This window comes from Pseudarthrobacter sp. AB1, assembly GCF_014926485.1.
Classification (GTDB): domain Bacteria; phylum Actinomycetota; class Actinomycetes; order Actinomycetales; family Micrococcaceae; genus Arthrobacter.
Genome location: NZ_PZKO01000035.1, coordinates 1 through 57,671 on the forward strand (window position 1 = coordinate 1; position 57,671 = coordinate 57,671).

A 57,671-nucleotide genomic window follows, 5' to 3' on the forward strand; every position below is an offset into this window, starting at 1 on the left:
ACGCCTGAACGGGCCGGGTAGAAGGGTTACGGCGGTCATAGCGTGGGGGAAACGCCCGGTCCCATTCCGAACCCGGAAGCTAAGACCCACAGCGCCGATGGTACTGCACCCGGGAGGGTGTGGGAGAGTAGGTCACCGCCGGAACATCATTACAGGTCGAGAGCCCCCCAACCACCAGGTTGAGGGGCTCTCCCACGTTAACCACCCAACCCACAAAACCCACCCAACCAGCACCACAAACCACCCGCCCGCCGGCCCACAGAACCACGCCCGGCAGTGAAGGGCCTGAAATCCGACACCCTCCCACAACCGCGAACAAGACGATGCTGGGAACCAACCCGCCGCCGTCGTACGCCCCGCAGACTCCGGCAGCGCGAAGTGGGAGAGCGTCCTGGGGACGAGCGCAGGATCTGATAGAGCGTCTGCTGGATACCTGCAGCACCTGCTGGACGGTCCGCTGTGGGCGCAAATCCCCCGGAAATCCGCGGAAAACCGGTGATTTTGGTCAAAAAGTCGCGGAAACACGCGGAATTTGCGGTCCTCGCGGGCCCAAGCTGGTAAGTTTTCGAAGAGTGGCTTGCACGCATGCCGCGTTCAGGCTCCAGAAATCGTGACCGTCCAGGAGGACATCAATGGCTAAGAACCGTAGTGAACTTGTTTCAGAGGTAGCAGGCAAGGCCGGCACCAGCCAGGCTGCCGTCAACTCCGTCCTCGATGCACTGTTCGAGGTATTCGAGACTTCCGTCGCCGCCGGCGAGAAGATCACCATCCCGGGCTGGCTCGCAGTTGAGCGCACCGACCGTGCAGCACGCACCGGACGCAACCCGCAGACCGGCGAGACCATCCAGATCGCAGCAGGCCACAGCGTCAAGCTGACCGCCGGCTCCAAGCTGAAGGCTGCAGTCGCCAAGAAGAAGTAGTATTCTTCAGCAACAGCAGCAAAGGAGCGGCAACCTCAGGGTTGCCGCTCCTTTGCTTTAAGCCGATTCGCCGCGCGGGCACCGGTAGCGGACAATGGATAAGTGCCTTCTGCAGCAAAATCCCGTCCCGCAGCACCCCAGCCAGGCCCCGTCGGGGGCGTCTCGGCCCGGGGTGGCGGCGTCTTGGGGATTTCCCCGCCGTGGCAGCTCGCGGGCCTCGCTGCCCTCTTCCTGGGACTGGTGGCGGCACTCCTTTTCTCCGGGGCGGCTGCGGCCCGTGAGGTCTCTGACCCCGGAGCCCTGGTCCGCTGGGGGCTTCCCGTCAGCAAGGCCATCCACAACGTGGCACTGGCGACAGTGATCGGCGGACTGATCTTCGCCGTCGGTATCCTTCCAAGATCTGCCGGACCCCGGTCCCGAAACCAGCACCATGGGGACGCTCCGGAACACCCGGCCTTCGCCCGGGTCCTGGCCATTGCGGCCGCTGCGGGTGCTGCCTGGACGTTGTCAGCGGTGGCCGTACTGGTCCTCACCTACTCAGACGTTGCCGGCCAAGCGGTCGGTGGGGACGCCGAGTTCACCCGCGCCTTGGTGTATTTCATGACGGACATCGATACCGGCCGGGCATGGCTGACCGTGACCATCATCGCGGCCGTGGTGACCACCGCGCTGTTTGGCGTCAGGTCCCTTGGCGGCCTTGCGCTCACGCTGATCCTTGCGCTGGCCGGACTGGTTCCCGCCGCGCTGATCGGCCACTCCTCAAGCTCGTCGGACCACGAAGGCGCCATCAACTCCCTGGGCCTGCACCTCGTGGGCGTCAGTGCCTGGGTTGGCGGCATTATTGTCCTGGCGCTGCTCTCCGGAATCCTGGCCGGCTCGAAGTCCGGGACCGCCGCCGACATCACCGAACCGACGCTGCGGCGTTTCTCCTCCCTGGCCGGCTTTGCGTTTGTGCTTGTCTTTGCCTCCGGCGTCATCAATGCCAGCATCCGCATCACCAACTGGGGGGACCTCCTTGGTTCCCCCTACGGCCAACTGATCCTTGCGAAGTCGGCGGCCGCCTTAGTCCTTGGCGGCATCGGTTTGATGCACCGGCAGTGGGTCATCCCGCAGCTGGGCCGCAAAGGCTCGGCAATGTCCTCGCGCCGCGTGCTGTGGCAGCTGGTCCTCGTGGAACTCCTGATTATGGGGGCCACCTCCGGCGTCGCCGTCGCCCTGAGCCGATCGGCCCCGCCGCAGCCCACCACGTTTGCACCGGATGCCTCGCCGGCCTTCATCATCACCGGCTACGAGCTGCCGCCTGAGCTGACGCCGGAACGCTGGCTGACGGAGTGGCGCTTTGACTGGCTCTGGGTGGCCGTGGTGATCTTCGGGCTGGTGGCCTACTTCCTGGGCGTCGCCAAGGTGGTCCGACGCGGCGACAAGTGGCAGTGGTTCCGGGCCGTGAACTGGGTGATCGGCCTCCTGGTGCTGACCTACATCACGTCAGGGCCGCCGTCGGTCTATGGCAGGATCCTGTTCTCCGCGCACATGGTGGACCACATGGCATTGACCATGGTGGCCCCCATCTTCCTGGTGCTCGGAGCCCCGGTGACGCTGGCCCTGCGGGCCTTGCCTGCCCGCGGCGACGGCACCCGTGGGGCCCGCGAGTGGCTGCTCGTGTTCATCCACTCCAAGGTCTCCCAACTGGTCACGCACCCGCTCTTCGCCGCGGCCAATTTCGCTGGCTCGATCGTGCTGTTCTACTACTCGGACGCGTTCGGCTTTGCCATGCGGGACCACGTGGGCCACGAGCTCATGATCGTGCACTTCTCGCTCACGGGTTACATTTTCATCCTGAGCATGATCGGCACGGACCCGTTGCCCCGCCGGGCGCCATATCCCATGCGCCTGCTCCTGCTGCTGGCGACCATGGGCTTCCACGCGTTCTTCGGCGTCGCGATCATGGGCGGCACCAGCCTGCTGGCGGCCGACTACTTCGGCAACCTTGGCCGTGCCTGGGGGCCCTCCGCCCTCTTGGACCAGCAAATGGGCGGCGCGGTGGCCTGGGGCATCGGCGAAGTGCCCACCCTCCTGGTGGCCATCGGCGTCGCGATCATGTGGTCCCGCTCCGATGCCAGGGAGTCCAAACGGACCGATCGGGCGGCGGACAGGAATAACGACGCCGATCTCACTGCTTACAACGATATGTTTGCCAAATTGGCTGAACGCGATGCCAGATTGGCTGAACGCAACTCAAAGCTGGAAGGCCGCTGATGAGCGAAACCGTACGCACCCAACTCCGTGTCCGCGCCTCCGAACTGGTGGGCCGTAACTGGCTCAACACGGGCGGCAAATCGCTGGACCTCGAAGCCCTGCGCGGCAAGATCGTGCTTCTGGACTTCTGGACTTTCTGCTGCATCAACTGCCTGCACGTCCTCGATGAGCTGCGCCCGCTTGAGGAACAGTACTCCGACGTCCTGGTCACCGTTGGCGTGCACTCGCCCAAGTTCGAGCACGAAGCAGATCCCGTGGCCCTGGCCGCCGCCGTGGAACGCTACGAGATCCACCACCCCGTCCTGGACGATCCCGAGCTGGAGACCTGGAAGGCCTACACGGCGCGCGCCTGGCCCACGCTCGTGGTCATCGACCCCGAGGGCTACATCGTGGCGCACCTGTCCGGTGAAGGCCACGCTGACGGCCTTGCCGTGCTCATCCCCGAACTGATCGCGGAGCACGAGGCCAAGGGCACGATCCACCGCGGCTCCGGCCCGTACGTGGCACCGGAAGCCACCTCGGGCACGCTGCGCTTCCCGGGCAAGGCGCTGTTCCTGCCGGCGGGACGCGGTTCAGCCGGAACAGGTTCAGGCGCGCAGGGTTCAGCCGGTCAGGGAATGTCCGACGGCGGGACTCCGGCTGCCGCGGATACCGCCACCGGGGGTTCCTGGCTGGTAACCGACACGGGCCACCACCGTCTTGTGGAGCTGGGCAACGACTTCCAGACGGTGCTGCGCACTTACGGCTCCGGGACCAGGGGCCACGCTGACGGCCCGGCCGCTGCCGTCGACTCCGTCCAACCGACCGCACGGTTTAACGAACCGCAGGGCCTGGTGCTGCTTCCGGAAGAGGTGGCAGCGAAGGCGGGCTACGACGTCGTCATTGCAGACTCCGTCAACCACAGGCTCAGGGGACTCTCGCTCACGGGCGGCAAGGCCACGACGATTGTTGGCAACGGCGTGCAGCGCCTGTTGGAAACCGGCCCCGCCCGGGTGGACGAAGACGCGGCCGGTTTCACGGGCCAGCTCAGCGAGCATCCGCTGGAAGTGTCCCTCAGCTCGCCCTGGGACGTCGTGTGGTCCAGCAAGCTCAACGCCGTGGTGATTGCCATGGCCGGCACGCACCAGATCTTCAGCTTCGAGCCCGTCACCGGCGCCGTGGCAATTATTGCCGGCAACGGACTGGAGGGCCTGCTGGACGGCTCTGCCCACGAAGCCTGGTTCGCGCAGCCGTCCGGACTGGCCGAGGACGCCGACGGCAACATCTGGGTGGCGGACTCCGAAACGTCAGCCCTTCGCAAACTGATCATTGACGACGGCGGCACGGTCACCGTGGAGACCGCCGTGGGCAAGGGCCTGTTCGACTTCGGCTTCCGCGACGGCCCCGCGTCCGAGGCACGCCTCCAGCACCCCCTCGGCGTCACCGTCCTGCCTGACGGCTCCATTGCCATCGCCGACACCTACAACGGTGCCGTGCGGCGCTACGACCCCGCCGCAGGGACCGTGTCCACGCTGGCCCGCGGACTCTCGGAACCCTCCGACGTGATTGTGGACCACACGCACGCCGCAGGCTCCGAGCCGTTGCTGGTAGTGGTGGAGGCCAACAAGCACCAGCTGGTCTACGTGCCCATCCCCAAGGAAGCCCAGCAGGTGGACGAGGGCGCCTCGCAGACCCACCGGCCCAAGAGCCCGGTCGCCCCCGGGCTGCTCGAACTGACCGTGCGCTTCACCGCGCCCACCGGGCAGAAGCTCGACGACCGCTGGGGCGACCCCACGCAGCTGAAGATCTCCTCCACTCCGCCGGAGCTGCTTGTGTCCGGCGGTGGGACTTCGGTGGGGCTGCTCCGCACGCTGGAACTGGCTTCCGGCATTCCGGAGGGCGTCCTGCACATCACCGCCCGCGCCGCGGCCTGCGACGGCCCGGAGGATGCGGACGGTGAGATTCCGGACCACGCCGCCTGCCACTTGTACCAGCAGGACTGGGGCATCCCGGTTCTCCTGACGGACGACGGCGACACGGAGTTGGTCCTGGACCTGCGCGGAATGGACTGATCACCGCCGTCGTGCTTTAGGTGAAAAGGCTGCCTCCCAGGATTTCGTGTCACGGGAGGCAGCCTTTTGCGTCTCGAGGCGGCGCCCGGCCGCGGATTGCCGGGGGATACGTCTCCGCTCGTAGCCAAAAGCGTGCTCTGCGTGACGCCATGGGCAACCACCGGAGCGCCGAGTTATCCACATAGGGGCGCCATGGGGCGCGGCCAGGTCCCCGGCGGAGGCAGCATGGCCACATGGATGTGCACCAAGCACTGCTGCTTTGCGGCGGAGCAGCCGGGCGCCCGGCGCTGGGCAGGCCCGGAATCGATGATGCGTCGTTGCGCCGGGCAGTCCGGGGCGGGCAGCTCCTCCAGCCGGACCGAGGGTTGTACTCACTCCCGACGGCGCCGGCAGAGCTTGTGGTCCTGTTGCGCAACCGGCCGATGTCCTGATTCACGCACTGAGGTGTCTGCCTTTTGCCGAGTCGCTGGTGATGGTGGAATGTGCCGTTCAGCGGGGAGACATGACCGTGGAATGTCTGAGGGCCAGGCTGCCCGGCAGGCGGAACGGCCCTGCGCGTGAGGTCCTGAGGTGGGTGGACCGGGGTTCGGACTCGCTTCTGGAAACCTTGCCCCGGACCTGTTTCCGGCAGGCCGGGATCCAAGTGGAAACCCAGGCCTACCTTGAACGGGTGGGTCAGGTTGATCTCCTGTTGGAGGGCTGGCTGGTGGTGGAGCTGGACGGCCGGCAACATGCTGAGTGGTCCCAGGTGAAGAAGGACCACCGCCGGAACAACGAGTCGGTGGTCCAGGGCTACACCACGCTGCGGTACTACTACGCGGATGTTGTTTACTCGCCGGCGGACATGGTGGGGCAGGTCGTATCAGTGCTGGCCAGGCGCCGGTAACGGCTCCCATCACGCGGCCCGCGGGTCTGCGGCAGCCAGGCCAGTGGCGCCGGGCTAGTAGCTCAGCAGCGGGGTGACCCTGATGGTGTCGCCGGCGACGTCCAGGCGGGTGGTGAAGCTGAAGTCCACCTCTTCGTTGAGCGGGAACCAGGCGCCCGTGAAGGAACTCTGCTGGACCGCCTCCACCTTGGCCTTCCCGTCGAGGGGTGCAATCACCCAGCGGCCATCGAAGGGCTCGATGGAAATCTCCGGGTACTTCGTGATGGTCCACTTGATGGTGCCGTCGTCCACATTGTTGTGGCTGGCGAAGTAGAAGGGGCAGTCCGGTTGCAGCTTTTGCTGCTTCACGGCTTGGGCGGCGCAGGTGTCGAGAAACTCCTGTACCTTCGCACCAACGTCCTTCCGAAGCTGGTCGGTGGCCTCGGTCAGCAGGTTCAAGGGAGCCACCGGGACATCGCGGGACGTCACCGTGGCGCGCGTGGCGGGAGCAGCGAAGTATTCACCGTTCAGGGATGCCTCGTATTCGCCCGGGTAGAATACGGCGAACGAATTTCTGCCCTGGGGCATGTTCACCGGGACGCCGTTGAGGGTGGCTTCGCTCGCGTTCACCGCCGTCAGGCCCACTGTGGGCAGCCGAGACTGCACAAACGCCCACGTATTAAAGAACAGCCATTCGGTGCCGGTCTTCTCCAGCAGAAACTCGGTGTGAAGCCTGCTGCCATCGATCGTATATTGCACGGGCACCATGACCTGGTTTCCTGAGCGTTCTTCGGCATCGCCGATGGTGATGTTCGCCAGGCGGGATGCGGCCGTCTGCAGTGCTGTGCCGTCGAGCATGGCGGCGTTGCTGGGTGGCACTGTGGCCCGCAACAGACCCAGCGCCTTGCCGCCGTCACCCTCGTGGAGGGCGTCCAGGTATTCCCGGACAGGCTGCTGTGGACTGGCCACCGTGTTGTTCACCACGTTGACCCCAACGATGGCCGCGGCCACGGCAAGCATGAGGCCAAGCAGCCACCCTGCTGCCATCCTCACCAACGCCTGACTCATCTGCACTTCCCTTACGTTACCTGCAAGCCCGCTGAACACAGGTGTTGCCGCCGCCCCGTGCAGCAGGGTGCGTCGGCTTTCCTGACGTCCGACGGCGGGAAAGCCAGGGCGGATATCGTCCGGTTTTTACTACCGCCGGCGCCGGGACGAGGTGCCGAAAACGCCGCGGAGCAGCTCCCGGCCAAGCTGCGTACCCAGGGAACGGGCCATGCTCTTCAACCCGCCGCCCAGGGCACCGCCGAGTACTCCGGCAAGGTCGCCCGCCATGCCGCCGCCGGCAGGGGCCGCAGGTTCCGGTGCACGCCGCGAGGGCGCATCAGTGCCGGCGCCACGATCGGGCACCGGTGCGGGCCGGCTGCTGGGCCGTCCCAGGATTTCCTCCTCGATCCTGCGGGCCTCGGCGTCGAGGTCGGCCTGGCCCGAACGTGACTGGACCGAACGTGAGTGCCCGGAAGTCCGTGGAGCCGGAGGCTGACCCGGGGCGGCTTCGCCGGTGGGAGCCGCGGTCTTGCCGGTAAGTTTCTCGTATGCGGAGACATTGTCTACCGCGGTCCCGTACTTGGCGAGCAAAGCGGACCCGCCCACGGTGCTATTGATGAGTTCCTCTGTGCTGGGGCCCATGACGGACTCGGGTGCACGCAGCCGGGTGTGGGCAACCGGCGTCGGGGCGCCCTTCTCATTCATAACGGTAATGATGGCCTCCCCGATCCCAGCTGACGTGAGGGTTTCCTCGAGGTCATAGTCGCTGACCGGGAACGTTGACACAGTGGCTTTCAGGGCCTTGGCGTCCTCGGGTGTGAAGGCCCGGAGGGCGTGCTGTATGCGGTTGGCCAGCTGGCCCAGGACGCTGGCGGGAACGTCTTTTGGGGTTTGGGTAACGAAGACTATCCCCACGCCCTTTGAACGGATCAGCCGGACCGTGGTGGTAATGGCGTTCAGGAAGGCCCTGGATGCGCCGTTGAACAGCAGGTGTGCCTCGTCAAGGAAGAACACCAGTTTGGGCTTGTCCAGGTCACCGGCCTCGGGGAGGTCCTCAAACAGGTCCGCCAACAGCCACATCAGGAAGGTGGAGAACAGCATCGGCTTGGTCTGCAGGGTGGGCAGCTCCAGGCAGGTAATGACGCCGCGCCCGTCCGGGGCGGTCCGGAGCAGCTCGGCCGTGTCGAATTCAGGCTCGCCGAAGAACCTTTCCAGGCCCTGCGCTTCAAGGTTCACCAGTTCACGGAGGATGACACCTGCGGTGGACTTTGACAGGCCGCCCAGTTCCTCCAGCGCGTCCTTGCCTTCGTCGGAGGTGAGGAACTGGATGACTGCCCGGAGGTCCTTGAGGTCGATCAGCTCGAGGTTGTTTTTGTCCGCAAAGTGGAAGACCAGCTGCAGGCTGGACTCCTGGGTGTCGTTGAGCTCCATTACGCGCGAGAGCAGGATGGGGCCAAACGATGTGATGGTGGCACGGACGGGAATTCCATTGCCGTCGCCGCCCAGGGCCAGGAACTCCACCGGGAACGTCTTGCCGGACCAGGCCTGGCCGATGCTGTCGGTGCGCGCCTTCAGCTTCTCACTGCCGGCGGCCGCCGTGGCCAGGCCGGAAAGATCGCCCTTGATGTCCGCGAGGAACACGGGAACTCCGGCTGTGGACAGCTGCTCGGCCATCATGTGCAGTGTGACCGTCTTGCCGGTGCCGGTGGCGCCGGCTACCAGGCCGTGCCTGTTCATCATGGCCAGCGGCAGGCGGACCTGGGCTTCCTTGTGGAGTTCGCCGTCCACAATGGCGGCACCCAACTCGATGGTGGCACCTTCCAGGGTGTAGCCCTTCTGGATGGTGGCGAGTTTTTCTGCAGTGGTTTTGTTGGCCATGCCGCTAGCTTAGCGGGGCCGCCGAAGCGAGTAGTGGCCCGGCGACTCCCCCAAAAAACGAGTACTCACGCCAAAAAGACAGGTGCCCACTACGCGTGTGCCGGGGAGGATGCCCAAAATACGCTGGGAACTGTGTTGCAGCCGGAGTTGGCTGCCCCTACGGTCTCAGGAGCTAGAAATGCCCATCGCCTCATCAAAATCTGGCCTCGCGCGGCGACTTGCTGCTGCGGTTGTACTGCCTGGCCTGCTGACCAGCACGCTTGTCTTTGTTATGCCGGCAACCGCGGACTCGCGGTCCGCAACCGGCATTTGCAACGGCGTGGTGAACCAGTTGGCCCACCGGGGCTCGGTTCAGGAGAACCTCCTAAAGGCCGCGGCCAGGAAGAACGCCGCCGCGATCGTTGCCCTGCAGGCCCAACGCAGCGTGCTGCAGGCGACGGCATCAACTTTGACGACGCAGATTGCCGACGCGGACAAAGCGCTGGCTGACCTTGAGGTCCAGGAGACGGCCCTGACCCAGGCAGCCGGGACCGCCCAGTCCCAACTGGACCTGCTGACATCGGATCAGGCGGCAAAGGCCGCCGATGTGTCTGACGCCCAGGCTGCCCTCGCCACACTGCAAGGTCAGAAGTCGGACGTCGAAGATCAGCTGACGCCGTTGCAGAAAGACCTTGCCGCCGCGCAGGCCGCAGCTGGAGACCTCCGCAGCCAGGCAGACGCAGTCGACGCGAAAATTGCGGCAAACAACCAAGCCGTCGCCGCAGCCGAGAGCGAGCTTGCCACGCTGAAAGCGGCAGCGGACAACGCCACGGCCAATCTTTCGGCTAAGGAAGCGCAGATCCGGGCGGACCAGGCCGAACTGTTGACACTGACCGCGGCGGCACAGCAGGCCGCAGCCGCGGTCGGCCTCGCGTCCCAAGCCGTGACTGACGATGAAGCAGAGCTCAAGCGCCTGCAGGAGGCGGAAACCACCGCCGAAGATGCCCTGCAGGCGCAGCAGGCAAGTGTCGCGGCGGCACAGCAGACGTTGTCGGTCATGCAGGGGAAGGCCGCGGATGCCGACGCTGCCGTCACCGCGAAACAGGCGCAAATCGCCACCGCCACCACTGAATTGGCAAACCTCCAGACCGCGGCCGCCAGCGCCGCGTCCGCCCTCGCAGACAAGAATGCCGCCATCACTGCGGCCCAGGCTGAACTGACCACCCTTCAGGCTAACGCTGCGGCGGCAGCGGCGGCTGTGAGGACCAACGCTGACAACATCGCCGCGGTGAACGTCACCATTGCCGCGCTTCAGGGCCAGATCGCAACCCTGAACACGCAGATTGCGGCCAAACAGAGCCAACTGACCCAGGCGCAGGGCGACTTGGCGACACTGCAGTCAACAAAGACTAGTCTTGAAGCCGAAATCGCCGACTTGACGGCCCAGATCGATGCCATCAAGGGAAATTCCAGCAGGAAGCGGGAGCTTGAGGCTTCGCGTGCAGCCAAGCAGACCCAGCTGGCGAACATCACGACGCAGATCACGGACAAGAACACCCTGATCGCCGGAATGCAGGGCGACCTGAACACGCTCAATAGTCAGGTCGTAACGCTGAACGCCCAGCTCCTAACAAGACAGCTGGAAAGCAGCACCCTGCAGCAGCAGGCCGCGCCGCTGCAGACTGTTCTGACGACATTAAACACTGCCGTCACGGCCAAGGAAGCAGAGATCGCGGAACTGAAATCTCAGATAGCCTCCCTACAAGACGCCGTCAACCAGGCCAACGCGGCGGTCACCGGCAAGCAGTCGGATCTGACCGCACTTCAGAACGGACTGCCGGCCTTGCAGAACGCCGCAGCGGCAGCCGCCAGTGCTGTGGCGGCACAGGAAAAGATCGTAACGGACCTCGAAGCCGCGTTGCCGGGACTGGAAACGGGTGTCCGGGAAGCCCACGCTGCCATCGCCGACCAGCAGGCCGTCCTGGATGCGCGCAGGTCCGCCCTCGCCGACGCCCAACAGGCCCAAGCCGCGGCCGAATCCGCAATGGATGCGAAGAAGACTGAGCTCGCAGCTTTGCAGTCCGAGATCACCGGCCTTTCCGCTGCTGTCGATGGGGCCAACAGCGCCGTCACGGCGAAGACTAGCGAAATCGCCACGCTTAACCAGATCGGGGACAAATTCGTAGCCGACCTGGCCAACATTAACGCCCAAATCACCTCCAAAGAAGCAGAAGTACTGGCCCTGCAGACACGCGTGAATCCGCTGCTGAGCCAGCTCAACCAGCTCAACGGGGAAATCAGCGCCGCGGAGGCAAACTTGGCGTCCCTGCAGTCGCAACTGACCATCCTCGACGGGCAGGTTACAGCGGCGCAGACAAAGCTTCGGGAACTCCAGGGCCAGAAGAAGCCGAGCAACGACGCAGTCAAGGCACAGAAAGACGTCGTCACCGCCCTCCAGACCAGGCTCGGGGACGTCCAGAAGCAGATCGCAGCCGTCGATTCATCGATCGCCCTTGGGGGGTGCGCCGCCTGATTCGTGAGTCCAAACCAACGCGGGGTCACATCGCGCCTATAAAGTCCCCTCCGGGATGGGCGCGATGTGACCCCGCGTTGGTTTAAAATCCGCAGAAATATCCCGGGCGCCGCCGTCGTTGTCCACAGTGCGCCCGCCGCGACCCGGCCGGCCACCCTACGCAACGCATTGAAAGGCCGGCACCGACGTGACGCTTCCCCTCTCCATCCTTGATCTGGCAACCATCGGCAAAGGCCAGACGGCGGCGGAGAGTTTCGCGGGCAGCGTGGCCATGGCGCAGCGGGCGGAGGAGCTTGGGTACCGCCGGATCTGGTACGCGGAGCACCACAACATGTCCGCCATCGCGTCGTCGGCCACCAGCGTGCTGATCGCCCACGTGGCCGCCCACACCAAGACCATCAGGCTGGGCGCCGGCGGAATCATGCTGCCCAACCACTCGCCGCTGACCATCGCCGAGCAGTTCGGCACGTTGGAGACGCTGCACCCGGGCCGGATCGATCTTGGCCTGGGCCGCGCGCCCGGCAGCGACCAGAACACCATGCGCGCGCTGCGCCGGGACCCCATGTCCGCGGACACTTTTCCGCAGGATGTGCTGGAGCTGCAGGGCTACCTCACCGGTCCCACCCGGATCCAGGGTGTGGAGGCCACCCCGGGCAAGGGGACCAATGTGCCGCTGTACATCCTCGGATCGTCATTGTTCGGCGCCCGCCTTGCCGCCCAGTTGGGTCTGCCGTACGCCTTCGCCTCGCATTTCGCCCCCAACGCCCTGCAGGACGCCGTGGCCCTCTACCGCAGTGAATTCAAGCCCTCGGCCCAGCTGGACGCACCGCACGTGATCGCCGGCGTCAACGTCATTGCCGCGGATACCGCCGTCGAGGCACAGACGGCTTTCCGTGCCACCCTGCGCGCCCGCGTCTCACTTTTCTTCGGCGGCGGGCGCGAGTTCTCGGACGATGAAGCGGACATGATCCTGGACTCCCCGCAGGGCCAGCACGTCTCGCAGATGATGACGTACTCGGCCATCGGAACCGCGGACGTGGTGCTCGACTACTTGGACGGGTTCGCCAAGCACGCCGACGCCGACGAACTGATCGTGGCGCACCAGAACACCGGCACCGAGGCCAGGATCCGCTCCGTGGAGCTGCTGGCGGAGGGTGCCGGGCTGGCCCGCGTCTAGTCCCGAGCAACCACCAGCGAGGGGTGACGTACCCGCGTCACGCCACGCACCCTTTTGGAAGGCCCGACGGCGGGGTCCCCCGGTATCACGCGGCGGACGCCGCCGTCGTGGTCCAAAAGCGTGCCGTGCGTGACGCGATTTGCATCTGTAAGTCAGCCAGGCCCTTGACATACATCAGCTGAACCGGTTAAGTGGAATCCACTGAACCGGTTCAGTGGCGTGAGCCGCGGGACCCGAAACCTAAAGGGCACCCACATCATGGCAGTAACCATCAGCGACGTCGCCCACGCGGCCGGTGTCAGCAAAGGTGCTGTCTCGTATGCGCTCAACGGCCAGCCCGGCGTCAGCGATGCCACCCGGGGCCGGATCCTCCAGATCGCGAAAGAGCTTGGCTGGAAGCCGAGCCTCCGCGCCAAGGGCCTGTCCTCCGCGAAGGCCTACGCCTTGGGCCTGGTGGTGGCCCGCGATCCGAAGCTCCTCGGCACGGACCCGTTCTTCCCGGCCTTCATTGCGGGCATCGAGACCACCCTCGCCGAGCACGACTACACCCTGGTCCTGAGCGTTGCCACCGCTCCCGGCGCCGAAGAGCGGGCCTACCGCAAACTGGCCGACGGCGGCCGCGTGGACGGCGTGATCCTGACCGATATGCGGCACAACGATTCCCGGATCGGCCTGCTGCGTGAGCTCAAGCTGCCTGCGGTGACGCTCAACAGGCCGGATTCGGGCTCACCCTTCCCCGCGGTGTCCATGGACGACACGGACGGCATCACGGCCGCCGTCGAACATCTCCTCGCCCTGGGGCACGTCCGGATCGGCCATGTGGGCGGCGCCCAGGAATACATCCACGGCCGCAGCCGCCGCCAGGCCTGGGAGTCGGCTATGGCCGCCGGCGGCCTGTCAGCGGATCTGTTCGCGGAGGCTGACTTTACGGCGGCCGGGGGAGTGGCCGCCACCGCGGAACTGCTCCGCCGGCCGGACCGCCCCACCGCGATTGTCTATGCGAACGACCTCATGGCGACGTCCGGCCAGTCGTTCGCCCAGTCCCAGGGCCTGAGCGTTCCGGGAGATCTGTCCATCACCGGTTACGACAACGCCGAGTTCACGCAGTACCTCAACCCGCCCCTCACCACTATCGCCACTGACCCTATGCGCTGGGGCAGAGTTGCCGCGCAGGCCCTCCTGGACCAGCTCAACGGCACGCACTCCGGCCAGGATACGGACCTGCAGGCACCTTCCCTGCTGGTCCGCGCCTCCACCGGCCCCGCCCCATCCGCAACCACCAAGCCGGCCCCCCAGCAATCCCCAACGCAAGCATAAAAGCACACCAACCAGTAGCAGATCCCCACCGGGACCAGTACCAAGGAGTCGCAATGAAGCGCTTTACAAAAGCCACGCGCGTAATGTCACTGGCCGCCCTCACCGTGATGGGCGCCGGCCTGGCAGCCTGCGGCGGTGGCGGCGGAGAGCCCGGTGGCGGCTCGGCCACGTCCGCCAAGGGCCCCATCAAGATCTGGTACTCCAACAACGAGTTCGAGGTTAAGTGGGGCAAAGCCATGGTGGAATCCTGGAACGCCGCGCACCCGGAGGAAAAGATCGATGCGCAGGAGATACCTGCCGGCAAGAGTTCCGAGGAAGTCATCGGCGCCGCCATCACGGCCGGCAACGCGCCTTGCCTGGTCTTCAACACCGCGCCTGTGGCAGTTCCCCAGTTCCAGAAGCAGGGCGGTTTGGTGGCGCTGGATGAATTCCCGGACGGGCTCCAGTACATCAAGGACCGTACCGGGGACCTGGCCGACCAGTACAAGTCCGCGGACGGCAAGTTGTACCAGCTGCCCTGGAAGTCCAATCCCGTAGTCCTCTTCTACAACAAGGACATGTTTGCCAAGGCAGGGCTGGATCCCGAGAACCCGAAGCTGGGATCCCACCAGGAACTGCTGGACACCGCCCGCACCCTGGTGTCCTCCGGTGCTGCCACAAATGCCATCTGGCCATCACCGGCCAGTGACTTCTTCCAGGCCTGGTTCGACTTCTACTCCTTCTACGCCGCCAACTCCGACGGCACCCCGCTGGTGAAGGACGGCAAGGCAACGTTCGACAGCGAGCAGGGCAAGCAGGTAGCCGCCATGTTCGAGACCCTCTACAAGGAGAACCTCGCCTCCAAGGAGGTCTACCAGGGTGACTCCTTCGCCGAAGGCAAGGCCGCCATGTCGATGGCCGGGCCCTGGGCCATCGCGGCCTACAAGGACAAAGTGAACTGGGGTGCAGTTCCGGTCCCGGCGGCCACGGCCAAGGCTGATACCTCAACCTTTTCCGACGCCAAGAACGTGGCCATCTACTCCGCCTGCGGGAACCAGGGCACCGCTTGGGAGGTCTTGAAATTCGCTACCAGCAAGGAGCAGGACGGCAAGCTGCTGACCGATACCGGCCAGATGCCGATGCGCAAGGACCTTCCCACGGCCTACGCGGACTACTTCGCCAAGAACCCGGCGTACACCCAGTTCGCCGAACAGGCTGCGCGGACGGTGGAGGTCCCCAACGTCTCGAACTCCGTTGAAGTCTGGCAGACTTTCCGCACCGCCTACGCCAAGGCCGTGATTTTCGGGAACGAAAGCATCGACACCGCGTTCAAGGACGCAGCGGACAAGATCAACCAACTGGTAGCCCAGAAGTAGCGTTGACCCCCAATGTCACTCCGCTCTTCCAGTGGGAACCCCGTCACGGGGAAACCGGTTGGCGGGACGGCGGACCGGCGGCTGGTGCCCAGGAGGCGTAAGAACTTCCTGGGTCCCCAGCCGCTGGGGCTGCTGTTCAGCGCCCCCTATGTCATCTACATCCTGGCTGTCCTGGCGTTTCCCCTCGGCTACGCCGTCTACATTTCCTTCCACGATTTCTTCTTCACCGCACCGCAGGTCACGGTGGACAGGCCTTTCGTGGGGTTCGACAACTACATCACCGTCCTGTCAGACCCCGCCGTCCAGCGCTCGTTCCTGAACATCGGCGTCTTCCTGATCATTAACGTCCCGTTGACGGTGGGCCTGTCCCTGTTGCTGGCTAACGCCCTGAACCGTGTGACCCGGCTGAAGACGTTCTTCCGCCTCAGCTACTACGTTCCCTACGTGACGGCGAGCGTCGCCGTCGTGGGTGTCTGGCTGTTCCTGTTCCAGGGAAACGGGCTCCTCAACACGCTGCTCGGGCCCCTGGCGCCGTCCCCCTCCTGGCTGGTGAATTCGTGGCTGGCCATGCCCACCGTGGCCCTGTACGTGACGTGGAAACAGCTGGGGTTCTTCATCCTGCTGTACCTCGCGGCGCTGCAGAACATCCCCGACGAGCTGTACGAATCAGCGGCTGTGGACGGCGGCAACAAATGGGTCCAGTTCTGGAACATCACAGTGCCCGGCGTCCGGCCCGCCAGCGTTCTGGTGACGCTGCTGGCCACCATCACCGGCGCGAACCTCTTCACCGAGCCGTACCTGCTGACCGGCGGCGGCGGTCCGGACGGGGCCTCGGCCTCCCCCGTGTTCATCATGTACCAACGGGGCATCCTGCAGGGAAACCCCGACGTCGCGGCCGCGCTGGGCGTGGTGCTGGTGATCGGCGTCCTGCTGATCGCCCTGATCCAGAAACGCCTCGTCGGCGGGAAGGAGGACTGACATGTCCGTCACCAACGCACAAAACGCCAAGAACGACGACGACGCCAGCCGGCTCCCCGAGCAGGCGGAACCTTTGCTTCGTCCCGACTCGGGCGTCGAAGAGCGCCGCAACCTGGGCGTGGGCAGCTTCTTCCTGCTGGGCGTGGGCGCCTTCGTTTTCCTCTTCCCGTTCTATTACATGCTCATCGGGTCGCTGCAGACCTCCCCGGACACCTCGATTTTCGGCGCGTTTCCCAATCCGGCCAACATCACCGGCGCGAACTATGTGCAGATCAACGAGTCCATCAACCTGTTCCGCGGGCTGCTCAACTCCGGCATCTTCACCGGCGGTGTCATCCTCTTTACGGTGATTTTCGGGCTGCTGGTGGGCTATGCCCTGGCGCAGATGAAGTTCCGCGGCCGCGGCGTGGTGTTCGGCATGATGCTGCTGGTCCAGATGATCCCCTTCCAGCTGCTGCTCATCCCGCTCTACGTCATGATCGTGCGCGATTACGGCCTTGCGGACAGCTACCTGGGCATGATCCTGCCGTTCGCCATCAACTCCACGGCGGTGTTTGTGTTCCGCCAGTACTTCCTCCAGTTGCCCTCAACCCTGTTTGAGGCGGCCCGGATCGACGGCGCCTCGGAGCTGCGGATCCTGTGGCAGATCGCCATTCCGCTGGTGCGGCCAGCCATAGTCACCGCCGTGCTGCTGACCTTCATCGGCCCGTGGAACGAGTTCCTCTGGCCGTTCCTGGTCACGAAGGAGCAGTCCCTGCAGCCGTTGGCCGTGTCACTGGCCAACTTCATCTCCAACATCGCCGGCCAGGCCGGCAACCCGTTCGGTGCCATCCTTGCCGGTGCCTGCGTCCTGGCGGCCCCCGCCGTCGCGCTGTTCATTTTCTTCCAGCGCCAGTTCATTTCCACCAATATCGGTTCCAGCGTAAAGGGCTAATCAATGACTTTCCCACACACTTCTGTACTGCCCACTGTCCCCTTCACCCTCACCCGCGCCGGCGTCGTCATGACCCCCGAGCCCGGCAGCGACTTCGAGGCCGAGGGCGTTCTCAACCCCGCCAGCGGCCGCGGCCCGGACGGCGAGCTGTACCTGCTGCCGCGGCTTGTGGCCACCGGCAACGTGTCCCGCGTGGGCCTCGCCAAGGTGGTCATCAACGATGACGGCGTGCCCACCGGCGTGGAACGCGAGGGTGTGGTCCTGGCCCCGGACGAAGGCTGGGAACGCGGCATGAACAACGCCGGCACCGAAGATCCGCGCACCACCTGGGTGCCCGCCCTCGGCAAGCACCTCATGACTTACGTGGCGTACGGCCCGCTGGGGCCCCGCCTCGCCTTCGCGCACTCCGAGGACCTCCGGAACTGGGAACGCCTGGGCCCCTGCTTCTTCGAGTACCAGGCCGATCTCTCCATGGACCTGAACCTCTTTCCCAACAAGGACGCGGTGTTCTTCCCGGAGCCGGTGAACGACCCCGACGGCGTGCCCTCCTACGCCATCCTGCACCGCCCCATGTGGGACCTCGGCTGGATCCGTCCCGGCGAAGGCGAGCACCTGCCCGCCGGCGTGACGGACAACCGTCCCGGCATCTGGATCTCCTACGTGGCCGTGGCCGACGTGGAGCGGGACCTGCGCAACCTGGTGCACATGGGCAAGCACCGTCTGGTGGCCCTCAGCGAGTTCCCCTTTGAGGAGCTGAAGATCGGCGGCGGCCCGCCCCCCATCCGCGTGGACGAAGGCTGGCTCCTGATCCACCACGGTGTGGCCGGCAAGATGGCCGCGTCTGCCTTTGAGCAGCAGCAGAACGTCAACTACACCGCGGCGGCCATGATCCTGTCCGCGGATGATCCGTCCCAGGTCATCGCCCGCAGCGACAAGCCCTTGTTGGCGCCCGAAACCGAGGACGAGATTTCCGGGATCGTGCCGAACGTGGTGTTCCCCACCGCCATCGAGAAAATCGGCGACCAGCTGTTTGTGTTCTACGGAATGGCGGACTCCAAAATCGGTGTGGCCAAACTGGACCGGGTCTGACCCCGGCGGCACGCACGGCAGCCTTTTGGAAAGCACGACGGCGCCCTGCCGCGGATTTGCGCGGTGGGGCGCCGTCGTCGGACTTTTACACAGCCGCAATAAAGGGGACTTTCGGAGGAAATCGTCCGGGCGGACAATTAAACTGCCCCCTTCGGCCTTCCCGGGCCAGGCTCTGCTTTAGGAGTGCACGCATGCCTACGCCGTTGAATCAGAGCGTGGCGGATTCCGCCCTGCTGACCAGATCGCTGCCGCTTGGCCTGCTGCGGACGTTCATCCAGTCGGACCTGGCGGACGAAGGCTTCACACCAACCCTCCTGGCCGAATTGAAGGTCCTGGCCCGCGTCCCCGGGCTGCTGGTGGCTTGCAACTACGGCGGAACCTTGTGCGATGCGGAGGGAATCTCCACAGAGACACTGCCTCTGGGGAGCGCTGCGATTGCGCTCCGCGCCCTGGCCGCCCTGCCCAACACCCATGCCGCGGTCATCTCAGGGCGCTCGCTGCGTGACCTCGCCGCAGTGTCCCGGCTGCCCGCGGAGGTGCACCTCATCGGATCGCACGGCGCGGAGTCGGACATGGCCTTCGCCCACGTCCAGGACCTCGCCACCGAAGCCACGCTCCACCAGGTCAGCACAGTACTGTCTGAGGCCGTGGGTTTCCATGAGGGCATCTGGATCGAGCGGAAGCCGGTGGCCGTGTCCGTGCACACCCGGCCAGCCTCACCGGCGGTGGTGCAGGTGGTGACGGAAACGGCGCGGGAGATCGCCAAGGCACATGGGCTGTTCTTCATCGTGGACGGTTCGGTCCTGGACCTCTCCGTAGTGGAACCGGCCAAGGCGGACGCCCTGGAAAATCTCCGGTCCCGGCTGGGCGCGAGTGCTGCGCTGTACGCCGGGGACGCCTACAGCGACGAACTGGCCATTGCCACGCTCCGCGGCCCGGACCTGGGGTTGCGCGTAGGCCCGGGGGAAACCCGCGCTTCCCACCGGCTGCGGGACCCGGAATCCTTCGCCCGCGTGTTGGCCCTCCTGTTCGAGCTGCGGCGGGCCTGGCTTTTCGGCGAGGACGCAGTTGGGCTGGAACGCCACACGATGATCGGCAACGGATCCTCCACCGCCTTGGTCACTCCGGATGCCAAGGTCTGCTGGATGAGCCACCCCCTCCCGGATTCAGGATCGCTGTTCGCCCACATCCTGGGCGGTGACGCCGCCGGGCACTTCTCCGTTGAGCCCGTCAAAGCCTCACAGGTTCTGGGCCAGCGCTACGTGGACAGCACCATGATCGTGGAGACGCGCTGGGCGGACGTGACAGTCACGGACTACCTGGAGCCGGCACCGGAAGGGATCACCAGCCTGGTCCGGGTGCTCTCCGGTACCGGCGGCGCCAGGATTGTCTTCGCACCCCGGCCGGACTACGCCAACGCGCCGTTCAGCATGGAAGCCCGCGGCGATGAACTCCATGTGGTGGGAACCTCCGATCCAATCTTCCTTTTTGCCCCGGGCGTCAGCTTCACCATCACCTCTGACGGCCTCCACGCCACGGCCACCGCTTCGGTCAACCTCCAGGATGGCCCGGTGGTTCTCAACCTGCGCTGCGGCGACACCGAACCCGCGCAGGTGCACCCCGGCGGGGAGGCCGACCAGCGGGCCGGGGTGGCGCTCCACTCCCGCCGCTGGGTGCAGGAACTGGAGCTGCCCTCGGTGAAGCCATCCCTGGTCCGCCGCTCAGCCCTGGTTCTCCGCGCCCTTGTGCACGAGCCCACGGGTGCCGTGCTGGCCGCGCCCACCACGTCCCTGCCCGAAGGAATCGGCGGCACCCGGAACTGGGATTACCGCTACTGCTGGCTGCGGGACGGGTCCATGACCGTCAACGCGCTGGTGGACCTGGGATCCACGGCGGAGGCGGCCGGGTTCCTCAGCTGGCTGGGCCGGATCCTTGAGCACGCACCGGGCCCGGAATGGTTGCATCCGCTGTACTCGGTGACGGGGGCGCCCCTGTCCACGGAGGCTGTCATCGACAGCCTGCCCGGGTATGCGGGATCCCGGCCGGTCCGGATCGGCAACGCCGCGGACCACCAGGTCCAGCTGGATGTCTTCGGTCCGGTGGCTGAGCTGATCGACAGCGTCAGCTCACGGAATGGTGTCCTCGAGGATGACCACTGGGACCTGCTGGTGCAGATGGCGGCGGCCGTGCTGGCCCGGTGGCACGAGCCGGACCACGGCATCTGGGAAGCCCGGCGGCCGCCGCGGCACCACGTCTACACCAAGGTGATGTGCTGGGTGACGCTGGACCGCGCACTCCGGACCGCCGCCCGGCACGGCAGGGCGCCTTACCCGTCGTGGGAACCCATGGCCCGGACCATCCGCGAAGAAGTCCTGCGCGAAGGCTGGGATGACTCGGCCGCGTCCTACACGGTGGCCTACGACAGCCCCGACCTGGACGCCGCCGTCCTGCACATCGGGCTTTCCGGCCTGCTGGATATCACGGACCAGCGGTTCCTGGACACGGTCACCGCCGTGGAACGGGAACTGCGGGTGGGCCCCACCGTGTTCCGGTACAGGTACGACGACGGCCTGCCGGGTTTGGAAGGCGGCTTCCACATCTGCACCACCTGGCTGATTGAGGCCTACGTTGCGGTGGGCAGGATCGAGGAAGCCTGGGACCTGTTCGACCAGCTGGTGAACCTCTTCGGCCCCACCGGCCTGCTGCCCGAGGAATACGATCCCAGCACGGAGACGCACCTGGGGAACCACCCGCAGGCCTACTCACACCTGGGGTTCATCCGCTGCGCCCGGATCCTGGACAGGCACAAGCCGGAGGTCAAGAGGCCGTAGGGCAGGTCCATAAGAGACGTTAGGCCATCAATCGGTATATCGCCGTGTTGTGGCTGCTGGCCGCTGTGCTGGTTGGTGGCGGCCTCTGGGCTCTGTCGAACGGGGCTTTCAAGCCAGGCCCCATCAGCGGGCCGCCGAGAAGATCTGCGGGGCGTCCCGGGTCCCCGTGGCCAGGTCCGCGAGGATCCGGCCCACCACGGGAGTGAACTTGAAGCCGTGCCCGGAGAAGCCGGCGCCGATGACCACCGGACCGATCCGGTCGAGGATGAAGTCCTCATCCGGAGTGGTGGTGTACGTGCAGCTGATGGCCTCGAATGACTCGGCGTCCACACCTGGCAGCCAGGTCCGGGCATAATCCTGCAGGGCCGCGAGCTGGACTGTTTCGGGGAGGAAGGACCGCCGGTCCGGATCCACCACGGGACCGACGCCGTGCCAGCCGGCTTTGATGCCTTCGCCCGGAGTGTGCATCCCATAGACGGGTGAATACCAGCCCTTGTAGGCAGGTCCGGGTCCCGGAGTGTGGTTGAAGCCGGGCCACAAAGCTCCTTGATCGGCGACGCGGAAGTGTGCCGGCTGCTCCTGGGTGACCGTGAGCCGGGGAATCCTGAGTTTTCCGCTTCCGGCCGCGCCGGACAGCAGCTTCTCCGTCCAGCCGCCGGCTGTCACCACGGCCTGCGCGGCGGTGACGACCTCGGTCCGTCCCGAGGCGCCAGGGCTTTGGTCCGCCAAAGTGAGCCGAACGCCGTCGTCCATGATTTTCAGCTCCACCACCTTGGTGTGGTGCCGGATCTCTGCGCCGCGGGCTGCGGCGAGTCGCTGGAAGACGGGGAGTACGGCCTCGGGGTTCAGCTGGCCGCCGTCGGGCATGAAAAGGACCTGCTGGTCGAAGCGGATGCCGCGCCACCGCTCGGCGGCCTCCTCCGGCCTCAGGGACTCCGCCCGGAGGCCTGCCTCGGTGAGCGCCGCCTGCACCAGCGCGAGCCGCGGATCAGGGCCATGGTTGACGATCCCCGTGCGCGTGAGCAGCAGTTCGCCGCTGTCCTGCTCGAGTTCCTCCCATAGCGCCAGCCCCTCGACCAGCATGGCCACGTACTCCGGCCGGTGGTATCCCGGATTCAGGTTGCGGGTGCTGCCGTGCGATGCCCCGTTGTGGTGGCCGGGGCCGAACTGTTCCAGCAGCGTGACCTGCCGGCCTCGGCGGGCCAACGCCCAGGCAGCCGCAGAGCCCATAGCTCCGCCGCCGATCACAACAGTGTCCAGGATTGTTTCCACAGGGCTCCTCAGGTCTGACGTCAGTTAAGCAGGAGGGCGACGCCGATCATGGCGGGTACCGCCACCACCGTGGTGATCAGGACGGTGTCCTTGGCCACGGTGGTGCCGGTCTGATAGCGGCTGGCCGCCACAAAGACATTTTGCGCCGTGGGGAGGGACGCAACCACCACGGCCGCGAACAACGCCTGGCCTTCGACGCCCAAGGCGAAGCGGGCAAAAACGTAGGCAATGGCCGGGTGGACCACAAGTTTGAAGGCGCTGGCCAGAAGCGTGTCCACGCGCCTGCCAGCGGCCGCCTGCAGAGGCCGGCTGCCGCTCAGGCTCATGCCGAAGGCAATCAGCATGGCCGGAATGGCCGCCCCGCCAATGAGGTGGATGGGCTCAAGGACCAACGGCGGAACGTCCCAGCCCGTCCCTGCCACGAGCAGGCCCAGGCCGGAGCCAACAATCATCGGGTTCCGCAGTATCATCAGGATGAATCCCCAGGGCGTGGTGCGGTGCGAGCTGGTGCTGGCGTCCAGGATCATCAGGAAAACCGGCGTGAAAAAGGCCAGCTGGAAGATCAGCAGCGGCGCCACATAACTGGCGTCGCCCAGGACGTATACGGCGATGGGGATGCCAAGGTTCGCGGAGTTGGCCAGGGAAGCGGCCATCGAGGACATCACGGCCTCCGGCAACGCACGCTTCAGGACGAACTTCACGATGCTGAAGAAGATAAGGGCGGTGCAGACGGCGGACACTGCAGTGACCAGCAGCGGTTCCGCGAAGACTTCCCCCAGCTGCGATTTGCTGAGGGTCTCGAAGAGCAGGGCGGGGCTGGCCACGAAGAATGTCAGGCCACTGAGGACCTGACGGGCGTTGTCGCCAAGGATCCGTTGGCGGCCCACGAACCAGCCCACCATGATGATGGACCAGACAACAAAGAAGCCCTGCAGCACGCCTACCAAAAAAAGCCTCCGGGGTGACGGCGGCGGTGCCTGCCCGGACTCACGCTCCGGCTACAAGGCGGCGTTGTTAAGGGCGAACGGCGGGCGCATCAGGCCCGGCGTGAGGCCCTCGGCGGGGTCATTGCCCAGCTGGATGATCCTGTTGTCCTGGTCCACGTGGACCACGCGGGGCTCATAGGCCCGGGCTTCCTCGGTGGTCATGGCCGCGTAGGTGATGAGGATGACTACGTCATTTTCATGCACCAGGTGCGCGGCCGGGCCGTTGATGCCAATGACGCCGGAGCCGCGCTCGCCGGCGATGGTATAGGTCTCCAGGCGCGCACCGTTGGTCACATCAACGATGGCCACGAGCTCACCGGGAAGGATATCGGCAGCATCCAGCAGGTCCAGGTCAACGGTGACCGATCCTACGTAGTGCAGGTCGGCGTGTGTGACGGTGGCCCGGTGAATTTTGGACTTGAACATTGTGCGATTCATAACCCGCCCAGTCTAACGCCGGCTCCCGGATCGCGCTGTGACGTACTGAACATGGCCCCGGAGGCTGCCCGAGCACCCTCTCGGAACGTGACCGGGCGATCCGGCACCTACCCGGACGCGCCGCCGTCGTCCGTCCTTGCTACTGAGATGGCAGTGGCTGCCAGCGTCTCGCGGGCGGCGAGGATGGCGGGCCGCTGCGCGCTGGAGCGTCGCACCGACGTGAACACGGTCCGGCGCGGATGCCCCGGCAGATCCAGCAGCCGGGCGGTGGTGCCCCGCCCCGTCCAGACGAGGTCCGGCATCAGCCCCACGGCATTTCCGGACTCGATCAGCCGGATTTGCGCCTGCAGGTCCGCTGTTTCGAAGCGCACGTCGGGCTCGAATCCCGCACTCCGGCAGGCCTGCTCCGCCCAGTGCCGGGAGGCTGCGCCGCGGGGCTCCATAACCCATGGCAGTGCGGCAGTGTCCTCCAGCGACGTTATGGACGGCCGGCTGGAATCCGCCGGCGGAACGGCCAGTCGGATCGCGTCAGTGGTCAACTTGATGCGGTCCAGTTCCGGGTACCGCGGGGCGGCATGGCCCGGATACTGTTCGGCGATGACCAGGTCAAAATCGCGCGCCCACGTCTCGTGCAGCGCCGTTTCCGGTTCGCGCTGGATCATTTCGATCCGGACCTCCGGGTACTCCGCCGTCATCCGCGTGAGCGTGTCCGGCATCAACGCCAGGGCCGCGGACTGGAACACCGCAATCCGGACCGTTCCCGTGACAGTGGTCAGCGACGCCGCCAGGTCCGCCTCCGCCTGCTCCAGGGTTTCGAGCAGCTGGCCGGTGTGGGCCACCAGGACTTCGGCCTGGGGCGTCAGCTGCACGCGGCGCCCCGTTTTCCGGAGCAGCTCCACGCCCACTTCCTTTTCCAGCAGGGCCAGCTGCTGGGAGACCGACGACGGGCTGTACTGCAGTGCCTCCGCCACCTCCGCCAGGGTGCCCCGGATCTTCAGTTCGCGGAGAAGCCGCAGGCGACGGACATCGAGCATGGCCATATTCCTTGATGAATCTAATGGATATTGGTTAGAAGTAGTCACTTTATCTAACGCAATTGCGCTTGCATACTGCTGTACCTGAATTACCCCTGGCACTGCCTCTTCCGGGGCGCCGCGATAGGGCCGCACCCCACGCAGGAGTTCCTGATGAGCCCTAAAGATTTGACCCAATCGATTATGAGGCGCAAGCCCATTGACGACATCGAAGAAGAGAACAAACACAGCGGATTGTTCAAGAGCCTCGGGCTCTGGCAACTGACGGCCATCGGCGTCGGCGGGATCATCGGCGTCGGTATTTTCTCCCTGGCCGGGCTGGGTGGCTGCCGGTAGCGGAGACAACCCCGGCGTCGGCCCGGCGGTGCTGTTTTCCTTCCTGATCGCCGGCCTCGCCAGCGCGGCGGCCGCGCTGTCCTACGCGGAATTCGCCGGCATGATCCCTCGGGCGGGCTCGGCCTACACATACGGCTACGTGGCGCTCGGCGAGATCATTGGTTGGTTCATTGGCTGGGATCTGCTGCTCGAGTACATCGCGATTGTGGCAGTAGTGGCCATCGGCATATCCGGCTACTTCGACGCGTTTCTGACCGGCATTGGCATCCATATGCCCGCCTGGATGACCGCGACTCCGGACGAGGGAACTGGCGGTATCGTCAACATCCCGGCGATCGCGGTTTGCCTGCTCGTGACCTGGATCCTGTCCCGAGGCACAAAGACGTTCGGCCGCTTCGAACTCGTGGCCGTCGGAATCAAGGTAGTCCTGATCCTGTTCATCCTCGGTCTGGGCATCTTTTACATCGATACGGGCAACTACAACCCGTTTATGCCCAGCGGCTTCGGCCCGGTTGTAGCGGGCGCGGCCACGGTGTTCTTCGCCGTCTTCGGTTACGACGCCATGAGTACCGCCGCGGAAGAGGCGACCGACGGCAAGAAGCACATGCCGAAGGCCATCATCATGTCCCTCATCATCGCGATGCTCCTGTACGTCGCCGCCACCCTGGTCCTCACCGGCATGCAGAACTACCAGGACATCGACCCCAAAACCGGATTCGCCTCCGCGTTCAACGGGGTGGGACTGCCGGTCATCGCCACGATCATCTCGGTCTTTGCCGTGTTGTCCATCCTGACCGTGATACTCACCTTCCTGCTCGGCGTCACCCGTGTCTGGTTCTCGATGAGCCGCGACGGTTTGCTCCCGGGCTGGTTCGCCAAGACGGACCGCCACGGCACTCCCCAGCGCGTCACCTGGATTGCCGGCATCGCTTCCGCCCTGTTGGCCGGCGTGTTCGCGTTCAAGGAAGTCGCCGACCTGACCAACATCGGCATCCTGGCCGCGTTCGTCGTCGTCTGCTTCTCGGTGATCGTGTTCCGCTACAAGAAGCCTGACGCTCCACGCACCTTCCGGCTGCCCCTGATGCCGCTTGTTCCGGCCTTCGGCGTCCTGGCGTCCGGATTCCTGACGTTCCAGCTGCACTGGGAGACGTGGCTGCGTTTCGGCATCTGGCTCGTCATTGGCCTGGTCATCTACTTCGGCTACGGCCGCAAGCACTCGCTGATGAACCCTGACAGTCCCCGGCACGAGGAAGCCGTGGAAATGCACCGGCCCCTCGGTTGACCCCCGGCCTCCCCGCCCAACCCTGACGATCTCTCCCTTTCGGGGCGCGAACGACGAACCCTCTCTCACGTCCTGTGGGGGAGGGTTCGTCCGTTTTCAGGAAGGGAGAGAGTTGCCCGAAAACCCGCGTTAAGCGCGAGAGGGTTGCCCAAAATGTGGCTATTTCCTGACCGTTCGGACGGAAATTAAAAGCATTGATTTTTCTAACTTGTATTGCTCAGAAAACGTCGCTTTATCTTACGTGATCGGAAGATCATACTGGTGGAAAGAACGACCTCACCAACGGAAAGAACGAGTGTTAGATATGACCAACATTTCAACGGAGCCCGGCGTCTTCACCGGGAAAACGGCCACCGAACCGGCCGTTGCAGCCACGTCCCACGTGCCCGAAGCCCAGGCCTTGGCCGGGGAAGCAATCGGGCTGGTGCGCCGCTGGTTGACGGAAGCCGCCAAGGTCCCCGTGGATGCCTCCGCTGAACAGCTAGCCGGGGTGCTGAAGGATCCGAACGGACTGGACTTCACCGTGGGCTTCGTGGACGGCGTGGTCCGCCCGGAAGACCTCCATGTGGCTGCCCGCAACCTCGCCGCACTGGCGCCCAAGGTCCCGGCGTTCCTGCCCTGGTACATGCGTAGTGCCGTCCGCCTCGGCGGCACAATGGCCCCGGTCCTGCCGCAGGTTGTCATCCCGATCGCCCGCCGTGTGCTCCGCGAAATGGTGGGCCACCTGATCGTTGACGCCACCGACGCCAAGCTGGGCCCGGCCATCGCCAAGATCCGCAAGGACGGCATCAAGCTCAACGTGAACCTCCTCGGCGAGGCCGTCCTGGGCGAACACGAGGCGTCCCGGCGGCTCGCGGGAACCCACACGCTCCTGGCCCGCCCGGACGTGGACTACGTCTCCATCAAGGTTTCCTCCACCGTGGCCCCGCACTCCGCCTGGGCATTCGACGAGGCCGTGGAGCACGTCGTCGAGAAGCTCACGCCGCTGTTCACCAAGGCCGCGTCCTTCGCCGGCGCCGGGAAGAACGCCAAGTTCATCAACCTGGACATGGAGGAATACAAGGACCTGGACATGACCATCGCGGTCTTCACCAGGATCCTGGACAAGCCCGAGTTCAAGAACCTCGAGGCCGGAATTGTGCTGCAGGCCTACCTCCCGGACGCCCTCGCCGCCATGATCCGCCTCCAGGACTGGGCCGCCGAGCGCCGCGCCAACGGCGGTGCCGCCATCAAGGTCCGCGTGGTCAAGGGCGCCAACCTGCCCATGGAACACGTCGAAGCCTCGCTGCACGACTGGCCGCTGGCCACCTGGCACACCAAGCAGGATTCGGACACCAACTACAAGCGCGTCATCAACTACTCGCTGCACCCGGACCGGATCAACAACGTCCGGATCGGCGTGGCCGGCCACAACCTCTTCGACATCGCGTTCGCCTGGCTGCTCGCCAAGCAGCGCGGCGTGGAATCCGGCGTCGAATTCGAGATGCTGCTGGGCATGGCGCAGGGCCAGGCTGAAGCCGTCAAGAAGGACGTCGGATCGCTCCTGCTCTACACCCCCGTGGTGCACCCCGCCGAGTTCGACGTCGCCATCGCCTACCTGATCCGCCGCCTCGAAGAGGGCGCCAGCCAGGACAACTTCATGTCCGCGGTGTTCGAACTCAGCGAGAACGAATCCCTTTTCGAGCGTGAGAAGCAGCGCTTCCTCGCCTCCCTCGCCAGGCTCGACGGCGAGGTCCCGGGCCCGAACCGCCGGCAGAACCGCGCCCTCCCGGCCGCGCCGATGCCGCACGACTCGTTCGGGAACACCGCGGACACCGATCCGTCGCTGCCCGCCAACCGCGACTGGGGCCGTGCCATCCTGGGCCGAGTGGCAGGCTCCACGCTGGGCAACGCCGCCGTCGAGGCCGCCACGATCAACGACGAGGCGACCCTGAACGCCGTCATCGCCACCGCCGTTGAGAAGGGCAAGGCCTGGGGTGCCCTGACCGGCGACGAGCGCGCCGAGATCCTGCACCGCGCCGGCGACGTCCTCGAGGCCCGCCGCGCGGACCTCCTGGAGGTCATGGCGTCCGAGACCGGCAAAACCATCGACCAGGGCGATCCCGAGGTCAGCGAAGCCGTGGACTTCGCCCACTACTACGCCGAGTCCGCCCGCAAGCTGGAAAAGGTCGACGGCGCCACCTTCGTCCCGGCCAAGCTCACCGTGGTGACCCCGCCGTGGAACTTCCCGGTCGCCATCCCGGCAGGGTCCACCCTCGCGGCACTCGCCGCTGGCTCCGCCGTCGTGATCAAACCCGCCAAGCAGGCCTGCCGCAGCGGCGCCGTGATGATCGAAGCACTGTGGGAAGCCGGCATCCCGCGCGACGTGCTGACCATGGTCCAGCTCGGCGAGCGTGAGCTCGGTCAGCAGCTGATCTCGCACCCCGTAGTGGACCGCGTGATCCTGACCGGCGGCTACGAGACCGCAGAGCTGTTCCGCTCCTTCCGCAAGGACCTGCCGCTGCTGGCCGAGACGAGCGGCAAGAACGCCATCATCGTCACGCCAAGTGCGGACCTGGACCTGGCCGCGAAGGACGTGGCGTATTCCGCGTTCGGCCACGCCGGCCAGAAGTGCTCCGCCGCCTCCCTGGTGATCCTGGTGGGCACTGTTGCCAAATCGAAGCGATTCCACAACCAGCTGGTTGATGCCGTCACCTCGCTGAAGGTGGGCTACCCCCAGGACCCCACCAGCCAGATGGGCCCCATCATAGAGCCCGCAAACGGCAAGCTGCTCAACGCCCTCACCACCCTGGGCGAGGGCGAAACCTGGGCTGTGGAACCGCGCAAGCTGGACGATACGGGCCGTCTCTGGAGCCCGGGCGTGCGCTACGGCGTGCGCCGCGGATCCTACGGCCACCTCACTGAATTCTTCGGACCGGTGCTGGGCGTCATGACCGCTGACACGCTGGAGGAGGCCATCGAGATCCAGAACCAGGTCGAGTACGGCCTCACCGCCGGCCTGCATGCCCTGGACCCGGACGAGCTCGGCACCTGGCTGGACTCCATCCAGGCCGGAAACCTCTATGTGAACCGCGGCATCACCGGCGCCATCGTGCAGCGCCAGCCGTTCGGCGGCTGGAAGAAATCCGCCGTCGGGGCCGGGACCAAGGCAGGCGGACCCAACTATCTGACCGGCCTCGGCTACTGGGTTAGTGCGGAAGCCGCAGCCGCGGCAAGTGTCACCAACGCGGGCGTAGGCCGCATCCTGAACGCCGCCGCAGAGGCCCTGGATCCGGCGGAGCGTGAGTCGCTCCAGCGCTCCCTGGAGTCTGATGCCCTGGCCTGGGCCGAGGAGTTCGGCAACGCCCAGGACGTTTCAGGACTGAGTGCGGAGCGGAACATCTTCCGCTACCGTGCGCTGCCGGTCACCGTGCGGCTCTCCGAAGATGCCCCACTGGCCTACCTGGCGCGGACTGTGGCGGCCGGCGTCCTGGCCGGTTCGGCACTCACCGTCTCCACCGCCGTCGACCTTCCCGCCCAGCTGCGCGCCGTGCTTACCGGGCTGGACATCAACGTCACGGTGGAGACCGACGCCGGTTGGCTGGCTTCGGCGGCCCGCCTCGCCGCGGCAGGCAAACTGGCCGGGGCGCGGATCCGCCTGATCGGCGGGGACGCCAAAGCCCTCGCCGAGGCCACGGACGGGCGTCCGGACCTGGCGATCTACGCCCACGCGGTCACGGAGGCCGGGCGGGTGGAGCTGTTGCCGTTCCTGCACGAGCAGGCGATCAGTATTACAGCCCACCGGTTCGGCACCCCGAACCACCTCTCGGCGTCACTGATCTAGGGCTGGTCGAGGCCGGACTCAGGGCGGCCTAAGACACGAAAAGGCCCGGTGGCCACCTCTTGGATTCTTGGGGCGGTTGCCGGGCCTTCGCTATTGAATAGTTGGGTAGTGATCAGGGGCTGCGCCGCGGCGAGCCTGGAGACCGTTGGTGATCAGCCCAGATACCAGCCTGGGGGAGTCCACGATGCAGGAACATTGTGGGCGGAGAAATTTTCGCAACGGGTGCAGGTGTAGGCGACTTCGCCCAGTGTCCTGACCGCCCCGTCACGCCGGTACACCGGCGGAATATAGGACTCGAGGTAAATGAACTCATCAGTGCCGCACTTGTCGCATGTGGGCTTGCCGATGTACTCGGCGGCCCGCGAAATGCCGGTGTTGTGGCTGGAATGATGGGTGACCAGCGGCCGTGCCGTGCTATGTCGCTGGGTATATACAGTGTGTAAATGGGTATTCTCGGCTGTCGTCATTGGCTGCCTATCCCGAGTACGGCCGCATCATGGGCTGCAGGGCGCACTCGTAGTGTTAAATTTGCCACTGCTTGACCCATGGATAATCCAGCATAGAGGAGGCGGGCTTTTACTTCAATGGTTCGTAAACAGCCCTGAACCCTGCGGCAAATTTGGTCAGACCGACTTTTTGAGCGTCCGTCCGACGATGGCCTGGGTCAGCGCATCGATCACCTCGGCGTTGGCCAGCGGGTTGCGGATGAGGGTGAAGTCGACGTCGCCCACCGGCGGCAGGTCGAACCGGCGGGTGATGATTTTCAGGTCTTCGGGAACCAGCGACGTCGGCATCACGGCAACGCCGATGCCTGCCCGGAGTGCCGCCAGGACGCCGCTGATCTGCCGGGTGGTGCACGTGATCCGCCAGGTCCGGCCGCTTGATTCCAGCGCATCGATGGCCAGTTTCCGGCTAAGGCTGGGGGAGGGGTAGGCGATCAGGGGTACGGGATCCCCGGGCTCCAGGGACGTCTGCTCCAGTCCCACCCAGGAAAAGGTGTCGTGCTGGACCACCGTGCCGTCCTTGACGCCGGCCACCCACTTCACAAACACCAGGTCCAGCTGGCCCGCGTTGAGTTTCTTGTACAGCTGGTCGCTCTGGCCAACGGTGAGCTCCAGGTTGATCTGTGGATAGACCTGCCGGAACTCACGAAGGATCCGGGGGAGGCCGGTGATGGCCAGGTCATCGGCCGTGCCGAAACGCAGCCGACCCCGCATGGCCGAGCCGGAAAAGTACCGCGTGGCGGCATCGTGGGCCGCAAGGATGGTGCGGGCGAAGCCGGCCATCGCGTCCCCGTTGTCCGTGAGCCGGACATCGCGCGTATCCCTGCTGACCAGGATGCGCTTCGCGGACGTCTCCAGCTTGCGGACATGCTGGCTGACGGTGGGCTGTGCCAGGCCCAGGCGTTCCGCTGCCTTGGTGAAACTGAGCGTCTCGGCCACAGCAAGGAAGGAGCGGAGCTGGGCGGGTTCGAACACGATGGACTCCTTGGCTGCCTGGCCGGCTGTTCACCCACGTCAGAGCGGGAGATATTACGTTTTGTAATGGTAGTTATAGACGCGATAAGACTACATAATCACGTGGGATCAGCCTAGCGTGGGAAGCATCCCAGTCCGCCCGCTTCCCTGAGGACATCCCTGTGGCACCCCCACCGCCAACGTCGGCAACCGTCAGCCAGCCCGTCATCGACTCCGCCTCCGCCGCTTCCACCCGGACCCAACCTATCGCCTTGGTCAGTGAACACCTTCCCTGGCGGCACACGTTTATCTCCCTGCGAGTCCCCAATTTCCGCATCTTCGCGATCGGGCACTTTGTCGCGGTCACTGCCCTCTGGATGCAGCGGATCGCCCAGGATTGGCTGGTGCTGGAACTGTCCGGTTCCGTCACCGCCGTGGGCATCACGGTGGCTCTGCAGTTCATGCCGTCGCTGCTTCTGGGGCCGTGGGGCGGCATGATGGCGGACCGGTTCGCCAAGCGCAGGATCCTCATCCTTTGCCAGAGCCTCGCCGCGGTCCTCGCTGCGGCACTCGCGGTGCTTGCCCTGACGGGCGCCATCGACGTGTGGCACGTCTATGTCATCGCGCTGCTGCTGGGCCTGGTCACGGTACTGGATCAGCCCGCGCGCCAGGTGTTCGTCAACGAGCTGGTAGGTCCCAGGTACCTCCGGAACGCCATCAGCGTCAACTCCACCACGTTCCAGCTGGGCGGACTGATCGGCCCGGCGCTGGCAGGACTGCTGCTCACCGCCGTTGGCGCCGGCTGGGCCTTCGCCGCGAATGCGCTGGCGTGCTGCTCCACGGTGACCATGCTGCTGCTCCTGCGCAAGGACCAGCTGTTCCTCAGCGCTCCCGCCCCCAAGAGAAAGGGCATGCTGCGTGAGGGGCTGCAGTACGCGCTCAGTAAACCCACCATCTACTGGCCGTGGCTGATGGCCGGCTTCATCTCCGTCTTCGCCATGAGCCTGCCTGTCCTGCTCGCCGCCTTCGCGGACCACGTGTACGACGTCGGTGCCGGTGGCTATGGCCTGCTGAACGCCCTGGTGGCACTCGGAGCGTTGGCCGGTGCCGTCGCCTCCACCCGGCGCCGCCAGCTGCGGCTCCGGTCGGTGGTATTCTGCGCCGGAATGTACGGTCTGATGCTGTGCCTGGCCGCACTGGCGCCGTCCATGGTGTGGTTCAGCGTGGTGATGGTCCTGTCCGGGTTCTGGTGCCTGATGTTCCTGACCGGTTCCAACCAGCTGGTCCAGATCAGCTCCAACATGGGGATCCGGGGCCGGGTCATGAGCCTGTACATCATGGTGCTGATCGGCGGCCAGGCCATCGGCGGGCCCATGCTCGGCTGGATCGCCGAGCACGTGGACCCGCACGTGGCACTCTTGGTCTCCGGCGGGGTGCCGGCGCTCGCCGCGGTGACTGTCGGCGTCGTCCTGGCCCGAAAGGGCGCGCTGGCACTCAGGGTGGACCTTAAGGACCGGCGCCACCCGCTGCGGATCATCAGCCGTGAGGCTGCCGCGTAAAAAGCATGCGTAAACAGCCAGAAGGCCCGGACTAGAGGGCCCGCCTAAAAGGGCCGCGGCGTACGCGCCGCGGCCCGAGGGGTGCCGGCTAGGCCGGGAGGTGCGGGTACTCGGCCTCGCGCCGCTGGAATTCCAGCACGTCCTTGTTGAGGACCACGCCCTCGCGGATCTCGATGGAGCGGGAAATGGTTTCGTTTCCGTCCCACGCCTCCGGGCCGCCGATGACCGTCTCAAGAAACGGCAGCAGGGCCTGGCTGATCTCCCAGCTGGAGGAATTCCAGAGGTAGGACGGGCTGTGGTCCACGGCGTAGTAGTTGATGTGGTCGCCGATGGTAAACATCGGTTCGGCGAACGTGGTGGAGCGCGCCCAGCTGAAGCCCATTCCCTCATCGCATGACACATCGACCACCAGGCTGCCCGGGCTGAACGCCGCGAGGTCCTCAGCCCGCAAATACGTCAGCGGATTGTTCGGGTCCTGCAGCGTGCAGTTGACCACGACGTCGCTTTCAGCCAGGAACGGCGCCAGCGGAACCCGGCCCCGCTCAGTGATGACCTGGCTCAGGAAGGGCGCCTTGTCGTCATGATCAAACTGGACGATGTTGACCGAGTGGATCGGGGCGCCGACGGCGGCTACTCCCCGGTTGGTGAGCACCTGGACATCGTGGATGCCGTGCGCGTTCAGCGCGGTTACGGCGCCGCGGGCGGTAGCGCCGAAGCCAATCACCACGGCACTGAGCCGGCGGCCGTAGTCGCCGGTGGATCCGGTGAGCGAGAGCGCATGAAGTACGGAGCAGTACCCGGCCAGCTCGTTGTTCTTGTGGAACACGTGAAGCCCAAAACCGCCGTCGCTCGCCCAGTGGTTCATCGCTTCGAAGGCAATCAGCGTGAGCTTCTTGTCGATGGCCAGCTGCGTGATGGCACGGTCCTGGACACAGTGCGGCCAGCCCCAGAGGACCTGGCCGTCCCGCAGTTCCGCGAGGTCCTCCGGCTGCGGCTTCGGCAGGAGGACGACGTCGGCCTCCGCCAGTAGCGCGTCCTTGGTGGCCATTTTGCCCACCAGGGTTCCGAGGTGGTCATCCGAGACGCCGAAGCGCTCGCCGTAGCCCTGCTCCAGGATGATGCGCTGGCGCAGTTCCGGCGCGATCCGCTCGAAATGCAGGGGGTGGATGGGGAGGCGGCGTTCGTCCTGTTTCCGGGTGGAGGCCAGGACGCCCAGGGTCAGGTGGCTCTGTTTGCCACTCACTTCTTTTTTGCGGCCTTGGACGTGACGTCCAGGGAGGTGGCCGGGGCTCCGGCGGCCCGCTTGTCGGCGCGCTTTTCCTTGATGGACTTGCCGGCTTTTTTGGATGCTGCTTGACGCGGGGACTTGTCAGCCATGATTGCTCCTGTAGCGGAACCGAAGAGGTTCCTGACTTCTGACGATACACGGCAGGGCCTAACGGCCACCGGAGGATGAGCGTACAAAGTTGAAACCGACCCGCCGGCGCGCCGACCATTGTGCCCGCGGGTTCCCGGTGTGAAAATGGCGCTCTGGGCACTGTGCCGGGCAGGCCTGCGGAAGTACGGGAACAGAATCATGGGAACCATCACGATTGAGAGTACGGTCCTTGTCCCCTGTGGCCGCCCGGAGGTCTACGCGTTCTGCGTGGATGTCCAGGCCCGCTCGACAGTTCCTGGCCAGGAGGGCGTGGTGCTCCATGTCGAGCACCTGGTGGCGGACCGTTCCTGGACCGAAACACACGAGACCCGCACGGAAACCATCACCTGTTCGTGCGTGGTGTATCCCGTGGCGGACAGCACCCGGCTGACCGTGACTGCGCAGTACGTTCCCAAGGGAATCGGGCGCATGTTTTCCGGGGTCAAGGAGGGCACCTACCGGAAACAGGAGGCGGCCAGGCTCGCGACGCTGAAGAAGGCTGTTGAACGGGCCATCAGGAAGGCCCGGAGCAGCTAGGAATCGCTGCCGCGCGGCGAACACCATGATTCGAAGATTTTGGAGCGGCTGACGGGAATCGGACCCGCGTATCAAGCTTGGGAAGCTAGCGCTCTACCATTGAGCTACAGCCGCATCGCCCTGTTTTGAGCGGGGCAGAACTTAGCTTAGCGCAGATGCGATCCAGCGTCCGCACCGGGGACACGCACTGCGTGCGTGTCCGCCGGGATAGACGCTACCCACCGCGTCATCCAGTAACTCTTCAATAACGGCGCCGCCGGTGGCTAGGTCCGGGGCGGGCCAAGTGGCTACTCTGAACCCGTTAGCTGCGGTGTCATGGGGGTGGGGCGGGCTACCACTGACCGCCGCTAACTAAGGACTCCCATGGCATTTGCAGAGCACGAGGTACTTATCCGGTGCGACGCAATGAGTGTGTACACGTTCCTGGTGGACGGCATGAACCTTCCGCAATGGCGGGGGGGCATCCGCAGCATCAGCCTGCTGACCGGTGCCGCCGGAACCAAGGGCGCCGTCTACCGGCAGACCACCACGGGCCGGTCAGGCCGGACCATCTCCGCCGACTTCGAAATAACGCAGGCCAGGCCGGGCGCCGAGATCGAGTTCCGGGTGATCTCCGGACCGTCGCAGCACTCCGGCGGCTACTACCTCAGCACCGAACCGGCCGGCACAAGGGTCAGATTCGCCCTCGAATACCAGCCCAGGGGCCTCCTGGGCCTGATGAACACCGGCATCCAGCGCACCATCAAGGCCGAAGTGTCCCAGCTCGCGCGGCTCAAGGATGTCCTGGAAGTGCGGTCGGCGGCCTGAGGGCTACTGCGCCAGCCGCTGGCCCGCCCAGCTTCCGGTGATGTTCGACGGCGACGCCAGGGTTCCGGTGCTCAGGTTCCAGTACTGCACCACGTCATTGGCCCGGCGCAGCGCCACCCCCGTGGAGTTCAGGGCGGTCACGTCACGCAGCGGACGGATTCCGGTGACATCGGCCCAGTCGGTGGTGACGGTAAGGCGGGCTTCGACGCGTGGCACCGGAGTGCCTGCTCCGCGGTAAAGCAGCACACCGCCGTCTGGCTTTATGGCCAGGAGATCCTGGAAACCGTCGGCGTCATAATCCACCATGGCGAGCTTCCTGGCCGATACGCCGGTGGCCATCTGGGTGCGCGTGGACATGTCGGCCAGGCCCACGTTCGGGTAGAGGAACAGGGTGCCGCCGGCATCCAGGGCGACCAGTTGGGGAAGCCGGTTGTTGGCACACCAGCCGCCCACGGCCAGCGTCATGGTTTCCCAGCCGCCCGAGCCCAGTGTGAACGAGGGTTGGAACCCTCCGGTGGCGATACCCCGGTGGAGCGTCAGCCGGCCGTCGTTCCACTGGGTCAGGAGGTCATAGGCGCCGTCACGGTCCCAGTCTGTGGTGAGCACATCCTTGGCCGTACCGAATCCGGAGCCGATGACCTTGGCAGCACCAAAGGTCCTGTTCCCTGTGGAGGGGCGGTTGATGAGCTGGCCTGAGGCGTTGATGGTCACCAGATCAGCTGCACTGTTGATCGCCGCGCTGGCCAGGTCCAGGGTGGGCGGCATGTGTTTGACGGCGGGATCGCACACGGTGGGCGCCGGGACGGGGAACGCGCCCCCGCCGGCGGAACTGCCCCCGGGGGAGGTGACGGTGCCGGCGGGCAGGGTGGTGTAACCGAAGAAGTTCACCACGCCCCAGATTGTGTACTGGCTGTTCGTGTAGGAGATCCCGGCGCCCATGACGTTGAACCGCGGATCGAGCAGCATCGCGTTGTGGCCGGGCGAGGTTTTCCACCACTCCACCAGCATTGCCGCGTTGCGGTCCGTGCGAATGGCGATGACCTCACCAGCGCTGGTCGGGTTCAGGGCCCGGGGATCGGTCCAGAAGCTGGCGCGGTGTTCAATGACTTCGCGGGAGGCGATGCTGTTGGACCACTCCTGCGCCAGGCCGGCAACCGTGGGGTGGTACTTGACCGGGGCCAGGCTATTGGCCACCCGGTACTTGTTGATTTCGTTGAAAACCGTGAGGATGGCGGCTGTGTTGCTGTCCGGCACCAAGGCCTCGGTGCCAAGGGATCCGGTAGTGAGGGATTCCGGTGCGCCGGCTGGCGGGGCGGGAGCCGCGGTTTTGTTGTGCGCCAGTTCAGATTCGGGGGCCCAGAGGGGTGGGAGTGAGGGCGGCTCGGGCGCGACTGGTTCGGATGCGGTGGTCACGGGGGCAGCCACCGTCGCCGCCGGAGGCGCTGCTGCGGTCCCTGACGTGCCTTCTCCAGCGGGCGAGGCCGGTGTGATCACCGGTTCCACGGCTGGGGCGAGCAGGGACCCCAGTCCGGTACCCGCGTCCGCTGCACCGCCGTCGTCGTCCGCGGTTCCCGCCGGGCCCAACGTGACCGTGCGTGGCCCCAGGGCACCCACCTGGACTGACGGCCCATCCACCGGTGGGCCGGAATACATGCCGGAGGCCGGGGACACCAGCGCGAGCGCACATAGCATCGCCACAACGGCGGGCGCCGCAAATTTATTCAAAACCAACCCCAGATCAGTTCAGTTGTACCAACCGGGGAGACCATCCGGCGGTGTCATTCTGAGGCAACATTAGCCCCAGTAGGCGACAGCAACAACGAAAAAGTGTGCGCTGTGGACAACGCATAGTAATTTGGGACGGTGCTGATCTCTGACCGCGACATTCGTGCCGAACTAAACTCCCAACGGATCGTCCTCGAACCGTACGATCCCGAGATGGTCCAGCCGTCGTCCGTGGACGTCCGGATCGACCGGTTTTTCCGACTCTTCGACAACCACAAGTACGCGCATATCGACCCAGCGGAAGAGCAGCCCGAGCTGACCCGGCTGGTGGAAGTGGAGAGCGGAGAGCCGTTCATCCTGCACCCCGGTGAGTTCGTGCTGGGCTCCACGTACGAGACGGTCACGTTGCCGGACGATATTGCTGCGCGGCTGGAAGGCAAGTCCTCCCTGGGCCGCCTGGGCCTGCTGACGCACTCCACGGCGGGGTTCATTGATCCGGGGTTTTCCGGCCACGTCACGTTGGAGCTCTCCAACATGGCCACGCTGCCCATCAAGCTCTGGCCTGGTATGAAGATCGGCCAGCTGTGCTTCTTCCGGCTGACCTCGGCTGCTGAGTTTCCTTACGGTTCGGGCGAATACGGCAACCGGTACCAGGGCCAGCGCGGGCCGACAGCCAGCCGCAGCCACCTGAACTTCCACCGCACCGAGGTCTGAGCCGCTTCAGCGACGGGTTGGTGAGGGGTGAGATCCCCCGGGGAGAGGTGCGGGCCCGTGGCCTATGCCTTTGCGGCCAATCGAACCGGCCCGCCGAAGGCCTTCAGTGCCGGCTCCACATAGCGCGCTGCCAACGGCCCGAGGATGGCCATGATCAGCACGTAGGCGGTTGCCAGGGCGGCGAGGTCGTCCGGGACCACGCCTGACGCCACGGCCAGTCCGGCGATCACGATGGAGAACTCGCCGCGGGCAATCAGTGCGGCGCCGGCACGGATGCGCCCCGGACGGGCAATGCCGGCCCGCTTGGCGGCCCAGATCCCTGTGAGCATCTTGGTAATGGCCGTGATGACCGCCAGGAGCAGGGCCCAGCCGAACACCGGCGGGATGGTGGCCGGGTCTGTGTTGAGCCCGAAGGCCACAAAGAAGATGGCTGCAAAGAGGTCCCGTAGCGGTTCCAGGATCCGGGTGGCGCTGTGGGCGGTAGCCCCCGAGATGGCGATGCCCAGCATAAACGCGCCCACTGCCGCTGAAACCTGCAGGGCGGACGCGACGCCAGCCACCAGCAGTGCAGCGCCGAGGAGATTGAGCAGGAAAACCTCGGAATTTTCGCTGTGCACGGCCTTGGACACCCTGTGGCCGTGGCGGAGCGCCACCATCAACACCACGGTGACCACCGCCAGGGAGATCCCCACTGTGGTGAGACCGCCCAGGAAGCCCACGCCGGAGAGGGTTGCAGTGAGGATGGGCAGGTACACGGCCATGGCCAGGTCTTCGAACACCAGGATGGACAGCACCACGGGAGTCTCGCGGTTACCGATCCGGCCAAGGTCCGTGATGACCTTTGCCGCGATCCCGGAGGACGATATATACGTGACACCGCCCATGACCATTGCGCCTACCAGGCCCCAGCCAAGCAGCAGCGCCAGTGCCGCACCGGGAACGAAATTCAGCACCAGGTCAAGAACACCGGCCTGCCAAGACTTGCGCAGACCGGTGAAAAGCTCGGCAGCCGTATATTCCAAACCGAGCATAAGCAGCAGCAGGATCACGCCGATTTCGCCGGAGAGATGTGCGAATTCTTGCATGCCTTCGAGCTTGACCACGCCGCCTGCGCCGAAGGCGAGTCCGCCAACGAGGTAAAGCGGGATGGGTGACATTCCGATCCGTCCGGCCAGCCTGGCCAGGAGGCCAAGGCAGAACACAACGGCCCCCAGTTCAATGAGGGTCAGGGCCAGCGGGTCCATGGCGCTCAGCCGTTGCGCAGGATGTCGGCCGCCGAATCGAGGCCTTCTTGCGTTCCCACTGCGACCAGGAGGTCACCGGAGTGAAGGACGACGTCGGGTCCCGGCGACGGGAGCACCTCGCCTTCACGCATGATCGCCACGATCGAGACTCCGCAACGGGTGCGGATGCAGGCCTTCCCCATGGGTTGGTTCTGGAACGGGGATTCCGGAGCGATGGAGAACTGCCGGGTCACGATGCCCGGAATCTCCTTGTGCTCCTCACTCAGTTTCATGGCCAGGTGCTGCCCGCCCAGGAGGTTGCCCAGGGCAGCGGCCTCATCGCCGGTCAGGGGGATCGACGCCTGGCAGGTGTCAGGATCGTCCCAGGTGGAAACGATGAGTTCCATCATGCCCTCCCGCAGCTCCACGACGCCGATGCGGCGGCCGGAAGCCGTCATGAAGTCCTTCCGACGGCCCAGGCCGGGGAGGTCAGTCTCGTCCACGTTCATACAACCCAGCCTAGTCTCCACAAACGGATTTCGGGTGGGTGCGCGCAGGGCGGCACGCGCGTCCAGGGAGCGGGGCCTAAGTATCCGTTGGTGCTAGGAGACGGGAACGACGGCGATGGCCGTCTTGGCCGGCGACTTCACCGGGAGCAGAACCAGCAGGCCGGCGAGCAGCACCACCATGATGCCGAGTATGCCCCAGCGCTGGGCCTCGCCGGGCGCCACCAGCGGAGTGGCCAGCACGATGCACAGGGTGAACAGCGCCGGAGCCAGGAAGCTGACGGCGCGGCCGGTGGTGGCGTAGAGGCCGAACAGCTCGCCGGACTCACCGTGGGGTGCCAGCCGGGCAAGGTATGCCCGCGACGAGGATTGGGCGGGCCCCACAAACAGGCTCAGGAACAGTCCGAAGACCCAGAACGTAGTGCTGCCTGCCCACGCCGTGCCAAAGAAGATGTAGTCCCCGTTTCCGAGGACCAGGATCATGGTCCCGGCGATCAGCAGCCCCACGAGGGAACCCACAATGACGGCCTTGGGCCCCACCCGGTCGTCCAGGAACCCGCCGATGACCGCTCCCACGGCCGCCGCCACGTTCCCGAAGATGGCGAAGAAGATGACTTCGGATAATTCGAAGCCGAACGTGCCGGCCGCGATGATGCCGCCGAACGTGAACACGGCCGCGAGGCCGTCGCGGAAGACGGCGCTGGCCAGGAGGAAATAGATGGTGTGTGGACTGGTGGCATAGATTGCCTTGATCCGGCGGAACAGCAGGCGGTAGGAGGCCAGGAGTCCCAGGGGTTGGGCCCGCTCCGGCCGCGGGAGTTCAGGGACAGCGAAGAGAACCGGCAGGGCGAAGATGAAGAACCACAGGGCGGAGAACACTGCTACCAGCCGGATGTTCAGGCTGTCCTCGGTGGAGGCGCCGAACCAGTCGAAGCTCGGCTGCACAAAGAGCTGCAGCACAATCAGCAATGCCACAATGCCGCCCAGGTAGCCCATGCCCCAGCCGAATCCGCTGACCTTGCCGATGTTTTTCGGCGTGGAGATCTGGGCCAACATGGCGTTGTAGTTGACGCCGGCGAACTCAAAAAACACATTCCCCAGCGCGATGAGAGAAACGCCCAGCAGAAGAAACTCCGGCCGGGGGAAGACAAAGAAGCACAGGCCCGTCAGGATGGCCACGGCGGCCGTGTTGACCCCAAGCCACAGCTTCCGGCGGCCTCCGTTGTCCGAGCGCTGCCCGGTCACCGGAGCAAGCAGCGCGATGGCGATCCCCGCAATGGCCAGTGCACTGCCAAGAACGGCAGAAGCCTGGTCTTCGCCACCGAAGGCGTTGGAGGTGAGGTAGACGGTGAAGACGAAGGTGGTCATGACCGCGTTGAAGGCCGCCGAACCCCAGTCCCAGGCGGCCCAGGCGAGCACCCGGCCCTTGCTGGTGGCCTGGGTTCCGGACGCGAGTTCCGATGACGGCTGCATGGCCTCAGGAGCGCTGGCGGTGTTCATAGCCTGAATCGTATCCGCCCGTGGCGAACAGGGCGGTGGTGATACGCCGGGCACCGGGGAAATTCCGGGGAGGCGTGGTCCGGTCCGGGGAAAAGTGTCAGGGCTGCCTTGGTAAACTGTGGCCACTGAACCTGACACATGAACCGCCTGCCCTGACTTTTTGACAATCGAATCCCTGACATAGCGGAGATACCAGTGATCACAGTTCTTGCCGTGCACTTTGCGGTGGCCGCCGTGGCGCCGTTTCTCTTCAGGGTCTGGGGCCGGAACGCTTTCTACGCGCTGGCGGCTGTGCCCGCTGCATCCTTTGCCTGGCTGCTGTTCCAGCACGCGGGCGTGTACTCGGACGCCGGAGCGGTCTCGGAGGTCTTCCCGTGGATTCCCGGGCTGGACCTTGAATTCGCCTTCCGGCTCGATCCCCTTGCCTGGGTGATGTCGCTCCTGATCCTGGGCGTCGGCGCCTTGGTGCTCGTCTATTGCGCCCGGTATTTCAGCCCCGAAGACCGGGATCTGGGTGGATTCGCCGCCCAGTTCCTCGCCTTCGCCGGAGTGATGTTCGGCTTGGTGATAGCCGACGATCTTCTCCTGATGTTCATATTCTGGGAACTCACCACCATCCTGTCCTACCTGCTGATCGGCTTCGCCCGCACCAGGCTGGCGGCCCGGCGTTCGGCGCTGCAGGCCCTGATGGTCACCACCGCGGGCGGGCTGGCCATGCTGGTGGGGCTGGTCATGCTGGGGCACAGCGCCGGCACCTACCGGATTTCGGCGATTCTGGCGCAGGCACCCACCCTGGTGAGCGGACCTTCGGGCGCAACCGTTGCTGCCGCCGTCGTACTTATCCTGACGGGCGCCATCAGTAAGTCCGCCCTGGTTCCCTTCCACTTCTGGCTTCCCGGAGCCATGGCGGCTCCCACCCCGGTGAGCGCATACCTCCACGCCGCGGCGATGGTGAAGGCCGGGATCTACCTGGTGGCGCGGCTCGCCCCGGGGTTTTCCGACGCCATGTACTGGCAGATCATCGTGCTGGGGCTCGGCCTGGCCACCATGCTGGTAGGCGGCTACCGGGCGCTACGGCAGACCGACATCAAACTCATCCTGGCCTACGGCACCGTCAGCCAGCTGGGGTTCCTGACGATGGTGGCGGGCCTGGGCACGCCGGATGCAGCTCTCGCGGGGCTCGCGATGCTCCTCGCCCACGGACTTTTCAAGGCCACCCTCTTCCTGGTGGTAGGCATCATCGACCAGCAGGCGGGGACCCGCGATGTCCGCCAGCTGTCCGGCGTGTTCCGGTCGTCGCGGGCGCTCGGAATTGTGGCCGGCATCGGTGCCGCCTCGATGGCCGGTGTCCCTCTGCTCGCAGGGTTCGTGGCCAAGGAATCAGTCCTGGAAGCTTTTGTCCACCACGCATCCGACGGCGAGGCCTGGAGCATGGTGGTGCTCGTGGGCATCGTCATTGGGTCCATTCTCACGTTCGCCTACAGTGCCCGCTTCATGTGGGGAGCGTTCGCGGTGAAGCCGGGTATTGAGCGGACCACGTTCAAGGCGGTCAAGCCTTCCTTTCTGGCGGCCCCGGCGCTCCTCAGCCTCCTGAGCGTCGTCTACGGCCTCTGGCCGGCGCCGGTGGACGCCTGGGTCCAGCCCTACGCGGCGCTGTTCGCCTCCACCGCGTCCGACGCCGGCACACCGGCCGAGCAGGCAGGCCACCTTGCGCTGTGGCACGGTTTCACAGCATCCCTGGGACTGACCGCCCTAACGTTCGCGCTGGGTCTGGCGATGTACTTCGGACGAACCCTGGTGGCCCGCCTGCAGTCCCGCGTGCCCAACTGGATCGACGGCGACCGCATCTACCAGCTCACCATCGGTGCCCTGGATGACGCCGCCGTCTGGATCACTGGCCGCACGCAGCGTGGTTCCCTGTACTTCTACCTCGCCGTTATCCTCACGGTGGCATTCGTCCTGCCGCTGACGGCCATGCTGCTGGCGGGCAAGCCGCTCCCTGCGAACCTTTATTTCATCGACCCCTACTCGCCGCTGCAGCCGGTGGTCGGCGCGGGGATTGTGATCGGCGCGTTGGCCGCGGTTAAGGCCAACAAACGGTTCCTCGCTGTGCTGATGGTGGCAGTGTCCGGGTACGGGATCGCCCTGATGTTCGCGCTCCAGGGCGCACCGGATCTTGCCCTGACGCAGGTCCTTGTGGAAACCATTATCCTGGTGGCCTTCGTCCTGGCCATGCGCAGCCTGCCCGCCGAACTCCGCGACCGCACCGGCGGCAAGTACCGGGTGGTCCGTGTGATCATCGGGGCGGCTTTCGGAATCACCATGGTCTTCGCCGCCATCCACGCCATGGGCGCCCGGGTGGCCGCCCCGGTGTCCTTGGAATTCCCCCGCCTCGCCTATGAAGGCGGCGGCGGTCTGAACATCGTCAACGTGACGCTGGTGGACATCCGTGCGTGGGACACCTTCGGTGAAATATCCGTCCTGGCCCTGGCCGCCACAGGTGTGGCCAGCCTTATCTTCGTCCGCGACCGTGGAGACCGGAGCAGGGTCCCTGACACCATTGCCGAGGGCAGCGTTGGCCGCCAGATTGCGGTGGATCCCGGGTCGCGGGACGCAGCAGCTCTGGCCATCAGCCGCAAATTCGCAGCCTCCGCCCGGGACGCCTGGATCGTGGCGGGGCGCACCCTGGCACCGGAGCGGCGCTCCATTATCTTTGAAGTGGTCACGCGGCTGACCTTCCACTCCCTGATCATCTTCTCGCTTTACCTTCTTCTGGCCGGCCACAACCTGCCCGGCGGCGGATTCGCCGGCGGCTTGACTGCCGGACTTGCCTTGGCCATCCGGTACCTGGCCGGTGGCCGGTTCGAACTGCGCGAGGCCACCCCCGTCGGCGCCGGGACGCTGCTGGGGATCGGGCTCGCTACGGCGGCCGCCTCCGGTGTGGTGCCGCTGCTGCTTGGCGGCCAGGTATTTCAGACCGCCATCATTGAACTCTGGCTTCCGGTGTTCGGGGACATCAAGTTCGTCACGTCCACCATCTTCGACATCGGCGTGTACATCGTGGTGATCGGCCTGGTGCTGGACGTTCTGCGCAGCTTGGGCTCCGAGATCGACGAACACTTCGAAGAGCAGCGGACTGCTCCTGCCGAAGATCTGCCAACCCACCACGACCCTGCCGCTGCCCCGGTGCAGGAGCCCGTGGGGGTCCCCGCCGGAACCGCCGCGACGGACCAAGCATGAGCGTCAACCTGACCCTGCTGACCGTCATGGGTGCCCTGTATGCGTGCGGCATCTACCTGATCCTGGAACGCAGCCTCACCCGGGTGCTGCTGGGACTGATGCTGCTGGCCAACGCCACCAACCTGCTTATCCTGGCCACCGGCGGCTATGCCGGTCTGGTGCCGCTGTACAACAAGGACACCGCCGCCCAGGAGTACTCGGACCCCCTTCCGCAGGCACTGATTCTCACGTCGATCGTGATCTCCTTCGCAGTGACGGCCTTTATGCTCGGCATCATTTACCGCACGTGGGTCCTGGCCCGCCAGGATGAGATCCAGGACGACGTCGAGGACCTCCGCGTCGCCGAGACGCCCCGCTTCGATGCCGAGGATGATGCCCCCGTCCCAGCCGAAACGTCCGAGTTTCCCCTGACCATGCTGGGCGGCGACGGGGGCGCCGTCTCAGACCACCCGCGGACGGCGGACGGCCCGGAAGCGTCCAGCGGTTCCGTCACGGTCGGGGCCAAGGAGATTCCTGCCGCGGATGCCGCCGCTGAAGAGCAACCCGGCTCGCAGAACGTAACCCCTGGTCCCGAAGGAGGTGTGAAGTGAACATCGCAAGCTTTGCCCCGCTCGCCGTCGTTCTTCCCATCCTCGGTGCTGCCCTGGCCTTCCTCCTGATCCGGCACTCCCGCGCCCAGCGCGCGGTGAGCATCGGGGTGCTGTCCCTGACGCTCCTGCTGGAGTGCCTGCTGCTGGGCTCCGTGTGGGACGGCGGAACCGCCGCCGTGAACATCGGTGGCTGGCTGCCGCCGTGGGGCATCACGATGGTGGTGGACCAGTTCTCGTCCCTCATGCTCGTGGTGTCGTCGGCTATCAGCCTCGCCGTGCTGGTCTATGCCACCGGGCAGGGCATGGCCGACGGTGACCACGACGCGCCGGTGTCGATCTTCCACCCCACCTACCTGATCCTGGTGGCCGGGGTCTCCAACGCGTTCCTGTCCGGCGACCTGTTCAACCTGTACGTCGGTTTCGAGATCCTGCTGACGGCAAGCTATGTGCTGATGACGTTGGGCGGAACCGGCCCGCGCATCCGCGCCGGTGTCACTTACGTGGTGGTCTCCGTGGTGTCCTCGGTGCTGTTCCTGATCTCCATCGCCATGGTCTACGGCGCCACCGGAACCGTGAACATGGCCGACCTCGCCATCAAGCTGGCCGACCTGGACGGGGGAACCCGGACCCTGCTGCACGTGATGCTCCTGGTGGCCTTCGGCATCAAGGCGGCCGTGTTCCCGCTCTCCTTCTGGCTGCCTGACTCCTACCCCACGGCGCCCGCGCCCGTCACCGCGGTATTCGCCGGCCTGCTGACCAAAGTCGGGGTCTACGCGATGGTGCGCACGGAGACCCTGCTCTTCCCGGGGGACAGCCTGAACACTCCGCTGATGGTGGCGGCGCTGCTGACCATGGTGGTGGGAATCCTTGGCGCCTTGGCGCAGAGCGACATCAAACGTCTGTTGTCCTTCACCCTGGTGAGCCACATCGGCTACATGGTGTTTGGGCTGGCTATGTCCTCGGTGGCCGGACTGGGCGCCGCCGTGTTCTACGTGGCCCACCACATCACCATTCAGACCAGCCTTTTCCTGGTCACGGGCCTGATCGAACGCCGTGGCGGCAGCTCCTCCGTGGACAGGTTGGCAGGCCTGGCCAAGCTGTCACCCATGCTGGCCCTGCTGTTCTTTATACCCGCCATGAACCTGGCCGGGATCCCGCCGTTCTCCGGGTTCCTGGGGAAGGTGGGGCTCATCCAGGCGGGCATCGAACTGGGCACCCCGCTGGCCTACGCCCTGGTGATCGGCGGCGTGGTCACCAGCCTCCTGACCCTGCTGGCAGTCGCACGGGTCTGGAACCGCGCGTTCTGGCGCAAGCCCTCGGACGCCGAGCACCCGGACCCTGTCTTGCTGGCTGCGCCCGAGGATTCGGACACCGGCAGCCGGGCCGGCCGCAAGAACGTCACGCTGCTGCCCCGGACCATGGTGGGTTCAACGCTGGGCCTGGTGGCTCTGGGAGTGTCACTGACGGTCTTCGCCGGCCCGCTGTTCACAGTCTCGGACCAGGCCGCCCACGAAATGCTGGACAGATCCGCCTACATCCAGGCCGTTCTGGGCGAGGACACGCAGGTTCCCTCGGTGGCACTGAAAGACGGAGGAGGCAAATGAGCCGCCGGCGGATTTCCCTGCGCCAGGAACTGCCCCTGCTGGTATGGCTGGTGATTGTCTGGGGCGCCCTGTGGCAGGACTTCAGCCCCGGCAACCTGCTGTTCGGCGCGTTGCTGGCCGTGCTCGTGGCCCGGATGTTCTACCTGCCGCCGGTAGAAGTCAGCGGCCGCTTCAACATTCTTCACGCCGTGCCATTTGCCCTGCGTTTCCTGGGCAGGGTGGCGGCAGCGAGCGTTGAGGTCATGTACCTGGCGGCTGTCCGCGGCCCGCGGGTCATCAGCTCCGTCGTCGCAGTGCCGTTGCGGAGCCACCAGGACCTCATGGTCACCGCCACCGGGCACGTGATCTCGCTGATTCCGGGCTCCCTGGTGGTGGAAGTGGACCGGTCAACGTCCACCTTGTACCTCCACGGGCTCAACGTCAGCAGCCCGGAAGAGGTCGAGAACCTGCGCAGGGAAGTCCGCTCGATCGAGGCTGGCCTGATCAGGATCATGGGCTCCCGCGAAGAACTCGAAGCAATCCGGCAGGAGGCCGCAGCATGATGCAGACCGTTCTGGCCGTTACGGCGGTCATTCTTTCGCTGGCAGCGGCGGGAGCCATCATCAGGATCTCCCGCGGCCCGTCGCTGCTGGACAGGGTGCTGGCCTCCGACGTCCTGCTTGCGATTCTCGGCGCGGCCCTGTGCATCGATATGGCAGTCAACCGGCACCTGAACAACCTGATGCTGCTGGTGGCGCTGTCCATTGTCGGCTTCATCGGGTCAGTGACAGTTGCGCGCTTTGTGGCCGACCGGCGGGAGCAAGCCAATGAATCCTGAGGCCAGCGTGGTTGATAACCTCATCGATACCGTGTCGGCGGTGTTCCTGGTGGTGGGTGCCCTCATGTCCCTCGCCGCCGCCGTCGGACTGCTGCGCTTTCCGGACCTGCTCAGCCGCATGCACGCGGCCACCAAGCCCCAGGTGCTGGGGCTGTTCCTGCTCCTTGCGGCCATCGGCCTGCAGATGCGCACCTGGTGGGTGTGGCCCGCGCTGCTCGTGGCCTGGATCTTCCAGCTGCTGACCGTGCCGGTTTCCGCCCACATGGTGGGCCGTGCCGGGTACCGCACCAAACACCTGCACCGCGAGCTGCTCAGCTCCGATGAACTCGACGCCGTGGTTCAGAAGGCGGCACAATCCGCCCGGGATGACTCTTCCCGGGATGAAGCGGGCGACGGCGGCCGGCGGGACTGAGCCTCACTCGCCGATGCTTACGTACCGGCCCCGCGCGTGAGTTTTTGTCCAGATAACGCGGCGTCTGGGCCGTTTGGAGTCCTTTATCTGGACAAAAACTCATGTGTTGGTGGTGCGCCTAGACGATGTCCTGGGACTTGGCGAAGCGGGTAATGGCCCGTTGTGTGCCGCGGTTAGCCAGCACCTGGATGATAGTGCTGACCGAGGCCGAAATAAGCGCGAACGTCAGCGCCGAGCGGAGGCTCGTGGGGGTGTCTTCATCCTTGCCGGTGGGAGCCTTCCGGCCGGTGGACTTTTCCCACACGGTATTGACCATCTTGGTGCCGACGAATCCGGCGCCGAGGCTGATTGCGGTGCCGAGCAGCTTGATGAACAGGTTCATTCGTTGAACTCCTTGTGAGCGGATCCGGGACTGTCTTTAGCCTAACCCGGCTGCATGGACTCCAGAATCTCCCGCAGGGCTTCCACCACGAGATCGTGGTCCTGCTGCTGGGGCAGGCCCGAGACCGTCACCGTGGCTACGGCGCCCACGCCGGCGACGTAGACCGGGAAGCAGCCGCCGTGGGCCGCGTAGACGGTTTCGTCGTACCAGCCGTGGTCCTCGATCCGGCCGCCGTGCAGCCTGCCGCGGAGGCCCACCAGCAACGACGGGATCTCATACCTGGCGGCGGTGCGCTGTTTCGCCCGGATCCAGTGCCCGTTGTCGGGGGTGGCGCCGTCCAGGGCAACATGGAAAAGGACCTGGTCACCCTTCGTGGTGTCGATCGCGATAGGCAGCCGGCGCGATTTGCCGAGCTCCACCAGCAGCAGCCCCAGATTGAGGGAATCATCCCTGGTGAAATGGGGAAACTGCAGCTCGCTGATCTCGCCCTCGATGCGGGCGATCAGGGCCTCCAGCAGCCCCGCCGGCTGGGGCACCGTCGCATCGGGATTGAACGCAGTCACAGTCGGGTTGTTGGCAGTCATGGCCCACAATCTACCCCGCCCGCGGTGTAAACTGGAGCACGCCCATCAGGGCAGATTTATTACGACAGGGGAGCGCCGCCGTCGGACATCACTGGCATTGCCAGGGAACCGCAGGAAGGCGCTGAGAGTGCGGACAGCCGCAGACCCTCGAACCTGATCCGGTTAGTACCGGCGCAAGGGAGTCGAGTTCTCGAAGTGTCCGGAAACGGCGGCAGCGCCGCACGCCGGGGCACTTTCCCCTCCTGTTCCTCAGGAGGACCGAATGACAACTGCAGCAATCAAAAAGACCGGCAATACCTGGCGTGTTGTGGACATCGTGGTGGCGGCCCTCATCGCCATCACCGGCGGCGTGATCTTCTGGGCCTGGTCCCAGGGCGCCGGCATCGTTTCCGCACCAATGAATGCCGTTTACCCCCCACTGACCGGCCTGATCGCCGGCGGCTGGATGATCCCGGCAGTGCTGGGCATGCTCATCATCCGCAAACCCGGTGCGGCGCTCTTCTGCGAAGCTGTGGCCGCCACCGGCGAACTCATCATGGGCTCGCAGTACGGCGCCACGGTGCTGATCTCCGGACTCCTCCAGGGCCTGGGCGCCGAACTGGTGTTCTTCCTGCTGGTGTACGGCAACTTCCGCTTCAAATCCTTCCTGCACCAGAAGTACAACCTCATCGCCGCTCTGCTGGCCGGTGCCGGAGCCGGACTGTTCTGCGGCCTCAACGACTCCTTCCTGCCCTGGGGCTGGAACATCGCCTACGAGCCAGGCGACAAGCTCGTCTACATCGTGTTCTGCACCATCTCCGGCGCGGTGATTGCGGGCGCGCTGTCCTGGATCGCCACCCGCGGCCTGGCCAGGACCGGCGTGTTGAGCTCGTTCGCATCCCGGAAGGCAGCTTCGGAGCCCGTCTTCAACTGATGACCGCTTCCGACGCCGGCGCTTCCGGAGTGCGCCCCGCCGCGGTGTCCGCCCGCGGCTGGGGCTGGCGGCATGCCGGCCGTTCCGCCCCCGCCGTCCACGGACTCGACCTCGACATCGCCCCCGGCGAGCGGGTGCTGCTGCTGGGTCCGTCGGGCGCGGGCAAGTCAACGCTGCTGCACGCGCTCGCGGGGGTGCTGGGGGATGAAGGAGACGACGCCGACGAAACCGGTTCGCTGCTGATCGACGGGGTGGTTCCCCGCGGGCAGCGCGGCCGCTCGGGCCTGATGCAGCAGGACCCCGAAACGCAGGTAGTTCTGTCGCGCCTGGGTGACGACGTCGCCTTCGGCGCCGAGAACCTCGCCGTTCCACGGGACGAGATCTGGCGGCGCGTCCATGAAGCGCTCGACGACGTCGGGCTGCGAAGTGCCGGGGGCGGCGCTGGCGGCGGAGCTGGTGTGAACGCCAATGGCACTGGTGTGGACGCCGACGGCGGGCCAGGTGCCGCCGGGCTCCCGCTGGACCACCCGACGTCGGCCCTGTCCGGCGGACAGAAGCAGCGACTGGCGCTGGCCGGGATCCTCGCGATGCGGCCCGGGCTGATCCTGCTGGACGAGCCCACCGCGAACCTGGATCCCGCCGGTGTGCTGGAAGTCCGGGACGCAGTGGGCCGCTGCCTGGACAAAACCGGCGCCACACTCGTTGTGGTGGAACACCGCGTGTCCGTCTGGAAGGACTTGGTGGACCGGGTTGTGGTGCTCCAGCCGGGAAGTTTGGCCGGTACGTCCGCCGTCTTGCTGGACGGGCCGCCGGACCAGGTGCTCGCGGAGGCACGGGACATGCTGATCGGCGCGGGCGTGTGGGTGCCGGGGTATATTCCGGCAACCCGCCGCCGCGCGTCCACAGGCTCCGGTGACCTGCTGCTGGCCGCTGAGGACCTGGCCGTCTCCCGCGAGCGTCCGCGGCGCCGCGGCTTCCGGACCATCCCGCCCGTGCCGGTGCAGCTGGGCATCACCGCCCAGGTCCGTTCCGGCCACGCACTCACCGTCACGGGTCCCAACGGCGCCGGCAAGTCAACGTTTGCGCTAACGCTCGCCGGGCTTTTGGCACCAGTGGCGGGGAAGGTGTCCGCCGCCGTCGAGCTTTCCGAGGGGGCCGGGATCGATCCCTTCAAATGGAAAGCCAACCAGCTGATTTCCCGCATCGGAACCGTGTTCCAGGAGCCCGAGCACCAGTTCGTTACCGGCCGGGTGCTGGACGAACTGATGTTCGGCCCGCGGCATCTGGGCCATGGCGAAGAGCGGGTTGAAGAGCTGCTGGAACGGCTGCGCCTGACGCACCTGGTGGACGCCAATCCGTACACGTTGTCCGGCGGCGAAAAGCGGCGCCTGTCGGTGGCCACGGTCCTGGCGGCCCACCCGCGAGTGCTGGTGCTGGACGAGCCGACCTTCGGCCAGGACGCCAACACCTGGGCCGAACTCGCATCGTTCCTCTCAGAACTGCTCGACGCCGGAACCTCCGTGGTTTCCGTGACCCACGACCAGGAATTCAGCGCCGTCCTGGGCGGGGCCGAACTGCGGCTTGGCCCGGCCTCACGCGGCGGCGCCCGCCAGGAAGCGGGTGCGGCATGAGGGACGCACTGACTCTCCGCGGCAACCAGGCGCTGCTGACGCGCGCCAACCCGTTGGCCAAGTTCGGCGTCGTTTTCCTCATCACGCTGGTGCTGGCGCTCTCCATCGACTGGGTGTCCGCCACCACTGCGCTCGTTGCCGAGTTGGCGCTCTTCCCGCTGGCCGGCCTCACCCTGCGCCTGTTGTGGCAGCGCGGCTGGCCGCTCATCATCGCGGCAGCCCTGGGCGGCTGGAGCACGGCGATCGTCGCGGCCGATAGCGGCGCTGTACTGCTCGACGTCGGAATCTGGTCCATCAGCGAAGGTTCCCTGCAGCTGGGGATCGGCTTTATGCTGCGCGGCCTCGCGATAGCACTGCCGGCGATCCTCCTTATGACGTGCACAGACCCCACTGACCTCGCGGATGCGCTGGCGCAGAGAGCCCGGTTGCCGCACCGGTTTGTCCTCGGCACGCTGGCCGCGATGCGCCTGGTGGGACTTATGGCCGAGGAATGGCAGACCATCGGCATGGCGCGGCGGGCCCGCGGCGTGGGCTCGCAGGGCAGCCCGCTGCAACGGCTGCGGGCCACCCTCGGGCAGAGCTTCGGGCTCCTGGTCCAGGCCATCCGCCGCGCGTCCCGGCTGGCCATCACCATGGAAGCGCGCGGTTTTGGCACCGGGCAGCGGACGTGGGCCCGGGAATCCACGTATTCGACGCTGGACGCCTGGGTGCTGGCGGGCGGCCTGCTGATCGCGGCGGCCGCCGTGGTTGCCGCGGCAGCGATGGGGACCTGGAACTTCGTCTGGCGTTAGCTGGATCCTGCGGGGGCGCCTGCCTGTGGCGTGCGACGTGTCGAATATCGCATGGGACGGGTATTCCGGCCGCCGCGCCGCGCGTGGAGCGTCAATATACTCTTTAATAACTCACTTGTGATATTTTTTTCCTATGATTCAGGAAACCGCCGAGCACATCGCCGCCACACTCAGGGACGCCCGGACCGAGAAGGGCTGGACCCAGGGCCAGCTCGCCGGCGCGCTGGGAACCAGCCAAAGCGCCGTCGCCCGGATGGAGCAGGGCAAGCAGAACCTGAGCCTGAAGATGATCCAGCGGCTCGAAGCGATTCTGGACCGCAGCATCGTCAAAGTGGGCAAACCACAGATGACGCACCTGCGGATTGAAGGCGGCCGCACGCTGTCCGGGGCCGTGGATGTCAACAGCAGCAAAAACGCCGGTGTGGCGCTGCTGTGCGCCAGCCTGATCAACCGCGGCACCACCGTCCTGCGCCGCCTCGCCCGGATCGAAGAGGTCAACCGGATCGTCGAGGTCCTCACCAGCATCGGCGTCGAATGCACGTGGCTCAACGACACAGACCTCCAGCTCCGCCGCCCCGCCGTCCTGGACCTTGACGCCATGGATGTGGACGCCGCGCGGCGCACACGCAGCGTGATCATGCTCTTGGGCCCGCTCCTGGACGAATCCGCAGAGTACCGCCTGCCGTATGCCGGCGGGTGCGATCTGGGCACGCGGACGGTTGAGCCGCACATGCAGGCCTTGCGCCAGTTCGGGCTGTCAGTGGAGGCCACCGCCGGTTTCTATGCCGTGCAGGCTCCGCCGCCGGACGCTCACGACCGCTCCTTTGTGCTGACGGAACGCGGGGACACCGTCACCGAGAACGCGATCATGGCAGCGGCGCACCGCCGCGGCACCACCGTCATCCGCAACGCCAGCCCCAACTACATGGTCCAGGACCTCTGCTTCTACCTCGAGATGCTGGGCGTGACGATCGACGGCGTGGGCACCACTACGCTGAAGATCACCGGGCAGCCACTCATCGACGTCGACATTGAGTACTTCCCGTCCGAGGACCCCATTGAGGCCATGAGCCTCATCACCGCCGGCATCGTCACCAACTCAGAGGTGACCGTCCGCCGCGTCCCCATCGAGTTCATGGAGATCGAGCTGGCCACACTGGAGCAGATGGGCCAGCAGCTGGAGATTTCCGGCGAGTACGTGGCGCGCAACGGCCGCACCCGGCTGGTGGATGTGACCACCAAACCCTCCGAGCTGCGGGCTCCGGAGGACAAGATCCACCCCATGCCGTTCCCCGGCCTGAACATCGACAACTTGCCGTTCTTCGCGGTCATTGCCGCCAACGCCCATGGCCAGACCATGATCCATGACTGGGTCTACGAGAACCGGGCCATCTACCTCACCGAACTCAACCGCCTCGGCGCCCAGGTGCAGCTGCTGGACCCGCACCGGATCTACGTCAATGGCCCCACGAAGTGGCGGGCCGCCGAGGTGGGCTGCCCGCCGGCACTCCGCCCCGCCGCCTGCCTGCTGCTGGCCATGCTTGCGGCACGGGGAGTGTCGGAGCTGCGGAACATCTACGTGATCGAGCGCGGCTACGAGGACCTGGCGGAACGGCTCAACACCATCGGCGCCAAGGTGGAGTACTTCCAGGACTAACGCTCGGCAGAATCCGCCGGCTCCAGGACTGCCACGGCCTTGCCCGTTGCCGCACAATATAAGCATGCGCACATTCGGCGTCGAGGAAGAGCTCCTGATCGTTGATCCGGACACGGGGGAGCCGCTTGCCCTGGCAGATGCGATGCTGTCCGGCCGTCGGATGGCTGCCGACGACGCCCCGGAACGCCACTATGTGATGGCAGGTACGGACCAAACCGCGCACGACGACGGGACGGGCCTGACTGCCGAGCTGAAGCTTGAGCAGATCGAGACCCAGACGCGGCCCTGCCTCGAGTACGCAGAACTGCTGCCGCAGATCCGGGCCGGCCGGCTGCTGGCGGACCAGGCGGCGGCCAAAAACGGGGCAAGGGTGGCCGCGCTGGCCACCTCTCCGTTTGGCCTCGCCAGCCACACCACCCCGGACCCCCGCTATGCCCGGATGCTGGAACGCTTCGGGCTGACTGCGCAGGAGCAGCTGACCTGCGGTTTCCACGTTCACACTTTCATCGAGTCCAAGGACGAGGGCGTGGCGGTGCTGGACAGGATCCGGGACAAGCTTGCTGTCCTCACAGCCCTGAGCGCCAACTCGCCGTTCTGGAACGGGGTGCGCACGGGATTCGAGAGTTACCGCACCCAGGCCTGGAACCGCTGGCCCACGTCCGGCCCCTCGGCAATTTTCACGACATATTCCGCATATCGACGGGTGGTAACGCGCCTGCTGGACAGCGGCGTGCTGTTGGACGAAGGCATGATCTACTTCGACGCGCGCCTGTCCCGGAACCACCCCACCGTAGAGGTCCGGGTGGCCGATGTCTGCCTCCGCGCCGAGGATGCTGCCCTGATTGCGGTGTTGGTCCGGGCCCTGGTCGAATCGGCGAGCCGCGATTGGCGCGCCGGCGTGGATCCTGCGCCGGTGCCCACGGTGCTGCTGCGGATGGCGGCGTGGCAGGCGAGCAGCAGCGGCATGAGCGGCGAGCTGCTGGATTTCGGGACCTTCCGGCCGGCGCCCGCCGACGACGTCGTGCGGTCTTTGGTGGATTATCTGGCGCCTGTCCTCGCCGAACAGGACGAACTGGCCTTGGCCCGGCAGGGCGTTGAGGACATCATTGCCCGCGGCACCGGCTCAACCGAACAGCGCAGGGTGTGGGACGCAGTGACGGAAAAAACAGGACCCGACGACGGCGGGCTGGGGGCCGTGGTTGCCCACGCCGTGGATGTAACGATGCGGGGTACCTCCGGGTTGCTGGCGGAGGACGAGACCCCGGAGCTGCTGCGGGTGCGCCAGTCCTGAGCTCTCCTGAACGTTTCCCCTGACGCATTTCGCGCCGGCCTCAGCATCAACGCCGGGGGAGTGTGTCCGTGTTGTCCTCGGCGGGAGCCGGGGGTTCCTCGTAGCGCATCAGCTGGACACCCACGGCGGTTTCCACCAGGTAGAAGACGAACGGCGGAAGGTCCTTCGTGCCGGCCAGGATGGCAGCGAAGACCGGTGCGCTGGCGGCCGCCGTGACGCCGGTCCAGGGTTTCAGCGGCAAGAGCAGGAGCCCCGCCCCCAAAGCCGCGAGCCCACCGATATGCAGCCCTGAGTATGTCAGGAACGGCCAGTTTGAGCCCCTCCGATAGGCGAACCTCTCCAGGTCCGAGGCGCGGTTCGCAAGGGCCACCACAAACAAGGGCGCGCCGGCGAGCAGGGCGGCGGCTGCGGCGGCAACCAGGGTCTTGGTGAGGCCGTTGGCGGGGCCCGGCCGGACGGATTGGGCGAACCGGACAAATCCAACGGGAACAGCCATGGTCCCGGCGGCTGCCAGGAATTGTCCGGCTATCCAGAGGCCTCGGTGGCGCTCCAGCATGGCCAGCCTGGTGGCCGGGTCGCGGGTGGCATGCACGTTCCCCACGAACGAAATTCCCAGTCCCCAACACGTGCCCGCCGCGACGATGACGGCTCCGGCCTTTTGAAATGGCTTGTTGCCCTGCACTGGCTGGTTTCCATTCATGGCTGGCTTTCGGTCCGGCGGATGCGTTGGCCCAGCGACATCGCGGTGGTGACCATGAAGTTACGCCGCACCGTCTCCGAGGTCAACGGCAGTGTCCGTTCGCGCTAAGGAACATCGACGTCACGCACCGATCGCCAGGCGTATCCCCAGCGTGAGCATGACCACGGCGACGAGCCCGTCCAGGATGCGCCACGATGAGGGCCGCGCGAAGAAGGGCCGCAGGACCCTGGCCCCGAAACCCAGCGCGCTGAACCAGGCGACGCTGGCGGCGATGGCCCCGGCCCCGAACCACCATCGCAAATCGTGCGCCTGCTGGTTGGCCACCGATCCGAGCAGCAGCACAGTGTCCAGGTAGACGTGCGGGTTGAGCCAGGTCAGGGCCAGCACCGTGCTGAGGGCGGCGCCGAGGCCGACGGCGGGCTGGCGCCCCGATGCCGTCAACGCCCCCGGACGCAGTGCCCGGCGCGCGGCCATGACGCCGTAGCCCACCAGGAAGGCGGCTCCGGCAAACCGGACCACGTCCACGATCACAGGGCTCGACTGGAGCAGCGCCCCCACTCCGGCGATGCCCGCAGCGATGAGCAGCGCATCGGAGACGCTGCAGACCAGGACGACGGCGGCCACATGCTCGCCGCGGATGCCCTGCCGGAGTACAAAGGCGTTCTGGCTGCCGATGGCCGCGATCAGGGCGAGGCCCGTGCTGAAGCCCAGTGCGGTGGGGCCTAGAAATGCGGTCAGATCCATATCCTCCAACGTACGGGCCGGGCGTAGGATTACTCCAGCTAAATATTCTTAGCTCTATTAAGGAAAGCTAATGAAGATGTTCCAGTTTGAGCAGCTCCGAACGTTCGCGGCGGTCGTGGACGAGGGGACGCTTGAGGCGGCGGCGCGGAGCCTGTACGTCACGCCGTCGGCCATTTCCCAACGGCTCAAGGCGATGGAGGACGCGGCCGGCCAGATCCTGTTGCAGCGCACCAACCCCGTCCGGCCCACAACGGCCGGGGAAGCCATTTTACGGTTCGCCAGGCAGGTCCGGCAGCTCGAATGGGACGCCCAGCAGGAGCTCGGGGCGAGCCAGGACCGGCCGACGGCGCCCATTCCCTTGGTGGTGAACGCGGACTCACTCTCCACCTGGTTCATGCCTGCGCTGGCAAGTCTTCCGCCGGACCTCGGCGCGTGCTTCGAGGTCCGCAGGGAAGACGAGCAGCATTCCACCCAGCTCCTCCGGACAGG

Annotated in this window: 49 protein-coding genes, 1 tRNA gene, 1 rRNA gene, 1 pseudogene and 1 riboswitch (1 of these 53 running past the window's edge); of the genes and pseudogenes, 33 read left to right on the forward strand and 19 right to left on the reverse strand. The window is 65.9% G+C overall.

Going from position 1 to position 57,671, the window contains the following annotated elements:
• Positions 1-27 precede the first annotated feature (27 nt).
• The 6 genes from rrf (at position 28) to DAD99_RS22165 (ending at position 6,113) form a co-directional block, all read left to right on the forward strand.
• Positions 28-144 (forward strand): 5S ribosomal RNA (rrf, locus tag DAD99_RS09795).
• A gap of 488 nt (positions 145-632) precedes the next feature.
• Entirely contained in the window at positions 633-920 is a 288-nt protein-coding gene (locus DAD99_RS09800; protein ID WP_056341443.1) for an HU family DNA-binding protein, read from the forward strand.
• Between the two features lie 102 nt (positions 921-1,022).
• A complete protein-coding gene (locus DAD99_RS09805; RefSeq protein ID WP_193341381.1) occupies positions 1,023-3,176 on the forward strand; it encodes a cytochrome c oxidase assembly protein in 2,154 nt (717 codons plus the stop codon).
• Positions 3,176-5,227: an NHL domain-containing thioredoxin family protein gene (locus DAD99_RS09810; protein ID WP_193341382.1), complete on the forward strand. Its 2,052-nt coding sequence runs from the start codon at positions 3,176-3,178 to the stop codon at positions 5,225-5,227. The genes DAD99_RS09805 and DAD99_RS09810 overlap by 1 nt, the downstream gene beginning before the upstream one ends.
• 233 nt (positions 5,228-5,460) lie before the next feature.
• Positions 5,461-5,658, forward strand: a complete 198-nt coding sequence (locus DAD99_RS09815) for a hypothetical protein (RefSeq protein WP_193341383.1) — start codon at positions 5,461-5,463, stop codon at positions 5,656-5,658.
• Between the two features lie 212 nt (positions 5,659-5,870).
• Positions 5,871-6,113, forward strand: coding sequence for a DUF559 domain-containing protein (locus DAD99_RS22165; protein ID WP_309233239.1), 243 nt, complete (start codon positions 5,871-5,873; stop codon positions 6,111-6,113).
• Between the two features lie 54 nt (positions 6,114-6,167).
• Here DAD99_RS22165 and DAD99_RS09825 read toward each other — a convergent pair whose 3' ends face one another.
• Positions 6,168-7,160 carry a hypothetical protein gene (locus tag DAD99_RS09825; protein ID WP_193341384.1) on the reverse strand — a complete coding sequence of 331 codons (993 nt, stop codon included), beginning with the start codon at positions 7,158-7,160 and terminating at the stop codon, positions 6,168-6,170.
• Between the two features lie 129 nt (positions 7,161-7,289).
• On the reverse strand, positions 7,290-9,017 hold the full coding sequence (locus DAD99_RS09830) for a helicase HerA-like domain-containing protein (RefSeq protein ID WP_193341385.1): 1,728 nt from the start codon (positions 9,015-9,017) through the stop codon (positions 7,290-7,292).
• A gap of 178 nt (positions 9,018-9,195) precedes the next feature.
• Between DAD99_RS09830 and DAD99_RS09835 the strand changes: the two genes are divergently transcribed.
• The 8 genes from DAD99_RS09835 (at position 9,196) to DAD99_RS09870 (ending at position 21,210) form a co-directional block, all read left to right on the forward strand.
• Positions 9,196-11,529, forward strand: a complete 2,334-nt coding sequence (locus DAD99_RS09835) for a chromosome segregation ATPase (RefSeq protein ID WP_193341386.1) — start codon at positions 9,196-9,198, stop codon at positions 11,527-11,529.
• Positions 11,530-11,716: 187 nt separating this feature from the next.
• Positions 11,717-12,706, forward strand: a complete 990-nt coding sequence (locus DAD99_RS09840; protein WP_193341387.1) for an LLM class flavin-dependent oxidoreductase — start codon at positions 11,717-11,719, stop codon at positions 12,704-12,706.
• Positions 12,707-12,964: 258 nt separating this feature from the next.
• Positions 12,965-14,023: a LacI family DNA-binding transcriptional regulator gene (locus DAD99_RS09845; RefSeq protein ID WP_193341388.1), complete on the forward strand. Its 1,059-nt coding sequence runs from the start codon at positions 12,965-12,967 to the stop codon at positions 14,021-14,023.
• Between the two features lie 53 nt (positions 14,024-14,076).
• A complete protein-coding gene (locus DAD99_RS09850) occupies positions 14,077-15,378 on the forward strand; it encodes a sugar ABC transporter substrate-binding protein (RefSeq protein WP_185261878.1) in 1,302 nt (433 codons plus the stop codon).
• A 12-nt stretch (positions 15,379-15,390) separates the two neighbouring features.
• Entirely contained in the window at positions 15,391-16,356 is a 966-nt protein-coding gene (locus DAD99_RS09855; protein WP_193341389.1) for a carbohydrate ABC transporter permease, read from the forward strand.
• 1 nt (position 16,357) lies between these two features.
• Positions 16,358-17,290: a carbohydrate ABC transporter permease gene (locus tag DAD99_RS09860; protein WP_193341390.1), complete on the forward strand. Its 933-nt coding sequence runs from the start codon at positions 16,358-16,360 to the stop codon at positions 17,288-17,290.
• A 3-nt stretch (positions 17,291-17,293) separates the two neighbouring features.
• Positions 17,294-18,379 (forward strand): glycosidase, encoded by a 1,086-nt coding sequence (locus DAD99_RS09865; protein ID WP_193341391.1) that lies wholly within the window; start codon positions 17,294-17,296, stop codon positions 18,377-18,379.
• Between the two features lie 191 nt (positions 18,380-18,570).
• Positions 18,571-21,210: a trehalase-like domain-containing protein gene (locus tag DAD99_RS09870; protein WP_193341392.1), complete on the forward strand. Its 2,640-nt coding sequence runs from the start codon at positions 18,571-18,573 to the stop codon at positions 21,208-21,210.
• Positions 21,211-21,333: 123 nt separating this feature from the next.
• On the opposite strand, the gene DAD99_RS09875 is transcribed toward DAD99_RS09870, so the two are convergent.
• The 4 genes from DAD99_RS09875 to DAD99_RS09890 all read right to left on the reverse strand — a co-directional run bounded on the left by DAD99_RS09875 (position 21,334) and on the right by DAD99_RS09890 (position 24,940).
• Positions 21,334-22,482, reverse strand: a complete 1,149-nt coding sequence (locus DAD99_RS09875; protein WP_193341393.1) for an FAD-dependent oxidoreductase — start codon at positions 22,480-22,482, stop codon at positions 21,334-21,336.
• A gap of 20 nt (positions 22,483-22,502) precedes the next feature.
• Positions 22,503-23,429, reverse strand: a complete 927-nt coding sequence (locus DAD99_RS09880; protein WP_193341394.1) for an AEC family transporter — start codon at positions 23,427-23,429, stop codon at positions 22,503-22,505.
• Positions 23,430-23,480: 51 nt separating this feature from the next.
• A complete protein-coding gene (panD, locus tag DAD99_RS09885; RefSeq protein WP_185261871.1) occupies positions 23,481-23,906 on the reverse strand; it encodes an aspartate 1-decarboxylase in 426 nt (141 codons plus the stop codon).
• Between the two features lie 107 nt (positions 23,907-24,013).
• Positions 24,014-24,940, reverse strand: coding sequence for a LysR substrate-binding domain-containing protein (locus tag DAD99_RS09890; protein WP_193341395.1), 927 nt, complete (start codon positions 24,938-24,940; stop codon positions 24,014-24,016).
• Positions 24,941-25,093: 153 nt separating this feature from the next.
• Between DAD99_RS09890 and DAD99_RS09895 the strand changes: the two are divergent.
• Positions 25,094-26,558, forward strand: a pseudogene (locus DAD99_RS09895) (amino acid permease).
• A 304-nt stretch (positions 26,559-26,862) separates the two neighbouring features.
• The gene (locus DAD99_RS09900; protein WP_193341396.1) at positions 26,863-30,381 is read left to right on the forward strand and encodes a bifunctional proline dehydrogenase/L-glutamate gamma-semialdehyde dehydrogenase; all 3,519 of its coding nucleotides are present in this window, start codon (positions 26,863-26,865) and stop codon (positions 30,379-30,381) included.
• Between the two features lie 152 nt (positions 30,382-30,533).
• Here the strand turns inward: DAD99_RS09900 and DAD99_RS09905 are convergent, their stop codons facing one another.
• Both DAD99_RS09905 and DAD99_RS09910 read right to left on the reverse strand, forming a co-directional pair.
• A complete protein-coding gene (locus tag DAD99_RS09905) occupies positions 30,534-30,848 on the reverse strand; it encodes a hypothetical protein (protein ID WP_193341397.1) in 315 nt (104 codons plus the stop codon).
• 156 nt (positions 30,849-31,004) lie between these two features.
• Entirely contained in the window at positions 31,005-31,859 is an 855-nt protein-coding gene (locus DAD99_RS09910; protein WP_193341398.1) for a LysR substrate-binding domain-containing protein, read from the reverse strand.
• Between the two features lie 161 nt (positions 31,860-32,020).
• Between DAD99_RS09910 and DAD99_RS09915 the strand changes: the two genes are divergently transcribed.
• On the forward strand, positions 32,021-33,397 hold the full coding sequence (locus DAD99_RS09915) for an MFS transporter (RefSeq protein ID WP_193341399.1): 1,377 nt from the start codon (positions 32,021-32,023) through the stop codon (positions 33,395-33,397).
• Positions 33,398-33,485: 88 nt separating this feature from the next.
• Here DAD99_RS09915 and DAD99_RS09920 read toward each other — a convergent pair whose 3' ends face one another.
• Positions 33,486-34,640, reverse strand: coding sequence for a N(5)-(carboxyethyl)ornithine synthase (locus tag DAD99_RS09920; protein WP_193341400.1), 1,155 nt, complete (start codon positions 34,638-34,640; stop codon positions 33,486-33,488).
• A complete protein-coding gene (locus DAD99_RS09925; RefSeq protein WP_185261864.1) occupies positions 34,637-34,774 on the reverse strand; it encodes a hypothetical protein in 138 nt (45 codons plus the stop codon). Before DAD99_RS09925 ends, DAD99_RS09920 begins: the two co-directional genes overlap by 4 nt.
• A gap of 199 nt (positions 34,775-34,973) precedes the next feature.
• Here DAD99_RS09925 and DAD99_RS09930 point away from each other — a divergent pair, with 199 nt between their 5' ends.
• Complete coding sequence (locus DAD99_RS09930; protein ID WP_193341401.1) at positions 34,974-35,351, forward strand: hypothetical protein; 378 nt, start codon at positions 34,974-34,976, stop codon at positions 35,349-35,351.
• Between the two features lie 40 nt (positions 35,352-35,391).
• On the opposite strand, the gene DAD99_RS09935 is transcribed toward DAD99_RS09930, so the two are convergent.
• Positions 35,392-35,465 (reverse strand) — tRNA-Gly (locus DAD99_RS09935).
• Between the two features lie 249 nt (positions 35,466-35,714).
• Here DAD99_RS09935 and DAD99_RS09940 point away from each other — a divergent pair.
• Positions 35,715-36,158 (forward strand): SRPBCC family protein, encoded by a 444-nt coding sequence (locus tag DAD99_RS09940; RefSeq protein WP_193341402.1) that lies wholly within the window; start codon positions 35,715-35,717, stop codon positions 36,156-36,158.
• Between the two features lie 3 nt (positions 36,159-36,161).
• Here the strand turns inward: DAD99_RS09940 and DAD99_RS09945 are convergent, their stop codons facing one another.
• A complete protein-coding gene (locus tag DAD99_RS09945; RefSeq protein WP_309233240.1) occupies positions 36,162-37,883 on the reverse strand; it encodes a CAP domain-containing protein in 1,722 nt (573 codons plus the stop codon).
• A 138-nt stretch (positions 37,884-38,021) separates the two neighbouring features.
• Between DAD99_RS09945 and dcd the strand changes: the two genes are divergently transcribed.
• The gene (dcd, locus tag DAD99_RS09950) at positions 38,022-38,597 is read left to right on the forward strand and encodes a dCTP deaminase (RefSeq protein WP_185261861.1); all 576 of its coding nucleotides are present in this window, start codon (positions 38,022-38,024) and stop codon (positions 38,595-38,597) included.
• A 62-nt stretch (positions 38,598-38,659) separates the two neighbouring features.
• Here dcd and DAD99_RS09955 read toward each other — a convergent pair whose 3' ends face one another.
• The 3 genes from DAD99_RS09955 to DAD99_RS09965 all read right to left on the reverse strand — a co-directional run bounded on the left by DAD99_RS09955 (position 38,660) and on the right by DAD99_RS09965 (position 41,826).
• Positions 38,660-39,841: a cation:proton antiporter gene (locus DAD99_RS09955; protein WP_193341403.1), complete on the reverse strand. Its 1,182-nt coding sequence runs from the start codon at positions 39,839-39,841 to the stop codon at positions 38,660-38,662.
• Between the two features lie 5 nt (positions 39,842-39,846).
• The gene (locus DAD99_RS09960; protein WP_185261859.1) at positions 39,847-40,329 is read right to left on the reverse strand and encodes a cation:proton antiporter regulatory subunit; all 483 of its coding nucleotides are present in this window, start codon (positions 40,327-40,329) and stop codon (positions 39,847-39,849) included.
• A 93-nt stretch (positions 40,330-40,422) separates the two neighbouring features.
• A complete protein-coding gene (locus DAD99_RS09965) occupies positions 40,423-41,826 on the reverse strand; it encodes an MFS transporter (RefSeq protein ID WP_193341404.1) in 1,404 nt (467 codons plus the stop codon).
• 195 nt (positions 41,827-42,021) lie between these two features.
• Here DAD99_RS09965 and DAD99_RS09970 point away from each other — a divergent pair, with 195 nt between their 5' ends.
• From DAD99_RS09970 to mnhG, 6 genes are read left to right on the forward strand one after another with little or no spacing between them, the layout of a single operon-like run.
• Positions 42,022-45,066, forward strand: coding sequence for a Na+/H+ antiporter subunit A (locus DAD99_RS09970; protein WP_193341405.1), 3,045 nt, complete (start codon positions 42,022-42,024; stop codon positions 45,064-45,066).
• Positions 45,063-45,656 carry a Na(+)/H(+) antiporter subunit C gene (locus DAD99_RS09975; protein ID WP_193341406.1) on the forward strand — a complete coding sequence of 198 codons (594 nt, stop codon included), beginning with the start codon at positions 45,063-45,065 and terminating at the stop codon, positions 45,654-45,656. The genes DAD99_RS09970 and DAD99_RS09975 overlap by 4 nt, the downstream gene beginning before the upstream one ends.
• The gene (locus tag DAD99_RS09980) at positions 45,653-47,260 is read left to right on the forward strand and encodes a Na+/H+ antiporter subunit D (protein ID WP_193341407.1); all 1,608 of its coding nucleotides are present in this window, start codon (positions 45,653-45,655) and stop codon (positions 47,258-47,260) included. The genes DAD99_RS09975 and DAD99_RS09980 overlap by 4 nt, the downstream gene beginning before the upstream one ends.
• Positions 47,257-47,802 (forward strand): Na+/H+ antiporter subunit E, encoded by a 546-nt coding sequence (locus tag DAD99_RS09985; RefSeq protein ID WP_193341408.1) that lies wholly within the window; start codon positions 47,257-47,259, stop codon positions 47,800-47,802. Before DAD99_RS09980 ends, DAD99_RS09985 begins: the two co-directional genes overlap by 4 nt.
• Positions 47,799-48,077 carry a monovalent cation/H+ antiporter complex subunit F gene (locus tag DAD99_RS09990; RefSeq protein WP_111908152.1) on the forward strand — a complete coding sequence of 93 codons (279 nt, stop codon included), beginning with the start codon at positions 47,799-47,801 and terminating at the stop codon, positions 48,075-48,077. Before DAD99_RS09985 ends, DAD99_RS09990 begins: the two co-directional genes overlap by 4 nt.
• On the forward strand, positions 48,067-48,489 hold the full coding sequence (mnhG, locus tag DAD99_RS09995; RefSeq protein WP_193341409.1) for a monovalent cation/H(+) antiporter subunit G: 423 nt from the start codon (positions 48,067-48,069) through the stop codon (positions 48,487-48,489). Before DAD99_RS09990 ends, mnhG begins: the two co-directional genes overlap by 11 nt.
• 118 nt (positions 48,490-48,607) lie before the next feature.
• On the opposite strand, the gene DAD99_RS10000 is transcribed toward mnhG, so the two are convergent.
• Both DAD99_RS10000 and DAD99_RS10005 read right to left on the reverse strand, forming a co-directional pair.
• Complete coding sequence (locus tag DAD99_RS10000; RefSeq protein ID WP_185261851.1) at positions 48,608-48,871, reverse strand: DUF4235 domain-containing protein; 264 nt, start codon at positions 48,869-48,871, stop codon at positions 48,608-48,610.
• Positions 48,872-48,912: 41 nt separating this feature from the next.
• Positions 48,913-49,455 carry a heme-degrading domain-containing protein gene (locus DAD99_RS10005; RefSeq protein WP_193341410.1) on the reverse strand — a complete coding sequence of 181 codons (543 nt, stop codon included), beginning with the start codon at positions 49,453-49,455 and terminating at the stop codon, positions 48,913-48,915.
• A 56-nt stretch (positions 49,456-49,511) separates the two neighbouring features.
• A riboswitch (TPP riboswitch) is annotated at positions 49,512-49,653 on the forward strand.
• Positions 49,654-49,717: 64 nt separating this feature from the next.
• Between DAD99_RS10005 and DAD99_RS10010 the strand changes: the two genes are divergently transcribed.
• The 5 genes from DAD99_RS10010 (at position 49,718) to DAD99_RS10030 (ending at position 55,738) form a co-directional block, all read left to right on the forward strand.
• Positions 49,718-50,368, forward strand: coding sequence for an ECF transporter S component (locus tag DAD99_RS10010; RefSeq protein ID WP_193341411.1), 651 nt, complete (start codon positions 49,718-49,720; stop codon positions 50,366-50,368).
• Positions 50,368-51,999, forward strand: a complete 1,632-nt coding sequence (locus DAD99_RS10015; protein ID WP_193341412.1) for an ABC transporter ATP-binding protein — start codon at positions 50,368-50,370, stop codon at positions 51,997-51,999. The genes DAD99_RS10010 and DAD99_RS10015 overlap by 1 nt, the downstream gene beginning before the upstream one ends.
• Complete coding sequence (locus DAD99_RS10020; RefSeq protein ID WP_193341413.1) at positions 51,996-52,790, forward strand: energy-coupling factor transporter transmembrane protein EcfT; 795 nt, start codon at positions 51,996-51,998, stop codon at positions 52,788-52,790. The genes DAD99_RS10015 and DAD99_RS10020 overlap by 4 nt, the downstream gene beginning before the upstream one ends.
• 133 nt (positions 52,791-52,923) lie before the next feature.
• Positions 52,924-54,447 (forward strand): UDP-N-acetylglucosamine 1-carboxyvinyltransferase, encoded by a 1,524-nt coding sequence (locus tag DAD99_RS10025; RefSeq protein WP_193341414.1) that lies wholly within the window; start codon positions 52,924-52,926, stop codon positions 54,445-54,447.
• A gap of 64 nt (positions 54,448-54,511) precedes the next feature.
• A complete protein-coding gene (locus tag DAD99_RS10030; RefSeq protein ID WP_193341415.1) occupies positions 54,512-55,738 on the forward strand; it encodes a glutamate--cysteine ligase in 1,227 nt (408 codons plus the stop codon).
• Between the two features lie 46 nt (positions 55,739-55,784).
• Here the strand turns inward: DAD99_RS10030 and DAD99_RS10035 are convergent, their stop codons facing one another.
• Positions 55,785-56,339: a hypothetical protein gene (locus DAD99_RS10035; RefSeq protein ID WP_309233241.1), complete on the reverse strand. Its 555-nt coding sequence runs from the start codon at positions 56,337-56,339 to the stop codon at positions 55,785-55,787.
• Here DAD99_RS10035 and DAD99_RS10040 point away from each other — a divergent pair.
• On the forward strand, positions 56,325-56,546 hold the full coding sequence (locus tag DAD99_RS10040) for a hypothetical protein (RefSeq protein WP_193341430.1): 222 nt from the start codon (positions 56,325-56,327) through the stop codon (positions 56,544-56,546). The genes DAD99_RS10035 and DAD99_RS10040 overlap by 15 nt on opposite strands.
• Positions 56,547-56,558: 12 nt before the next feature.
• Here the strand turns inward: DAD99_RS10040 and DAD99_RS10045 are convergent, their stop codons facing one another.
• Entirely contained in the window at positions 56,559-57,182 is a 624-nt protein-coding gene (locus DAD99_RS10045) for a LysE/ArgO family amino acid transporter (protein ID WP_193341416.1), read from the reverse strand.
• A 70-nt stretch (positions 57,183-57,252) separates the two neighbouring features.
• On the opposite strand from DAD99_RS10045, the gene DAD99_RS10050 reads away from it, so the two are divergent.
• Positions 57,253-57,671: the 5' portion of a LysR family transcriptional regulator ArgP gene (locus DAD99_RS10050; protein WP_227007887.1), read on the forward strand. Its footprint extends 484 nt past the window's final position; only the first 419 of its 903 coding nucleotides appear in the window; the start codon lies at positions 57,253-57,255; the stop codon falls past the right edge of the window.

Coding starts and splice junctions, on each gene's coding strand:
- DAD99_RS09800 (WP_056341443.1), top strand. CDS start 633: ATGGCTAAGAACCGTAGTGAACTTGTTTCAGAGGTAGCAGGCAAGGCC.
- DAD99_RS09810 (WP_193341382.1), top strand. CDS start 3,176: ATGAGCGAAACCGTACGCACCCAACTCCGTGTCCGCGCCTCCGAACTG.
- DAD99_RS09815 (WP_193341383.1), top strand. CDS start 5,461: ATGGATGTGCACCAAGCACTGCTGCTTTGCGGCGGAGCAGCCGGGCGC.
- DAD99_RS09825 (WP_193341384.1), bottom strand. CDS start 7,160: ATGAGTCAGGCGTTGGTGAGGATGGCAGCAGGGTGGCTGCTTGGCCTC.
- DAD99_RS09830 (WP_193341385.1), bottom strand. CDS start 9,017: ATGGCCAACAAAACCACTGCAGAAAAACTCGCCACCATCCAGAAGGGC.
- DAD99_RS09835 (WP_193341386.1), top strand. CDS start 9,196: ATGCCCATCGCCTCATCAAAATCTGGCCTCGCGCGGCGACTTGCTGCT.
- DAD99_RS09845 (WP_193341388.1), top strand. CDS start 12,965: ATGGCAGTAACCATCAGCGACGTCGCCCACGCGGCCGGTGTCAGCAAA.
- DAD99_RS09850 (WP_185261878.1), top strand. CDS start 14,077: ATGAAGCGCTTTACAAAAGCCACGCGCGTAATGTCACTGGCCGCCCTC.
- DAD99_RS09855 (WP_193341389.1), top strand. CDS start 15,391: ATGTCACTCCGCTCTTCCAGTGGGAACCCCGTCACGGGGAAACCGGTT.
- DAD99_RS09860 (WP_193341390.1), top strand. CDS start 16,358: ATGTCCGTCACCAACGCACAAAACGCCAAGAACGACGACGACGCCAGC.
- DAD99_RS09865 (WP_193341391.1), top strand. CDS start 17,294: ATGACTTTCCCACACACTTCTGTACTGCCCACTGTCCCCTTCACCCTC.
- DAD99_RS09870 (WP_193341392.1), top strand. CDS start 18,571: ATGCCTACGCCGTTGAATCAGAGCGTGGCGGATTCCGCCCTGCTGACC.
- panD (WP_185261871.1), bottom strand. CDS start 23,906: ATGAATCGCACAATGTTCAAGTCCAAAATTCACCGGGCCACCGTCACA.
- DAD99_RS09890 (WP_193341395.1), bottom strand. CDS start 24,940: ATGCTCGATGTCCGTCGCCTGCGGCTTCTCCGCGAACTGAAGATCCGG.
- DAD99_RS09900 (WP_193341396.1), top strand. CDS start 26,863: ATGACCAACATTTCAACGGAGCCCGGCGTCTTCACCGGGAAAACGGCC.
- DAD99_RS09905 (WP_193341397.1), bottom strand. CDS start 30,848: ATGACGACAGCCGAGAATACCCATTTACACACTGTATATACCCAGCGA.
- DAD99_RS09925 (WP_185261864.1), bottom strand. CDS start 34,774: ATGGCTGACAAGTCCCCGCGTCAAGCAGCATCCAAAAAAGCCGGCAAG.
- DAD99_RS09930 (WP_193341401.1), top strand. CDS start 34,974: ATGGGAACCATCACGATTGAGAGTACGGTCCTTGTCCCCTGTGGCCGC.
- DAD99_RS09940 (WP_193341402.1), top strand. CDS start 35,715: ATGGCATTTGCAGAGCACGAGGTACTTATCCGGTGCGACGCAATGAGT.
- DAD99_RS09955 (WP_193341403.1), bottom strand. CDS start 39,841: ATGGACCCGCTGGCCCTGACCCTCATTGAACTGGGGGCCGTTGTGTTC.
- DAD99_RS09960 (WP_185261859.1), bottom strand. CDS start 40,329: ATGAACGTGGACGAGACTGACCTCCCCGGCCTGGGCCGTCGGAAGGAC.
- DAD99_RS09965 (WP_193341404.1), bottom strand. CDS start 41,826: ATGAACACCGCCAGCGCTCCTGAGGCCATGCAGCCGTCATCGGAACTC.
- DAD99_RS09975 (WP_193341406.1), top strand. CDS start 45,063: ATGAGCGTCAACCTGACCCTGCTGACCGTCATGGGTGCCCTGTATGCG.
- DAD99_RS09985 (WP_193341408.1), top strand. CDS start 47,257: ATGAGCCGCCGGCGGATTTCCCTGCGCCAGGAACTGCCCCTGCTGGTA.
- DAD99_RS09990 (WP_111908152.1), top strand. CDS start 47,799: ATGATGCAGACCGTTCTGGCCGTTACGGCGGTCATTCTTTCGCTGGCA.
- mnhG (WP_193341409.1), top strand. CDS start 48,067: ATGAATCCTGAGGCCAGCGTGGTTGATAACCTCATCGATACCGTGTCG.
- DAD99_RS10000 (WP_185261851.1), bottom strand. CDS start 48,871: ATGAACCTGTTCATCAAGCTGCTCGGCACCGCAATCAGCCTCGGCGCC.
- DAD99_RS10005 (WP_193341410.1), bottom strand. CDS start 49,455: ATGACTGCCAACAACCCGACTGTGACTGCGTTCAATCCCGATGCGACG.
- DAD99_RS10010 (WP_193341411.1), top strand. CDS start 49,718: ATGACAACTGCAGCAATCAAAAAGACCGGCAATACCTGGCGTGTTGTG.
- DAD99_RS10015 (WP_193341412.1), top strand. CDS start 50,368: ATGACCGCTTCCGACGCCGGCGCTTCCGGAGTGCGCCCCGCCGCGGTG.
- DAD99_RS10020 (WP_193341413.1), top strand. CDS start 51,996: ATGAGGGACGCACTGACTCTCCGCGGCAACCAGGCGCTGCTGACGCGC.
- DAD99_RS10025 (WP_193341414.1), top strand. CDS start 52,924: ATGATTCAGGAAACCGCCGAGCACATCGCCGCCACACTCAGGGACGCC.
- DAD99_RS10030 (WP_193341415.1), top strand. CDS start 54,512: ATGCGCACATTCGGCGTCGAGGAAGAGCTCCTGATCGTTGATCCGGAC.
- DAD99_RS10040 (WP_193341430.1), top strand. CDS start 56,325: ATGCACGTTCCCCACGAACGAAATTCCCAGTCCCCAACACGTGCCCGC.
- DAD99_RS10045 (WP_193341416.1), bottom strand. CDS start 57,182: ATGGATCTGACCGCATTTCTAGGCCCCACCGCACTGGGCTTCAGCACG.